The following is a 57,671-nucleotide window of genomic DNA, read 5'->3' as shown; positions in this document are numbered from 1 at the left end:
GCTGTATTAGGTAATTATGTGTCAGATTATTGCAATTACTATCATTTTTGGGTAGATACAATTTCTGATATTTGGTACTTGCGACAAAATATTGCTACATCAGAAATGCCTCAGCGTTACCTTATGTCATATTGTGGTGTCGAGTGGCAAAAACAGATTTTAGAAATTTGTGGAATAGATCCAGACCAAGTGATTCCTTTTACGGAGTATACTTACTTCTGTGTTGAAAACTTGGCTGTGCCTGTTAGAGATAAAGGGCCAATAGTAATACCAGCTTGGCAAGCAAATGCTATCCGAATTATGGCTGGATGGCAAAATAGTGATAAACCTTCGAGTCGATTTTTGTATGTTTCTCGTGCTGATGCTAATAAACGATGTATTGTAAACGAGCCGGAAATTCATGAGCAACTACTGAGGAGCGGATTTGAAATAATTACCCTTGAGGGTATGCATGTAAAAGATCAACAAATATTGTTTGGTGAAGCGAAAGCTATAATTGCACCACACGGTGCGGGCTTGACTAATATTGTATGGTGTAACCCTGGTACTGTTCTTGTAGAATTACTCTCTGAGCAACATTTGCTCCCTTGCTTTAAAGAGTTAGCAAAGCAGCGGGAAATGATTTATTTTCCTATAAAATGCAAAACAACCGGGGAGGGGAGAAAAGGCCTTGAAGAAAATGTTGTAATATCTTCAAAACAAATTAAAGATGCATTAAATTTTATTGAATCCGTTTTTTGAGATTTTTTATGTCTGTCTTTAATCTAATTATAGACGGAATAGTTGTAGCTATTTTAGTTTTTGTGTGAAAAGTTAATCTTGAATTTTTGTCTTCAAGGATTGCTATGTAAGTCACAGGATTAAATTAAGGCATCTGTATGAAAGATGATTATATCCTTTTTGTTACTCAGTTTCTAAAGCACCAAAGCCAGAAAGGGCAGACAGGTGGTACCTTAAGTAATTTTTTTTTCCTGAAAGCACTTTCCACTTTCAGAAAGGTTCGCGTTTTATCTTTCGATGTCGATACTCAGCAGGTTGCTCTTTTTGCTAAGGAAGGTATTGAAGTGTTTGCGTCACCACCTCCCAAGTGGAAGGGAGTAAGGCTTGTGATGCACTGGAATTCTTTCGTTCGAAAGGAGATTGTATGCTTCATACGGGAGTACGGGATGCCAGGCCACCTTGTGGTGACTACTTCATCTGTTCCAGCTCTTGACGGTATTGACGGTATTCCAAAATGTAAATGCAGTGTGGTCATTCAGGCCTACGAGAATTTCGGCCTTCGCCCACCGAAAGTGAGTTGGCGTTCCCGCTTGAGCCTTGCAAAATTGGCGATGATTGGGCACTTCAGTGATGCTCGACTGATGCGCAAAGCTGATAATGTGATTACCAACAGCAATTTCATGAAGAGGGTAATCTCACATCGGTTCGGTGTAGACATGGCTAACATCAGGATCGTTCCACAACTTTGCGACATGCCGCGGTCGAAACAGACTTATCTCGATGTATTGCCAAATGTCGGCTTCGTGACCCGCGGTTCCGAGAAAAATCTCCCTTTCATTCTCGAATTGTCTCGCCGTGCGCCGGATCTCACTTTTCTGGTCTATGGGCACACGGATGGGATTGGAGAAGGTTTTCCGGAAAATGTGCGGGTGATGGGCTGGGCTTCGGACAGACAGATAATGATTGAATCGGCGGCCGTTTGGTTGATGCCTTCTACATGGGCTGAGCCTTTTGGCCGAGTGTCTATCGAAGCCCAGGCCGCGGACAGAATTGCGCTAGTGATTGATTCCGGCGGACTATCGGAAACTGTTGTCGACAGACAATTCGTGATTCCGAACTTTGATCCAGAGGTATGGGTGCAGAAAATCCGAGAAGTCATGGAGTTGCCGGTATCTGTCGTAGAGAATAACGGTCAGGTCATCCGGAATATGTTTTCACAGGCAGCTCATGATAACGAAATTAGACGAATATTTATATCATAAGGCTAGCGGAATCTATCCAAATGTCGCATAAGATCTCCATCCTCTTACCCAATCTCTGCGGCGGTGGGGCCGAGCGTGTCAACATCGACCTTGCTCATGAGTTCGCGACCGCTGGTCACGACGTTGAATTTGTGTTGATGCAGGCACAGGGGGAATTGTTACCAGAAACGCTGTTGTCATTTGATGTTGTCGATCTCGCGACACCCCGCGCCCGTTCGCTGCCCCTCACACTCATTCGCTATCTGCGCCGACGCCGCCCTGATGTCCTTATCGCCGCTATGTGGCCGCTGACTGTTATCGCACCGCTCGCCGGGCGACTGTCTGGCCATCGCTGTAAGGTGCTGGTATCAGAACATTGCAATTTGACATCGCAATACCGCAATTGGGGCCGAATGCATCGGGCGATGATGCGGGCTTCCATGGCTTTAGGTTTTCGTCTGGCCGACTGCCGAGTGGGGGTTTCTGCTGGTGTGGCGGAGGATGCTGCTACCATATCTCGCTTGCCGTTCGACGCCTTTAAGGTGGTTCACAATCCGGTCCCCCCCCGTCCTGAGCCAAGCGCAGAGGTAATCAAGAGGACTGAGGAGTTATGGGGCGCGCCGCCCGGTGCTCGCATCCTAACCGTCGGGACGATGAAGGCGATGAAAAACCACCCCCTTCTTCTTCGTGCTTTTGCCGAGCTGGATCGACCCGAGGCACGGCTGATGTTCGTGGGCGATGGTTCCGGGCGCAATGAGTTACTGTCTCTAGCGCGAGAGTTAGGAGTTGCAGACCGCGTGATCCTGGTTGGTTTTCATCCAGACCCAACCCCCTTCTACCAGACGGCTGATGTCTTTGCTTTGTCCTCGGATTACGAGGGCTTCGGAAATGTGATTGTTGAAGCCATGGCCTGCGGAACGCCCGTGGTCGCGACCGATTGCCCATCAGGGCCGGGTGAAATCCTAGACAGTGGCAGCTATGGACGACTGGTGCCAGTGGGGAATTCAACAGCACTGGCGAGCGCAATTGCGGTAACTCTTGATGAGCCCGCACCAAAAGAGCTTCTTCAATCCCGCGCCGAAGATTTTCACCCGGCCAAAGCTGCACGGGCCTACCTCCACTTGTTGGGTCTCTGATGATTGCAAAGATACTCATAGAAATACATCGCCTGGCTGTGCTGGCGGGAAGTATCTAACGACCGGATTGAACCATGCGGGTCCCTAGGCTCTGCCCGAGACTGCTATTGAGAGTCGATACTTCGGGTTACAGCCAACTTTACTTATCAATACCCTACCCAGCAGGGGATGCTATTCCATGTGCGGTCTGACTGGTTTTCTCGATTCTGAATTTTTGGATTTGGATAATCTTCGCGCACGGATTCAGCCGATGACCGATAGCCTGCGACGCCGTGGCCCGGATGGCGATGGTATTTGGGTGGGTGAAGGCGTGGCTTTGGGCCATCGGCGACTCGCCATTCTGGATCTAAGTGAAGCAGGCGCGCAGCCTATGCTTTCGGCTTCTGGCCGCTTAGTGATTTCTTTTAACGGCGAGATCTATAATCACCTCGACCTACGTCGACAACTGAAAGTGGAATGTTCTGATATCTCCTGGGTCGGGCATTCAGATACCGAAACACTACTGGCCGCCATTGCGCATTGGGGGCTTGACAAAACGCTTTGCCGGGCAAGTGGCATGTTCGCGATCGCGCTGTGGGATAGGCAAGAACGGAAACTTCTACTAGCGCGCGACCGGATGGGTGAAAAGCCACTTTATTGGGGATGGGCAGGGCGTACACTTGTCTTTGGCTCAGAGCTCAGTGCGCTCCGGCAACATCCGAATTTCCCAAAGCAGATCTGCCGCTCGGCCACAGCGCAATATCTGCGCTTTTGCTATGTCCCTGCACCACGCAGCATTCATCCTGGGATTTTTAAACTGGAGCCAGGTTGCGTGCTTCAGGTTGACGGCTTCCCGCCAGCTGCACCGCCCGACCGACCATTGCGGCCTGGTGAGCGGTTGGAGACTTTATCCATTCGTCGATACTGGTCACTTAATGACACTATCGAGAGTGGAGTGTATGCTCCTATCAATAACGAGAAAGAAGCGTTTTCATCACTCGATGCTGCCCTTAACAGGGCGGTTGAAAGGCAGATGCTCGCCGATGTTCCCTTGGGTGCCTTTCTCTCTGGTGGGGTCGATAGTTCGCTGATTGTAGCGCTGATGAAAAGCCAGGCGGCGCAACCGGTGCAAACCTTCACTGTAGGGTTTGAAGAATTTGATTTTGATGAATCCCCCCATGCTAAAGCTGTGGCCCGTCACCTTGGGACTAATCATGCCGAGATTTTCGTCACAGATTACGAGACTCGGGATGTTATTCCTGAACTACCAGATCTCTATGGCGAACCATTTGCTGATTCATCGCAGATTCCAATGCATCTTATATGCCGAGCCGCACGACAGCATGTGGTTGTAGCATTGTCCGGAGACGGAGGCGATGAACTATTCGGTGGTTATAACCGTTATTTCTGGGGGCCTAACGTCTGGAACCGATTTGAGCCGATTCCCTTCGCCCTGCGAAGGCTTATGGGTGTTACGATCCAGACCATTCCAGTGGCTGGTTTGAACAGTCTCGGTAGGCTTCACAATTATTTTCGCCCTGGGACCTCTGAAATTTCGCCCCTCGGTGATAAGGTATATCGGATGGCGGAAAGGCTGCGCCATGTAAGAAATATGGACGATCTTTATTGTAGTCTAGTTAGCGAGTGGAATACCCCTTCGGAACTTTTGTTAGGAATAGTTGAACCAAAATCACAGCTTGATGACCCTCTTCCTTCTTCCCTTGATGATGACCCCATTGCTCGCATGATGGTTCAGGATATGCGTAGTTACCTGCCGGATGATATTCTTTGTAAAGTAGACAGGGCCGCCATGGGCATCAGCTTGGAAACAAGGTTGCCTATGCTTGATCATGAAGTGATAGCCCTTTCCATGCGTTTACCGATGGATATGAAGATTCGTGATGGTGTTGGCAAATGGGCACTGCGGAAACTTCTTTATCAACGAGTACCCCAGGCGCTCATTGACCGACCTAAAGCGGGATTTGGTATACCCATGGGGCTATGGCTCCGTGGCCCGCTACGTGAGTGGGCTGAGAATCTTCTCGAACCGGAAAAATTGGCTGCCGATGATTTGCTCAACCCTTTGCCAATCCGGCGAGTCTGGTCTGAGCATCTATCGGGGAAAAGAGACTGGACATATAGGCTATGGAATGTATTGATGTTGCAGGCTTGGCGAGAAAAACATTGTAGCTTTTAGGAATATATATAGTGTAGAAATCAGTTTCTCTTATGTCTTATTTCTCACAAATGAGTCGTGAAATTTCCGCATGGCTGTCGTCTCGATTTCGAGCTTTTTTCCTTGATTCATTAAACAAACTCAGCACGTTATACTATCCGAATATCATGAGGGGGCAAGTGCCTGCACCCTCCCTGATTTACCAATGGACTGCAGTACGACCCACGTCGGTTAAGGGTCTAAGCATGGTTTCTATTATAAATAAATACTTGGCTTCTTACCTTCTTTTTTATTGAGCTAAGGTGGAGTTACTTTTATGTACTTTGATGGATTTTTGTGCGCAAGTCTAGCTAGCGAAATTGACCGTAGGTTGAAATTTTCCTCTCCCTTCAAGGATCCTGCTCAATATAGATTTGTAGAAAGTGTCGATGGTAGAAGCTGGACGGTTGAGGACGCTGACAAACATGTTTCAGCAGAATTTAAATTATTGCGAAAAAAAGAAAGGGAGGGAGGCCGAAAGTGGGTCAATGAAGCTGCGGTTGCTTGCACAATCACACATCGCGATAAGCTACTTAATGAAGCAGCAGAGAGAGTATGTTTTCTTTGTGAGGATGATGTAGTTATTGATGGTTCGTTTATAAAGCATTGGCAATGCAAAATGCTAAGGTTAAAATTTTCAGAGCTCAACGGATTGGTATTGGGTTGCTATAGTTCTCATGACATTATTGAAGTTAGCGCAGAACCTTTATTGACCTTTGGTAAGTTCGGCGTTTATGAGTTTCTAGGTTCCAAGGTATACAGTGCGGCGTGCTATTTTTTGCCTCCGTCACTGGCAGAAAGTGTCATTCTTTATCAGACTCCAGTGAAATGTATTTCAGATCAGTGGGAAACTATTAGGCGAACCGTAAATTTTCCAATATTTTTAATTTACCCTGCGCCTGCAAGTTTTGTGGCTTTTTCTTCAAATATAGGCTATGGAAATTTTAGAGTATCTTCAAACTCCCTATTCTGGCGTTCAATAAGAAAACTAAACAGAAGCGTCAATGTTAATCATTATACAAATAAAATTGTATTTAAATCTGATGGGTAAATCTATGCATCAAGTCATAAAGTGAAGATCCTGGAATATAGAGTATAGATGTCTTTTCATTGTTTGTGTGGGAGCTTATTCCATCAAATCATTCAATATATCCCACTTTAGAAATGGGTTATTGCACTATTTTCTCTGATAGGTTGCATGTGGTACTTGGAACTTCAGTCCGCCGACTCCTTTCTTGATTGCCATGTCAAATGATCTGGTCTTTTATGCGAAATATCCCTTCTACGGTCAGTCTTAATCAGCCTGTACTATTTATCACCTACGACGGTTTGCTAGACCCGCTGGGTGGCAGTCAGATTCTGCCTTATTTGTACGGTATCGCAGCTCAGCCGCGGCAGTTGCATATCGTGAGTTTTGAGAAGCCCGCTCGTTTTGAGCACGGAGAAAGTGCACTCAGGTATGAATTCAGAAAAAGACAAATTGGCTGGACACCGCTGCCATTTACGTCGCGAATGGGGAAACTGGGAAAAATGTGGGACCTGATCCGAATGTACGCCACGGCACTCGGGTTGCAGCGACGCTACCGCTTCGGAATCGCTCACTGCCGCAGCTATCCGGCGATGCAGGTTGGCTGTTTTCTTCGTCGTTTCACGGGAGTCAAGACAATATTTGACATGCGTGGACTCTGGGTCGACGACAGGGTGGAGGGAAATCTCTGGCCGCAAGACCGCTGGTTCTATCGGCGGCTCTACCGCTATTACAAGCGGCTGGAGCGACGGCTTCTGGAGTGTGCGGATGCAGTAGTCGTGCTCACTGAACGAGTGGTTCCCGAACTAGGCCGCCTGGCGCCTGGCATGCATGCCCCTGTTGTGGTGATTCCCTGTTGTGCGGATTTCGATCATTTTTCGGAAGTCTCGACGTCGGACAAATTGGCGACTCGCGCCGATATTGGCATCGACAGAGGAGCCTTGGTCATCTCCTATCTCGGGTCGCTAGGGACCGTCTACTTGCTTGACGAAATGCTCCGGCTGTTCGAGACCGTGGCACGTCAGCGCGATGACGCCCACTTGCTCCTGATCACCCAGGACTGGTCACCTCAGCAAGATGCACGCCTAACTGAGTCGAGCCTGGCCGACCTTCGACATCGTATTCATGTCAGGTCTGCCCGACGCGACGAGGTCCCGGGGTTGCTCGGCGCCTCGGATCTCATGCTGAGCTTTCGACGTGCCACCTATTCCCAGATGGCCTGCTCACCCACGAAACTTGCGGAAGCCTTCGCGCTGGGCATCCCCGCGATCAGCAATGCCGGGGTGGGCGATATCGATGCACTTACCCAGGCACTGGACGCCGGCGTGGTGATCGATCTGGAAGATCCCACAGCCTTCGAACGCATCGTCGCAGATCTCGACGGGATTCTTGCCAAGGGAGGCGAGCGATTGCGACAGAGGGCGCGGGACTCTCTGGGGCTGGAAAGGGCCTTGAGCGCCTATCACCGGGTATACGCGCAGGTCGAGGGCTTGCCATGAAGAGCCGGATCGATCCTGACCTCTATGTGGTGGACGTGTGCGGTACCCTCGTCTTCGATGACACCACGCTCGGACTTCTGAGCCATCACTTTGCCAGGGATGCCGCGCGGCCGCTGCGCGCTCGGCTCTTCAATGCCGTGAGTTCGCGCCGTCGCCTGCTGTGGTGGGCCTTCGCAGTGGCGGAAAAGTTGTCCGGGCAACATCTCTTGAAGCGTTTCGCCGTACGCCTGCTGGCCGGGGAGCGACGCGAGGCGCTCGACGAGAGTGCTCACGAGTATGCCAAGAAGCTATTGGCTGATCGGCGCATAGCCTCCGTCTGGCAAGTGCTGGAAGAACCATTCGCGACAGGACGCGTCGTGCTTGCCTCTGCCAGCCTCGACCCGGTGGTAGCGGCACTGGCCTCCTTGACCGGTGCTCGGTATGTGGCCAGCACGCTCGAACAGCGCGATGGAGTCTTGTCGGGGCGTTACGAGACGGACCTGACGGGCCGAAAGCGCCAGGCGCTGGTCGCCAAGTACGGTGAGAGCCTCCTGGCGGGTACGATCGGCGTGATGACGGATAATGCCTCCGATTGTGCCCTGGTCGATATGGCCGCGGTGGCCTACATCGTGCTGCACGATAAGGCACACCGCGAACGCTGGCAGGGGGTCGGGGCGAACTTTATCGAGATCGGCTCATGAAACTGGTGTATCTGCTGCCATTCAGCTACTTCCTGGACACTCGTCTTCGCGAAGGCAGCATTTTCTTTCATCTGGTTTTCGAGTGGTTGGCCGCGGTGGTACTCGTTGTAGTGGTGGGAGCGGCGGAGCCGCTGCAGGCCCTGGCCATGGCGGGTCTTGCCTATCTGGCGTTCATCAGCCTGTATGAGATTGGCTACCTTGTGAACGACCTGGTCGCGGCTCCACGGGAAGCGGGGGGGCGCAGGCGAGGGCCGCAGGGCGCGACGCTCGGGTGGGGGCTGGCATGGACCGGCAGTCGCCTCGTGGTATTCATGTTGGTCACGACATGGCTGGATTTACTGACGGTACCGGCGTGGTGGTCGTTTTACCTGGCCCTGTGTCTCACCTTTGCCCTGCACAATATCCTGAAGGACAAGGAACTCAAGGCGGCCACCTTCCTGTGGCTGGCATGGTTGAGATTCATGGCCCCGGTGATGTTTGTGGTGGAAGACTCCCAGCGGCTCGGCATCGGGCTGGCGGCGGCTGTCTCCTATGTTGCCTTTCGCCTGCTGGGTTACCTGGACAGTAAGGACCTCCTGCGTATGCCCGGCAGACAACGCGCCGCGTTCCGGCTGTTCTTTTTTCTGATGCCCCTCATCGGCCTGCTGGCCCTCTGGCCCTATACTGGCGCCGAAGGGTTCCTGGTCCTGACGGGCTATTTTGCCGTGGCGGCGACGGCGGGCACCCTGATGGGGCCGGCCCTGGCGCGCGTCTCGCATTTGGGCAGGTAGGCGCCATGTGTGGCTTCACCGGGTTCCTGAAGGGTGGATGGCCCTCGATGGCTGAGCTGAAAGGCGAGGTCATGGCGATGGCGGATACCCTCCAGCACCGTGGCCCCGACGACGCGGGAATCTGGGTCGATGGTGACGCCGGCATGGCGCTGGGGCACCGCCGGCTCGCCATTCTCGATCTCTCGCCGGCTGGCCATCAGCCCATGCACTCGGCCTGCGAGCGCTATGTGATCGCCTTCAACGGCGAGATTTATAACCACCTATCGTTGAAGAGTAAGTTACAAGGAACAAGCAACAAGGAAACCCCTTGGAAAGGGCATTCCGATACCGAGACTCTGCTGGCGGCGTTTAGTGCCTGGGGTGTGGCGCCAACGCTGAAGGCGGCGGTGGGGATGTTTTCCATTGCCCTGTGGGATCGAAAGGAACAGACGCTGACCCTGGCGAGGGATCGCTTCGGCGAGAAGCCTCTCTATTATGGGTTTGCCCAGGGGCTGAGTAATGAAGCAGGCGCGGTAACAGGCCGTGGCCCGCTGTTGTTCGGTTCCGAGCTGAAGAGCCTGATGGCCCACCCTGAATGGCAGGGCACCCTGGCGACGGAGGCACTGGAAGGCTACTTACGCTTCGGCTGCGTGGGGGACGAGGCCAGTATTTTTCAGGGTGTTGCCAAGCTGCAGCCGGGTTCACTGCTGACGATCACACGGGCCGATGTACAGGCCGGCCGGTTGCCGGCGCCCGTGCGCTGGTGGTCGGCGGAGCAGGCCGCTCGTGATGCCATGCAGACAGGCCGCCTCGAGGATCCCGAGGCGGCCGTTTCTGCGGTGGAACAGGCGCTTGGCCAATCGGTACGCCACCGTATGCTCGCCGATGTGCCGCTGGGGGCCTTCCTCTCCGGGGGTATCGATAGCTCCTTGATCGTGGCGCTGATGCAGCAGCAGTCTGAACGCCCGGTACGCACCTTTTCGGTGGGCTTCGACGATGCTCGCTACGATGAATCCCGGCATGCGGAGGCGGTGGCGGCGCACTTGGGCACCGAGCATATGACGCTGCAGGCCACCTCACAGATGGCGCTGGACCTGGTGCCGAGCCTACCGGAGTTCTATGACGAGCCCTTCGCGGATTCCTCCCAGCTGCCTACTGCGCTGATTTCAAGGCTGACACGCGAGCATGTCACCGTGGCGCTTTCAGGCGATGGTGGCGATGAACTCTTCGGGGGCTATAACCGCCACCTCTGGGTGCCGCGCATCTGGCACAAGCTCAAGCGCCTGCCACTGCCGTCGCGCCGGGCATTGGGCGGCGCGCTCAGGGCGATTCCCTCCCACGCCTATGACCGGATGATGCACTGGGGAGGTAAGGTACTGCCCAATCGGCTGCAAATCCGTACCTTCGGCGAGAAGCTGCACAAGCTGGCCGCGGTGCTGGAAAGCCCTAGCCAACGTGCACTGTTTGCCGGCGTGGCCTCGATGAATCGTCACCCTGCTGGATTGCTGGCAGGGCAGGGCAATGGACAAGCCCCGGAGGCCCTGTTCCCGGCTCTCCAGCAGTTCACCGGCGTGGAGTGGATGCTGCTGATGGATACGCTTCACTACCTGGTCGACGACGTGCTGGTGAAGGTGGACCGCGCCAGCATGGCCAGTAGCCTGGAAGTCCGTGTGCCCTTCCTCGACCCCGAGGTATTCCACACCGCCTGGCGCATTCCTACCGATATCAAGCTGCGCGACGGCCAGGGTAAGTGGGTGCTGCGCCAGCTGCTGTATCGCCATGTCCCGCGCGGGCTGATCGAGCGGCCCAAGATGGGCTTCGCCGTGCCGCTGGATGCCTGGCTGCGGGGTCCGCTAAGAGAGTGGGCAGAGGATCTGCTTTCCAACGACAGCCTGGCCGAGTTGCCCAGGCTGGATGGACTCCAGGTGCGCAAGCTGTGGCAGGCCCATCTGAAGGGGCAGGGGCACCACGCCCAACAGCTCTGGGCGGTGCTGCAATTACTCGCCTGGCAGCGGCGGTGGAAGCCCGGACTTTCCTGATTCATGACGCTGGGCACTGCATTCTCGGTGCCTCTCACTGCATAAGCGGTTGCCATGTTGCCTTACTGGATTCTCTTCCTGATACCCGCCGTGGGGGTGCTGGCACCCTACCGGCTGACCCCTGCCTCTCGCCCACTGATGTGGTGGCTGGTCGGTAGCCTGTTTGCCCTGGCTATCGGCCTACGCTTCGAGGTCGGTGGTGATTGGGTGGCGTATCTGAGATATCTGAGCGGTGCCTCGACCATGACCTTGTTCGAGGTGTTCACGAGCAAGGATCCAGGCTATTACCTAGTCAACTGGTTAGCGGCGAACTTGGGCGGCAATATCCACTGGGTGAACCTGGCCTGTGGTGCCATCGTCATGACTGGGGTAGTGGCCTTTGCTCGCAACCAGCCGTTGCCCTGGCTGGCCCTGTTGGTTGCGGTGCCTTATCTGATCATCGTGGTAGCCATGGGCTACACACGCCAGGCAGTGGCTTTGGGGTTCATCCTGCTGGGCCTGGTGGCCCTCGGCGATGGCAAGGTTCGCACTTTCGTGTTCTGGGTGCTGGTCGGCGCAGCTTTTCACAGGTCCGCGGTACTGATGCTGCCGGTGGCGGGGTTGGCGGGCAGCCAGAGTCGGCTCACTTCCCTGGCCTGGGCGGGGATGGCCACGCTGATTGGCGGTTACTTGTTCCTGTTTGACTCCACTGACGAGCTTTGGACCAATTATGTCGAGGCCGATTACCAGTCCGAGGGTGGCCTGATCCGCGTATTGATGAATGCTGGGCCGGCAGTGCTCTTTTTAATGTTCCAGAGATACCTGCAGCTCAATGAAGATGAGCGGCGCCTCTGGTGGTGGCTCTCGGTGTTGGCGATTGCCTGCATCCCCCTGGTGATGATGTCGTCCACGGCCACCGACCGAGTCGCTCTATACCTGATTCCCCTTCAGATCTTCGTGTTTACGCGGCTTCCGCTGATTACCCGAGACATACGCTGGTCGACGCTGATCGTGTTCAGCGTGGTGACCTACTATGCCGCGGTGTTGCTCGTGTGGCTCATGTTGGCGGCACATTCACAAGCCTGGTTGCCGTTTCAATTGGTGTGGTTGGTATGAGCTGGAGACAAGTAACAAGGCGTGAGGGGGAGCAGGAACGAGTGGGCAAGAACAAATGAAAGAGATGGGCATTGTGGTATTGGTCTCCAACACCTCCTGGTACCTCTATAACTTTCGCCGCGGTACGATTGTGGCGCTGCGTGGAGCAGGTTATAGGGTGGTGGCGCTGGCGCCACTGGATAAGTATTCTCGATATCTTGTGGAGGAGTTGGGTATCGCGCACGAGCCGCTGCCCATGGAGGGAAAGGGCACTCGCTTGCTGGGTGAGGGCAGGAGCCTGCTGGCACTGTTCAGTTTGCTGCGGCGGTTGAAGCCCACCTTAGTCTTCAATTTCACGGTGAAGGCGAATATTTACTCGGGACTTGCCTGCCGAGCATTGGGCATTCCCTACGCCAATAACGTCTCCGGGCTGGGCACGGCTTTTCTCCACGATAGTTGGCTGTACCGGCGAGTTCGCTCGCTGTATGGCGTTGCCAACCGTGGTGCGCGGCGGGTGTTCTTCCAGAATCGAGAAGATCACGCTCTGTTCCTGAGCCATGGCCTCCTTCGTGACACCCCTACTACGGTGTTGCCAGGCTCCGGCATGGATACCACCCGCTTTACTTTCTCTCCATTGCCAGACTCCGTGCCATTTACCTTCGTGATGATCGCCCGCTTGCTGGGCGACAAGGGCGTGCGCGAGTTCGTACAGGCAGCCGGAGAGGTGCGTGTCGCTCACCCCAATAGTCGGTTCTTGTTGATTGGCCCCCATGGGGCGAGCAACTGTACTGCAATCTCTGAAGCCGAGGTGCAGCGCTGGCAGTCCGCGGGTGTCGTCGAGGTGCTGGGTGAGCAGGGTGATGTGCGGCCCTTTATCGAGAAGTCGCATGTGCTGGTCCTGCCTTCCTATCGTGAAGGGATGCCCCGCACGGTACTGGAAGCCGCTGCCATGGGGCGGCCTGCCATCGTCTCCGATGTGCCGGGCTGTCGTCAGGCGGTAGTGGCCGGTCGGACCGGCTGGCTCTGTGAGGTGAAATGCGCTGACTCGTTGGCCTTGTGCATGAAGACGTGCATTGCCATGCCCCAGGAGGAACTGCAGGCCGCGGGGAAAGCGGCCCGGGCTCGAATCGAAGAGGAGTTCGATGAGCGTATCGTCGTGGAGGCAGCACTCGATTGCCTACACGGTGGAAGGAGTCTTGATGGCGAGGTTACTTCTGACTTGAGGTGAGACGATGCTGACGTTTGATGAGGTGCGCCTGGGGGTCATCGGCCTGGGTTACGTCGGTCTGCCGCTGGCAGTTGAATTCGGCAAGGTGTTGCCCACCGTAGGCTTCGATATCAATACTCGACGAGTCGACGAGTTGATCGACCATGTCGACCACACCCTGGAAGTGGAGGTGACCCAACTGGCTGAGGCCTTGCAGTTGAGCTTCTCGAGTGACCCCGAGGCTCTGCGCCATTGCAATGTTTATATCGTTACCGTGCCGACGCCCATCGACGCGAGCCGTTGCCCGGATCTCTCGCTCTTGATCTCGGCCAGTCAAACCTTGGGCAAAGTGGTGCGGCAAGGTGATCTGGTGATCTTTGAATCGACCGTGTTTCCTGGCGCCACCGAGATGTACTGCATTCCCGTGATCGAGCGAGTTTCCGGCCTGACCTTCAACCACGACTTCTTTGCGGGTTATAGCCCAGAACGCATCAATCCGGGAGACAAGGAGCACCGGATCACCTCCATCCGCAAGGTGACCTCAGGCTCTACGCCGGAGGTGGCCGATTTTGTGGACTTGCTCTATCGTCGCATCATTACCGCTGGCACCCACAAGGCAAGTTCCATCCAGGTCGCCGAGGCCGCCAAGGTGATCGAGAATACGCAGCGTGATCTCAATATTGCGCTGATGAACGAACTGGCTGTGATCTTCAACCGGCTCGGTCTCGATACCGAGGAGGTACTGGAGGCAGCCGGCAGCAAGTGGAACTTTCTGCCGTTCCGTCCGGGGCTGGTAGGCGGGCACTGTATCGGCGTGGATCCCTATTACCTGACTCACCGCGCTCAGCAGGTGGGGTACCATCCGGATGTGATTCTCTCCGGGCGGCGCATCAATGATGGGATGGGGGCCTATGTGGCCCACCAGTTGGTCAAGCAGATGGTCAAGCGTTGCCTGCAGGTGCAGGGAGCGCGGGTGCTGGTGATGGGGCTGACCTTCAAGGAAAACTGTCCTGATCTGCGTAACACCCGGGTGGTGGATATTCTCAGTGAGCTTTCCGACTACAACATGGTGGTAGATGTCTACGACCCGCAGGCGAACAAGGCCGAGGCCGAAAGGATGTATGGCATTCTTCTGGTCGAGAGCCCCGAAGCCACTGTCTATGATGCCATTATTCTGGCAGTGGCCCATCGGGAGTTCCGCGAGCTCAGTGCCGAGGTCATCCGAGGCTGGGGGAAGCCCGAGCATGTGCTGTACGACCTCAAATATGTGTTGCCCAAGCGGGATGTGGATTTGAGGCTTTGAGTGGATTGAGGCCGGTAGCTAAAGAGCCACCAGCGAGAGCGGTGCGTTGCTGCTGTGCGTTGCTGCTGTGGGAGGGCAACGCCGGCCCGGGCAAGAACGGTGACACCTTGTGGGAAATGGAGAAGGCGGTGCCGGTGCGAGGGGTGCGGTTCCGGTATGCTCCCTTGCTGTTCAACGGCAAATTTCCGATGCCGCGATGAGCCAGGGGGTGTCGAGGACCAGGGGCCTGGGACGTCAAAGACGACAATGGCCGAGGGTCTGGAATGGATATCGTTAATATAGAAATTGATTACTAAAAAGGCCTCTTCGGAGGCCTTTTTAGTTTTCTCAACATTTGGTATTAAGACAATTTCTAATCGTCGTGGATAGGAGATTGGTTTATATGCCGAAACCGCCTTATTTGTAATCTTGCGTATCGTATGTCGATCTTCCGGCCCTTATTCTCCTGATTAATTCAGTGTCAGGTGGTGGAGCAGTTATGTTGACTCAAGGCCGGTGGGTTCAGTCAGGCAAACCCCTGCGGGGCGAGGCAGCCACGCGGAAGGGCGCCACGATGATTCGTGTTCTGGACTTCCTGTTCTCCGCTCTGGGCCTGCTTTTCGGCCTGCCGGTGCTTCTGGCGCTGCTGGTGATCGGCTACTTCGACACGGGCTCGCCGCTGTTTCGCCAGCAGCGGGTGGGGCGACATCAGCGGCCCTTCGTGCTGGTGAAATTTCGTACCATGCGCCCGGACACCGCTTCGGTGGCCTCTCACCTGGCGGACGCCGCGGCGATCACGCCCTTCGGCACTTTCCTGCGGCGCAGCAAGCTCGATGAACTTCCCCAGCTGTGGAATGTTCTGAAAGGAGAGATGAGCCTGGTCGGTCCGCGACCCTGCCTCTACAACCAACAAGAGCTGATCGACGAGCGTGAGGCGCGCGGTGTCTATCTTGCGCGGCCAGGCATTACCGGGCTGGCCCAGATCAATGACATCGACATGTCCACGCCGCGGCTGCTGGCCGAAACCGATCAGTGCATGCTGAGAGGGCTGACGGTATCCTGCTACTTCCGCTACATCCTGCTGACGGTGATCGGCAAGGGGGCGGGTGATCGGGTAAGGCGCAAGGTGATGTAAAGGCGCAAGGTGGAGTAGACGCACAGGCTGAGAATTCGCGTGAGTCGTTATCTCAGGGATCGAGATTCCTTTTGCCCAGCCCTCGTGCTGGGCTTTCTCTATGGAGATAAAAGTCAGTGATGGTTGAAGCGAGTCATAAGTGGCGAGTCATGAACAGCGAGACGCTATGAATAGGGAGACGCCATGTACGCCGTGGTGATTCCCGCGATGCCGTTACTGGTGCCGCTGGGCTATTGGCTGGCCCTGGGGGCGGTGCTGCTGTGGGCGGGCGTGAGCGGATCGCGGCGGGCGCCTGAAGCGGTGGCGCTGACCTGGCGGCGCGATGGCTGGCTGCTGGCACTGCTGCTGGGCTTCGGGACGGTGGAATTGCTGGTGGGGGCCTGGCATCACGAGTTGGGCCGTGCCTTTACCATGGCCGCGGCGGCCTGGGGGGCGGCCCTGTTATTGTTAGTGCTGCGCCGCCGGCCCCCCGTGCTCGGCGCCTGGTGGGCCGGGCTGGCGCTGGCCGGGTTGGGTACCGGGGGCTGGGCGCTCTGGCAGAAGTCGATGGAGGGAGCCGCTCGGGCCACTGGTCATGCGCCGTTGCACGCCATTCACTTCGGCAATATTGCATTGCTGTCCGGGCTGTTGTGCCTGGCGGGTATCGGCTGGGCGTGGGGGCGTCACCGTCGCGCGGCCTGGGTCACGCTGCTGGTGGCCGGTGCGGCCGGGGGCGTGCTGGCGTCGATACTCTCTGGCACCCGGGGCGGCTGGCTAGCTGTGCCGCTGGTCTTGGCGCTGTTCTATCGGGCCTACCTGAGCCGATGGCCCCTGGTCTGGCAGGGTGGGGTGTTGGCCGGAGTGATGACCGTGATGGTGGTGGCCTACGCGCTGCCCCAGAGTGGCGTGCAGCCGCGGGTGGATATCGCCGTGGCCGAGGGCCAGGACTATCTGGCCGGCGAGGTGCGTGGCTCGGTGGGGTTGCGCCTGGAGATGATGCGCGGGGCGGGTTTGCTGATCCTCGAACGCCCCTGGCTGGGTCATGGCCATGAAGGCTACCAGCCGGGCATACAGCGGCTCGTAGACGAGGGCCGATTGGCGCCGGGGGTGGAGCGCTTCTGGCATGCCCATAACGACCTGCTGGATGCCTGGGTGCGTCGCGGCCTTCCGGGCCTGGCACTGGTGCTGGCGCTCTACCTGCTGCCGCTGTGGGTCTTCTCCGTGCGTCTCAAGACCAGCGATCCGGTGCGACGCTCCCTGGCGGTGGCCGGCCTCCTGCTGCCCATCACCTTCATGGATTTCGGCCTCAGCTATCCCTTCTTCGCCTATCCGGTAGGAATCGCCGTGTATGGCAGCTGGCTGACGGCGCTGTGGGTGCTGATGCCCACCGAACAGACCCAGCGTGTGGTGCACCCGGGCGCCGCTGGCCGGCTGGACCGACGCCGTGGGTGGCGAGTGGTATGAGATCAACCATGTCAGCTCGATGGGACACCTGCGGATTTCGTTTGATGCACCATTTTCTGTTTCAAATGATGATGCCCTGTCCATAGGATTGGAGTCAGTTCTGGCACTGTTGACCTCCCGGTGGGAGGGCAGTCAGCCCCTTTTTGTTCGACCTGATAGGTGCTTATGAAGATCTTGATTACCGGGGCAAGCGGTTTCGTGGGAAGGCACCTGTTCGGCCATCTCATGGTCACGCCGGGTCTCGTCGTGGAGGGCACCTCGCGTCGCGAGGATGTGGCCGTTGCGGGCAAGCCGCTGCTGCGCTGCGCGGGCCTTTCCGCTACGACTCACTGGGGCGAACTGCTGGCAGGCGTGGACGTGGTGGTTCACAGTGCGGCCCGGGCGCATGTCATGAACGATGTCTCCGACGAACTGCGCGTGGCTAATGTCGATGGCACCCTTAACCTGGCGCGCCAGGCCGCCGAGGCGGGGGTGAAGCGGCTGGTGTTCCTGAGTTCCATCGGCGTGAACGGCAATCATAACCAGCGGCCCTTCACCGAAGGGGATGCGCCGCAGCCGGCCGAGCCCTATGCCGAGTCCAAGCTCCAGGCGGAGCGGGGCCTGCATCAGGTGGCTGAAGAGACCGGGCTCGAGGTGGTGATCATTCGGCCGCCGCTGGTGTATGGACCCGGGGCGCCGGGCAACTTCGGGCTGCTGACTCGGGTGGTCGAGAAGCGGTTGCCCTTGCCGCTGGGGGATACCGGTAACCGTCGCTCGCTGGTCTCGATCTGGAACCTGGTTGATCTGCTGACGCTGTGCCTGGATCACCCCGCGGCGGCTGGGGAGACCTTCGTGGTGTGTGACGCTGAAGAGGTCTCAACCTCGGAACTGCTGCGCAAGATAGGCCAGGCTGCCGGCAAGCCGGCACGGCTTTTCTGGCTTCCCAGGGGCTTGATGAAGGCGGGCGCCACGCTGATCGGCAAGCGGGGTATCTATGATCGACTGTTCGATTCGCTGACGGTGGACGCCGGCCATGCCCGGCGCACCCTGGGGTGGGCGCCACCGCTGGCCCTGGATGAGGGGCTTGAGCGCTGCTTTCACGAATCGCCTGCGACACTAGCGCTGCAGCCGGCGTCCCCGGAACCGCAGCTGGCCGGTGGCGAGAAGGCCTTGCGAGGGACCGGTCCGTGCGGGGCGAAATCTCGACTGCCGAGCCAGACGACGTTGTCCGGTGGCGGCGCTCACAGGGGGTAATATGAGCAAGAAAGAGATGAACAAGAAAGAGATGAACAAGAAAGAGATGAGCAAGAAAGTGAAGAGGCGTCTCGATTCTCCGAATGACTCGCCGGGCGATTCGGCCCGGCAACAGCGCCGCCGGCTGCTGGTCTCGCTGAGCATGGGGGGAGCAGGAGCTTTGCTGGCACCGGCGGCTCTGGCCAGCGAAGAACGCTCTCCGGCACGGCAGGCGTCGCCGCTCGGCGTAGTGCCCGACCAGTTCACCGGCAGCGATGTCGACAAGGTGCAGGCGGCCTACGACTACGCCCTCGAGAACGCGCTGACCACCATCTACCTGGACCGGGTCTATGACCTGACCGGGGGCAGCGTCTTTCTCTCCAGCGACGATTGGGCGCCGGTGGTGATCTTCGTCGGCGGGGGGCTGACCAAGCGCGATGACGGCTTCATGTTCGACCGACGAACGGCGAACCTGGCCACCGATGCGCCGAAGTTCCAGGGCGTGCGATTCCGGGGTAGCGAGAATGCCACGGCGGTGATCTCCAACGGCAGCCGAATGATCCGGCAAAACTTCTCGCAGCAGTGCGATTTTCGTCACGTCGCCGCAGTGCATTCCGATAGCTATACCCAGTCGGTACGCTTCCTCAACACCGAGATGTATGAGTCGGCGGGAACCTTCATCCTGGCGCCTCGTCACTATGACCTGAGCTGTCATGACAACCGATTCGAGGCCAACGGCCATCGCCTGCTCGAAGCGGTCACCGACGAGCCGGGCCAGTGGGCGCTGTCGGTCGCGCGGTTCACCAATAACTGCATCGAGGGGTATACGCGGGTGGCGCCGATCCGGCTGAGCAGTGCATCGTCGCTGCTGTTCCAGGGCAACTATTGCGAGCACAACAACACGACCCTGGAGTTCATCCGCACCGATGGGATCCAGCAGGTCTCGGGCAAGATCGAGGTCAACTCCTTCTACGAGAGCCGCTCGGAGGTGGATATCGATGTGGGGCAGCTCAACTGCAGCAATCTGGAGATCAGCCACAATACTTCCAACGCTTCGAGTGGTCGCTTCCTGGCTCGCCAGCGCGGTGGCGGCGCGGCGCGGGTAGTGAATAACTATATGTACTCGGGAGGCAGCGAGGGGCCTTTCTAGGCGCTCTCCGCTGCCGCCGCCATCGGCGCTGTCGGTGTAACGGCATGTCGTTTGAAAGGCCCTTCGGGGCCTTTTTTGCTTATCAGTTTACGAGGGTTAGCATACACTGTAATAAAATGTAAGTTTTTGTTGCATTGAGGCCTGGGCGAGGTGATATCATTTCCACAAATCACAGCTTGGGGAGAGCGCGGGAGATGACGATCCTGGTGACCGGCGGGGCCGGGTTCATTGGCTCGCATACGGTGGTGCAGCTACTGGAAGCCGGCCACGCCGTGGTGGTGCTGGATAACCTTTGCAACGGTGCGGCGGAGGCTCTGCGCAGGATCGAGCGCCTGACGGGTAAGTCGGTGCCGCTGGTGAAGGGGGACGTTCGCGACCGCAAGGCTCTTGATGCGCTCTTCCGGGCCTACCACGTGGAGGCGGTGATCCATTTCGCCGGCCTGAAGGCGGTGGGCGAGAGCGTGCGCGAACCGCTGGCCTACTACGACACCAATGTGAACGGCACCCTGGTGCTTTGCCAGGCCATGGCGGCGGCGGGAGTGCGGCGGCTGGTGTTCAGCTCGTCGGCGACCGTCTACGGTCCCGATGCGCCGGTACCTTATGTCGAAACCCTGCCGCGTGGTCGTACCTCGAACCCCTATGGCACCTCCAAGGCCATGGTGGAACAGCTGTTGACGGATCTGCAGCTGGCTGACCCCCACTGGTCGGTGGTGCTGCTGCGCTACTTCAATCCCATCGGCGCTCACCCCAGCGGGGTGATTGGGGAAGACCCCCAGGGTCTTCCCAATAACTTGATGCCGTTCATCGCCCAGGTCGCGGTAGGGCGGCTGCCCGAGCTGGCGATCTTCGGTGACGACTATTCCACCACCGACGGTACCTGTGTGCGTGACTACCTGCACGTGATGGACCTGGCTGATGGCCACGTGCAGGCCCTTGGGCGGCTGGAGACCCCTGGGCTGCATGTCTACAACCTGGGCACCGGGTGTGGGGTGTCGGTGTTGGATATGGTCAGAAGCTTCGAGCGGGTCACGGGGCAATCCATCCCGTATCGAGTGGCGCCGCGGCGCGAGGGCGATCTGGCGGCCTTCTGGGCCGATGCGGCCAAGGCGCATCGCGAGCTTGGCTGGCAGGCTTTCCGGGGCCTCGACGAGATGATCGCCGATACCTGGCGCTGGCAGTCGGAAAACCCCCAGGGGTATCGACGCTGAGGTAATCGACACCGCGGGAACCGAGACGATAGAAAGACCGGTAAAACGCCCGGCCTAGCGCTGATGACAGGATGACGCAGATTTCAGATACCTTTCGGTTGATGGAAGAAATAACCCTGTCTGTGTGAAAAATTCAATTCTAAATAATGAGTTCACTGCCAGCACTTTTCTGTACTCAGGGTGAGAGTGCCTGGGCAGCAATCGATGTAAAAAATCGGCAAAGCAGGTGGTGGCCTATATGTGACCATATGCCCTCTGGTGGTAGCCCGGTTGCAGAAGGTGTTTTAGTGGTAAAAAACACTTTCCGGTAGGCGGGTTATATGAATGTGGGCGATGGAGTATGGGGTCAGAGAAGGTTGGCCCGCAACTCCGGATCGTCTTCGTATGAAGGCGAATAACATTAGTAGATCCAAAAAATAGAAGCCTGAGCAGGTTAATAGCAGGGGAGTGTGTACAGGATACTGCCTCAGAGTCACAGAGACGAGGACTGACATGAAGCATGTAATTCTTGTATGTATCAGTAACTACCTCCCGGGTTACAAGTCGGGAGGACCGCTGCGCAGCATCGTGAACCTGGTCGAGCATCTCCGCGACGATGTCGATTTCCGCGTCATCACCGCCGACCGGGATCTTGGAGATGCGATCCCGTATGACAACGTGCCGAGCGGGCGCTGGACGGAGGTGGAGGGCGTACAGGTTTATTACCTGCCAGAGGGTCTGGGGGCATTGGGTACGCTTTACCGGCTGCTGAGAGACACCCCATGCGACATGCTCTATCTCAATAGTGTGTTTGCGACGCGTTCTACCCTGGTGCCGCTGGTGGTGCGGCGCCTGGGGGCGATGCCCCGTCGCAAGGTGATTATTGCGCCACGCGGTGAGTTCTCGCCTGGGGCGCTGGCGCTTAAAAGCTGGAAGAAGCGGCCCTTCCTGGCGCTGGCACGTGTGGCGGGCCTTTATTCGGGGCTGACCTGGCAGGCCTCGACGGACTTCGAGGCCGATGATATTCGGCGTGTAATGGGGCGGGTGGCGACGGACATCCATCAGGCCTGCGATCTGCCCAGCCTGGTCGTCCAAACGGTCAAGGTGCGCCGGCGAAATGCCGAAGACCCGCTGCGTATCGTCTTCCTGTCGCGCATTTCGCCAAAGAAGAACCTGGCATTTGCCCTGAGCTGCCTGAGCCGTGTTCGGGTGCAGGTGGAGTTCACCATTTATGGTCCCGTCGAAGATGCCGCCTACTGGGACGAGTGCGAGGACCTGATGCAGGCGTTGCCGGACCATGTGAAAGCCACCTACAGAGGGGCCGTGGGTCCAGTCCAGGTTCCCCAGGTGATGGCCGAGCACGACCTATTCTTCCTGCCGACCCTGGGTGAAAACTATGGTCACGTGTTGGCCGAGGCGATCGCGTCCGGCACGCCAGTGCTGGTGGCCGATACCACGCCGTGGCGTGGTCTCGAAGCGTTGGGAGTCGGCAGGGACTTGCCGCTCAATGATCCGCAGGCGTTCGTGGAGTATATCGAGGCACTAAGCCGGCTATCCGCCGACGACTACGCCGATCTGAGGGCGAGGGTGCTGGATGTGGATGCCCACAGAAAGCAGGAAAGCCAGGATATCGAGCGTAATCGGGCCCTGTTCCTCGGCGCGGTGCAGGCGGGCTGAGGGGCGATGGAAAGATGCGGTCGATGACGTTCGGTTGAAAGAATGCGGTTGAAAGAATGCGGTTGAAAGAGTGCGGTTGAAAGAGTGCGGTTGAAAAAGTGCGGTTGAAAACGTGTCGCTGAGAATAGGTGGTTGTTCTGGACCCGTCCGGTGTGCCCTGGCAAGGCATGACGCTCCTGGCGTGCAGCGAGAGCAGCGCCAAGACGGCGGCAGGTCGCTTCTCGCGCTCTCCCTCGTTTCTTGTTTCTCCCTCCTGGAAGTTCCCTGGTTTGACTCTCCTGGCACCGCTGTCGACCTGGCCGTGCAGGCGACCGCGTCGTTAACGCGCGTCTCTCGCCACTCTTCCATCATTAGAAATTTAGCTAATGACTAGTTTTTTAAACATCACAGCATGCGAAAAACCATGAGGGCAGGTCCGTTTCTAAACTGTAAAATTATGTATCAAAGAGTAGGCTTGGCGTAAAGACGTAGGGACCTAATCCGTTAATCATCGCACGGCAAGCATCACGACGGACATCAATACAGGCGTCATCACCGAAGGTACGTGAACGGCATGGAGATAGCCGAGTGAAACTCCCGGGCGGTAGCGTGGAAAAACTCTCGCAGAGAGCGTATTTCGGAACTTTGCACACCCGGGGACCAGCCTTCGTACCCGTGGTCCTGACTTACCCCGGATCAGTAACCGAAAGAGGCGTTTGCCTTGGTCGATCTATCGAGTCTGGAGCGTTGCCATGAAGGAGGATTCTCACATCCCTGAATCCTGTTCGAGTACAGGCTATAAACTATAGGCAAGATCAACGTCCTGGTATTCGGAAAATGTCAGGAACACAACTGTCAAACTACACACGTCATCGCGGTGCTGCCATGTCAAAAAATACCGAAACACCTAGAAAAGATGATATCGATGTCGGAAGAATGATTGGGCTAATGCTCGATCACAAAAAGCTGATCATCCTTATTACTGCTTTCTTCACCATGCTGGGGGTTGCCTACGCCATCCTGGCGACGCCGATCTATCAGGGGGATGCCCTGGTGCATGTCGAGACGCGATCGTCGATCAGCCCGTTGGGCGATGTCGACAACATCATGGGGATGACCGATGCACAAGTGGCAGTAAATACCGCCGCAGAGGTGCGCATCCTGCGTTCGCGGATGGTGCTCGGCGAGGTGGTGGACCGTATCGGCCTGGACATGGTGGTGGAGCCACGGCGCATGCCCCTGATCGGTGACTTCGTGAGGCGGCACGACATCTCCCGCCCCACTTTCCTGGATCGGGAGGTGGTGCAGTTGGATTTCCTGAACGACCTCAATGTGCCGGAATCCCTAAAGAGTGGTGTCTCGGTGCCCGGGTTTCTGCGCGGTCGTCCGGAGGTGTGGGGAAACGAGTCGATTACCCTGGGTCGCTTCGACGTCAGTGATCACCTTCGAGGCAAGAAGCTGACTCTGGTCTCCGCCGGCAACGGAGGCTATTCGCTATTCCAGGGTGATGAATGGCTCGGAAATGGCCGCGCCGGGGAGCTGACGCTTTTCATGGACGGCGATATCCAGCTGCGCGTGGCAGAGCTCGAGGCGGCTCCCGGCGCCGAGTTCATGCTGACGCGGCTGACACGTGCCGAGGCGATCCGCCGGCTCGAGCAACGGCTCAAGATCGAGGAAGTTGGCGGTGTGCGTGGCGGCGGCACCGGCATGCTGGAACTGGCTCTGACCGGACCGGATCCCGAGATGATTCGTCGGGCCCTGGATGCGGTAACGGAAACCTTCCTGACCCAGAATGTCGAGCGCCAATCGGCCGAGGCCGAGAAGAGCCTGGAGTTCCTTGAGGAGCAGGGCCCGGAGCTGCGCAACCAGCTGGCCGCCGCCGAGGATACCTTGAACCAGTACCGCATCGACATGGATAGCGTCGACCTCAACTCCGAGGCACAGGCAGTCATCAACCAGTTCGTGGAACTCGAGCGCCAACTGAGCGAGCTGGAGTTCAAAGAAGCCGAGCTGGCCCAGCGATATACCGCCAACCACCCGAGTTATCAATCGCTGCTGCGCCAGAAGCGTCAGCTCAGCAACGACCGAGAGGCGTTGAATGCACGGGTCAACCAGATGCCGCAGGCGCAGCAGGAAGTGGTGCGCATGACCCGTGATGTCGAGGTCACCCAAGCCATCTACGTCAACGTCCTCAACAAGATGCAGGAGCTTCAGGTCGCCCGTGCCGGCACCGTGGGTAACGTTCGCATCATCGATACGACCCAGGTGGCGGCGTCGCCAATCCAGCCTCAGAAGCTGATGGTGCTTGGTGGCTCCATTCTCCTGGGTGGTCTGCTGGCGGTCGGCATCGTGCTGCTGCGCAATGTTCTGAATCGCGGCATTGAATCGCCGGAGCAGATTGAAGAAACCGGCATGCCGGTGTATGCCACCGTTCCGCTCTCCGAGGAGCAGCAGAAACTGGTACGCCGAATGAAGCATCGCCGCGAAAAACATGGCCGCGATGTCACGACTGGGCTGCTGGCGAAGCATGCACCTGCTGACACGGCCATGGAGGCGATTCGCGGCCTGCGCACCAGCCTGCACTTCGCGATGCTCGAAAGCACCAACAATTGCCTGATGATTACTGGGCCGAGCCCCAATATCGGCAAGAGCTTCATCGCCATCAACTTGGCGGCCGCCTGTGCCCAGGCCGGGCAACGAGTTCTGGTAGTGGATGCCGACATGCGCAAGGGCCACCTGCACCACAGCTTCAACGTCACGAATGAGGCAGGCCTCTCGGAGCTGCTGACAGGAACCAGGACCCTGGCCGATGTCATTTCCGAATCGCAGGTGCCCGGGCTCAGCTTCGTGACGCGCGGCACTGCGCCGCCCAATCCCTCCGAGCTGCTGATGACGGCAAGCTTCAGTGAATTCCTCGAGGAGGCAAATAAACAGTTCGACATGGTGATCATCGATACGCCGCCGATTTTGGCCGTGACCGATGCCGCCATCATCGGGGCCCAGTGCGGTACCACCCTGATGGTGGCCAGGTTCCAGCTCAATCCGGTTCGTGAGCTCGAACTGGCGAGAGGGCGCTTGGAAACCGCTGGTGTGATCGTGAAGGGCGCCATCATGAATGGCATGGAGCGCAAGGCAGCAGTCAAATACGGATACGGCTATTACAACTATGCGTACAAATAGCCGGTACGATAACTCGATAAATAAGCTGCATGCGGGTAAGCAGATCTCCAGCGCCAATAACGCGCATGATCGAAGCGATGAAACCAAGGTGGTGAAACAGGCATGAAGATACTTGTCACCGGTGGCGCCGGGTTCATAGGTTCGGCCTTGATCCGCTACCTCATCAGCAAGACGGAACATCAGGTCGTCAACGTCGACAAGCTGACGTATGCGGGGAATCTCGAATCCTTGTCCAGCGTGTCTGGCAGCCTGCGATATGCCTTTGAACAGGTGGATATCTGCGATCGCGGTGAACTCGAGCGGGTCTTCCAGGAGCATCAGCCCGAAGCGGTGATGCATCTGGCGGCGGAAAGCCATGTCGACCGTTCTATCGATGGGCCGGCGGCGTTCATCGAAACGAACATCGTGGGTACCTACATCCTGCTGGAGGTGGCCAGGATGTACTGGCAGGGGCTTGATGATCACCGTCGCAGTGCCTTCCGGTTTCACCATGTCTCCACCGATGAGGTCTACGGTGACCTGGAAGGCCCCGAGGATCTCTTCACGGAAGAGACGCCCTATGCGCCGAGCTCACCCTATTCGGCGAGCAAGGCCAGCTCAGATCATCTGGTAAGGGCCTGGCAACGAACCTACGGGCTGCCGACGCTGATCACGAACTGCTCGAACAACTACGGGCCCTATCACTATCCAGAAAAACTGATTCCGCTGATGATTCTCAATGCGCTGGAGGGCAAGCCGCTTCCGGTGTATGGGAAGGGTGAGCAAGTGCGTGACTGGCTGTACGTGGAGGATCACGCCAACGCGCTCTTCACCGTGCTGAAACGGGGCACGATCGCCAGGACCTATAACATCGGGGGGCACAACGAGAAGACGAATATCGATGTGGTGACGACCCTGTGTGACCTGCTGGAGGAGTTGGCACCCAACAAGCCTGCCGGAGTGGCTCACTACCGGGACCTGATCACGTATGTGTCCGACAGGCCCGGCCATGACATGCGCTATGCCATCGACGCAGGCCGCATGTGCCGTGAGCTCGACTGGACCCCTGTCGAGAGTTTCGAGACAGGCATTCGCAAGACGGTAAAGTGGTTTCTGAATAACCGTGACTGGTGCCGACGCGCGCTGGATGGCAGCTATCAAAGAGAGCGCTTGGGATTAGCGTCTAAGGAGGCTTCATGAAAGGTATCATTTTGGCTGGCGGCAGTGGAACACGGCTATATCCTGTCACCATGGGGGTGTCTAAGCAGTTATTGCCCATTCACGACAAGCCAATGATCTATTACCCGCTCTCGGTGCTGATGTTGGCTGGTATCCGTGAAATCCTGGTGATCACTACGCCTGAGGACAACGCCAGTTACCGTCGTCTACTCGGCGACGGCGGCAAGTTCGGCATCTCCATCAGCTATGCGGTTCAGCCGAGCCCGGATGGACTGGCTCAGGCCTTCCTGATCGGCGAGGAGTTCATCGGAAACGATAGCGTTTGCCTGGTGCTGGGCGACAATATCTTCTATGGACATGGTTTTACCCCCAAGCTCAAGCAGGCAGCGAGCCGTACGTCAGGGGCCACAGTCTTCGGTTATCAGGTCAAGGATCCGGAACGCTTCGGGGTGGTGGAATATGACGACGACAAGCGGGTCATCTCCATCGAGGAGAAACCGCAGAATCCCAAGTCAAACTACGCGGTGACCGGGCTTTACTTCTACGACAACGATGTGATTGACATCGCACGACAAGTCAAACCCTCCCACCGTGGCGAACTGGAGATCACCAGCATCAATCAAGCCTATCTCGAGAGAGGAGACCTGAGGCTCGAGGAACTGGGTCGCGGCTTTGCCTGGCTCGACACCGGCACCCATGAAAGCCTTCTTGAGGCAGCGCAGTTCGTCGAGACCATCGAGAGACTGCAGGGCTTCAAGATCGCTTGTCTGGAGGAGATCGCCTGGAACAACGGCTGGCTGTCAACCGATGAGGTGCTGGCGGTCGGCGATGCCCTTTCGAAGAACTGCTACGGGCGCTACCTGCTGAGCATCGTGAAATGATACCGGTCGCGAGCCCCTATCTTCCCAACCGTGAACGCCTGGAACGCTATATCGACGGTATCTACGACCGCCGATGGTTGACAAACAATGGACCTTTGCTCGAGGAGCTGACTGCGCGACTCGAAGACTACCTGGGCGTTGATAATCTTCTGCTGGTTTCCAACGGAACCCTTGCGCTTCAGGTAGCCTACCGGGCCTTGGGGATCACCGGGTTAGGCACTACAAGCACAGCGAATGATCGTTCCGAGGTGATTACCACGCCGTTCACTTTCGTTGCTACTTCGAGCTCGCTGGTATGGGAAGGGGCCAAGCCTCGTTTCGTGGACATCGACCCAGACACCTGGTGCCTGGATCCCGAGGGTATTCGGGCGGCGATTACTTCTCGAACTCGGGGCATCGTGCCGGTGCATGTCTTCGGTAACGGTTGCGACGTCGACGCCATCGATGAGGTAGCAGCCGAGCATGGCATCAAGGTGGTCTACGATGGCGCTCATGCCTTCGGTGTTCAGAAGCGTGGCAGAAGCCTGCTCCTCTCAGGAGATGCCACGACTCTGAGTTTCCATGCGACCAAGTTATTCCACACCATCGAGGGTGGGGCCATCATCTTTCGTCGCCGAGAGGATCTGTTGCGCGCGCGTCGCATGATCGGCTTCGGTATCAAGAGTGCCACCGAGATCGATCTGCTGGGTATCAACGCCAAGATGAACGAGTTCCAGGCTGCAATGGGACTCAGTGTGCTTGACGAAATCGAGACCAATCTTTCCAAAAGAGAAAGTATCTGGGACGTCTATTCGAGCGGATTGAAGCATTGCTATCAGCTACAGGCGTGGCACCCCGACTGTTCGCGTAACTATGCCTATTTCCCGGTGCTGTTCGACAGCGAAGAACAAGCGATCACGGTCCAGGCGGAACTCCTAGCAAAAGGGTTTCAGGCCCGTCGCTATTTCTATCCTTCGCTCGACACGCTTGATTTCCTGGTTCATGACCAATCGATGCCTCGCTCGAGGGATGTAGCCTCGCGGATTCTCTGCCTCCCGATCCATTACGACATGGATAGGGAAACTGCTCAGCAGATCATTGCGTGTATTCCATGAAGCTACCGGGGCTGACAGGGATTCAACAGAGTGGCTTCATGACCAATTTCATCAAGCAGGGCTTCCTGCGCAATGTGATGGTGTTGGGAAGCGGCACGGCACTTGCGCAACTGCTGGCCTTTCTCGTCATGCCTGTGGTGACTCGCCTTTACAGCCCGGCAGAACTAGGTGTATTGCAAATCTTTCTGCTGGCGCTGTTGCTGATGATGCCCTTTAGTCATTTGGNTGTGGTGACTCGCCTTTACAGCCCGGCAGAACTAGGTGTATTGCAAATCTTTCTGCTGGCGCTGTTGCTGATGATGCCCTTTAGTCATTTGGGCTACCATGCCGCCATCCCACTGCAGACCTCGAAGGTCAGGGTCATCAATCTGATCGGTTTGTCATTCGGCATCGTCCTACTGTTCGGCTGTATCTCGGGGCTAGTGCTCTATTTCTATGGCGCTATATTATTTTCGGCGCTGGATGCACCGGAGATTGGCGGCTACTGGTACCTGTTCGTGATCGCCCTGATGGCAGGAGGGGTCTATGAAACGCTTACCTCGCTGGCGGTCAAGGAGTATCGCTTCGGCGATATCGCCAAGTCACGGATCAACCAGTCCCTTGTCTATGCAGCGGGCCGGGTAGGGTTTGGGTTCCTCGCTCTCGGTGCCTTCGGCTTGATACTCAGCGTCGTTGCCGGCCAATTCGCGGGAATCTATCGCTTCTTGAAGATCATCAGCGCCGAGTACCGTAAGGAGTTGGGAAGCCTGAACCAAAAGATGATGATCACGCTTGCCGGGCGGTATCGAAAATTTGCTTTATTTAATACACCGTCATCCATTATTGGGGTCTTCTCACACTGGTTTCCTACCGCATATGTGGCTTGGCAGTTCGGATCCGAAACCACCGGCCATGTTTCCCTGGCATTTTTCATCCTGGTGGCGCCCATGGCACTGGTCGGCGGATCAGTCGAGAAAGGTTTCTATGCAGAGATATGCCAACTGGGCAAGAGCCGAGGAAAAGAAGTCAATAGGCTGATGATGAAGATCGTCAAGTACATGCTATTACTGATGGTGGTTCCGATAGCTGTCATCATGCTTTGGGGTGAGCCATTATTTGCTTTCATCTTCGGACAGCAGTGGGCGGTTTCAGGAGAGTACGCCAGCATTATCTGCATCATGGTGATTTTCTATCTTTGCACTACTCCGATGGTGACTGGGTTGGTTAATTTCATCGAACAGCAGGAAATCCAGTTGTATTTCGATTCTCTGAATCTTGTGCTGGTGCTAGCACTGGCGTGGTTTTCGGTCTCGGTCGATGCCTCGGTCAAGCAGTTTCTTCTTTACTATGCCTTGATATCCATTGCAATTTATGCAAGTCAATTTGTCGTTGTCTATGTCAGATATCGAAAAATTGTCATGAATGGAGCCTGAAATGTTTGCACCAGTATTAATCACAGTCTACAACCGGGCAGAACATCTGAGCCAGTGTATCAACTCACTCTTGCGTTGCCCGGAAGCACCCAAGACAGTTGTCTATATCGCATCCGATGCAGCTTACCGAAACGAAGATGAAGCCTCCATCAAGCAAGTACGAGACTATATCGCGACAATCAAGGGGTTCAAGGATGTCGTGCTGTTTGCAAGGGAGACTAATCTGGGTTCTCAAGAGAACTACATGAAGGCGCGAGATTATGTCTTCGATAGGCATCCTGCACTGATTACCATGGAAGACGATGTCGTCGTTGGTAAAGGCTTCATGAAGTTCATCAATGATGGCCTTGATAAGTACTTCGACAACGACAAGGTTCTGGCTATCTGTGGCTATATCATGCCAGGGGGTGATGGTATCGAGGAAGAGCCCTACTTTCTCAACGAGCAAACTCCCTATGGCAGCGGTATCTGGAAACACAAGGAAGGGCTGGTCGATACATTTCTGTCTCCCAACCTGGCAGATGCATTCCTGAAAGACTGGAAGTTGTTTAATTCAGTCGAGAATCAGACGCCAGCAAATATAAGGGCCTTGCCTATAATTGCCAAGGGGGATCTGGTGGCGAACGATATCCAATCCTTGCTTGGAATGAATAGGTATAACCTATTTGCCCTTTTCCCGCCCAAGACGCTGACCAAGTCGGTTGGCCATGATGGCACCGGGATGCATTCAGGGGTCAACCATGAACTGCAGAATCAGCAAGTTTATGATGGGTTTGTGGCGATTCCCGATAACTTGGAAATTAAGCTGTCCAAAAGAGTCAACCAAGGAATCGTGAACTCGCAGAAGAGTTTTCTGGTGACTCTTGTCAATCGCTCAATATTTATTGGCTATAAGTTCATCCCTGGATTTTATAGCTTGTTCAAACCGGCCAGGAAGATGTTCAAATCTGCCAAGAAGTCGCTATCTAGCTAACGGCCCTGCCTGTAATGCTCTTTACTTTAATGACGCTGCCGAGAAGTTACGCTGAAACTACAGCATGGGGATGAACGGAGAACACGCATGAAAAAAAGGATATACGTAGATAAAGCGAATCTCTATGCGCTGGCAGTCGCCAGCATCGTTTTTGTCCTCAGCATGATAGTGTCTCCGTTTTATATCTATGGTGATCAGGAATTCTATCGTCTTGTCTATGATGTCATTCCTAATCTAAATTTTGCTGATGCAGCTTTTTTCTATCAGCGCACTCTGTCATCCAACGAAATAGTTCATTTCTCTTTGGTTTATTTTCTGGGTGGGGTGATGTCGAAAGAAGTGATGATGTCAGCTCTAAATTTCTTGCTGGCATTCGCTTCTTTCCGGCTGTTGGTAAACCTGGGTGCTTACAAGTCAGTCGCGATATTCATCGTTCTTACCAACTTCTATCTTTGGATTTTGTATCTGCATGCAGAACGACTCAAGGTTGCATGCATTTTGATGTTCTTTGCCTGGATGGTGTTCGATAAACGTTTCCGCTTCGTGGTGCTTTCAGCTATTGGCCTGCTGGCACATGTCTCGACGATCATAATATTTATTTCATCACTATTGGTATATGCACGTGACGAGATAAAACAGTTCTTCACTGGCCTGCGTCTGAACAAAGTGTTCTTTATCGCGTTGCCTTTGATGGCTGTTGTGTTGGTGTTTTCCATTACTCAGTTGTATGACAAGTTTCTCGCCTATACTGACGATGCCGACATGATGACCGTCGGGCAGGCCTTGAGAATGCTGGTGTTCTTTGGAATGTCGCTGATTTATGCTAAGAAAAAGAGCGATGTGGTGATTGTCTATGCGTTTCTCATGAGCATGGTCGTCATGTTCAGCGGGGATCGGATAAATATGTTTGGTTACCTGGTATTCCTGTTTTTCTCGGTACACCACCGTGGCGGATTAAATATTGGTGTTGTGCTGACTTCACTGTATTTCATGACGACGACTTTCGGGATGGTTGATCGAGTAGTCGAATACGGGAATGCCTTCCATGGGCTTCTCGATTAATATTCTGATCGTGCATTAAAATAAGATGAACCTCCACGCGCCTTGAGACCGGGAGGAAAGCTTTTGCGACGATGATAATTGGACAAAGGGACGAGGTATCATGAAATCATTGGCGGTGAATGCCTGTAATCTGCATGCCGGTGGTGGCGTCCAAGTGGCTACTTCCTTCATCCACGAACTATCCTTGCTGGAAGAAAGTCGACAAGTTTCTCTCTTTGTCTCGACTGAAGTAGACACTAATTTAAGAGCCATGAATTTTGAAGCGGTTCGTTTCAAGAGCTACAAGGTGATGGACGTTTATGGTCTGGGGCAGTTAGGTTCGCCATTAAGGAAAGAGTTCAACCGATTCGATGTCGTATTTACCGTTTTTGGTCCGTTATACATGATTGGAAGAAGATTCAAGAGTGTGGTTGGATTTGCACAGCCCTGGATCATCTATCCAGATAATGAAGTCTATGCTGGTATGGAAACCCGCGACAGGTTAAAAACTCGCCTCCAGTTTAACCTGCAGAAATTGTTTTTTACCCTGGCGGATGATCTCGTCGTTGAACTTGAGCATGTAGAGAGAAAACTGCGTGAGCTGGGTGTAAAGAAAAGAATTCATGTCGTCTACAACTGTCTATCGAAAATGTATCTCCAGGAGTATACTTGTGAACCTGCGCATGTTGACTTTAGACGGTTATCACTGGGTGTGATTACACGAGATTATCCGCACAAGAACCTTGATATTTTGCCGCACGTAAAGCTGCTTATGAAAAATAAGTATAATATTGACGCGGTATTTAACGTGACTCTCAATGATGATGAGTGGAACGCCAAATCGGATACGTTCAAAAGGTGCATTACTAACGTAGGGTCATTGAAAGTCACACAGTGCCCGGATTTTTACCAGAAGCTGGATGGCGTTGTCTTCCCCAGCTACCTGGAGTGTTTTTCTGCGTCTCCGCTCGAAGCCATGGCGATGAAGAAGCCATTATTTGCCTCTGATCGTGGTTTTGTCAGGGATGTTTGCGGTGATTATGCATTGTATTTTGACCCGATGGATCCTGAGAGTATCGCCGATGTGATTTATACATATTTTTATGATGATGCCAGGGCCACTGTTGATCTGGAAGCTGCCAGGCAACATGCAGCAGGTTTTTCTAGCTCCAGTGTAAGAGCAAGAAAATATCTCGACATCATGATGTCGACCTGAACGTAGCAATCTTAAATAGGACTGGCACTAAATGGAACTGCGAGGGGCTGACATGAAAAACGCAAAAACTAATGACATCGTACTGATTACGGGTGGTACTGGATCTTTCGGGAAATCAATGGTCAACAGCCTGTTGGCTCTTGGGTACAAGGAGATCCGGATATTCAGCAGGGATGAGGCCAAGCAGGACGAAATGCGTACTGCCTATCGACGTGATGAACTCAAGTTCTATATCGGTGATGTTCGTGATCGGCAGTCTGTCGACAAGGCAATGCGAAATGTCGACCTTGTGTTCCATGCCGCAGCCTTGAAGCAAGTCCCATCCTGTGAGTTCTTTCCCCTTGAAGCCGTCAAGACGAACATCATCGGCAGCATGAACGTGATCGATTCGGCGGTCCATGCCGGTGTCAAGAGCGTCGTCTGCCTAAGCACCGACAAGGCCGTCATGCCGGTCAATGCGATGGGGATGTCCAAGGCGTTGATGGAAAAAGTTTCCCAGGCGGCTAGCCGCCAGCTCAACGATAATGAGACCACGGTATCTTGTGTTCGCTATGGTAATGTCATGTGCTCGCGTGGCTCGGTAATTCCACTCTTTATCAACCAAATCAAGAGTGGCAATCCGTTGACTATCACAGACCCCAATATGACGCGTTTCATGTTGTCGCTCGATGATGCAATTTCATTGGTACATTTTGCCTTTGAACATGCACGTCAAGGTGATATCTTCATAAAGAAGGCGCCTGCGTGTACGGTTTTGATGCTGGCAGAAACTCTAAAAGAGATGTTCAGCGGCGAGAACGAGATTCGCATTATCGGTACGCGCCATGGTGAAAAACTGTTCGAGACATTGGCAAGCTCCGAGGAACTGCGACGCTCCCAGGACATGGGAGACTACTACCGTGTGAGTTTTGACGACCGTGACCTTAACTACGATAAATATTTCACGGAGGGTGATGTAGAAGAGAGCCTTCAAGACGACTATCATTCTCATAACACCCATCAATTGACCAAGGATGAGTTGAAGGAACTCTTGTTGGCACTTCCAGAAGTCCGGGCAGCGCTCGATTACTGAATACAAGATGGAGATAACGATGAAGATTGTCATCACGGGTGCTGCCGGATTGCTGGGAACCCATCTGCAGTATTATCTGGGGTCGATCGAGGGTTACAAGTCAGCTGTTATCGCTCTGGATCGTAATAATTTCAATGACGATGCGTCTTTACGAGATGCCCTTGTCGCTGCGGATGTGGTCATCCATTGTGCCGGCATCAATCGCGATGAAGAGGCTGTTCTCGAGAACGGAAATCGTGCACTGGCTGAGCGGTTGGTAGAGATGCTGGATCGTATGGGCACTGCTCCCCATCTGCTGTATACAAATACGATACAACGAGGGTCGGACAGCGCTTATGGACGCGGTAAGGCGGCGGCGAGTGAAGTGTTCGGCGCATGGGCTACTAGAGCCGAGGCAGCTTATTCTGACCTGGTGCTGCCGCATATCTTTGGCGAGGGCGGGCGACCGTATTATAATTCTGTAGTTCTAACCTTCTGTGACCAACTTGCCAAGGGGGAGCCACTGTCCATCAATGGCAGTGGTCAACTTGAACTTATTCATGCCCAGGATGTGGCCGTAGCTTTCGTTGATCACTTCGAACGTGGTTTGACGGGCGAACGGCGTATCCTGGGGGTCTCGATCAGTGTGGCAGAGACTGCTGGCAAGCTTATCGCCATGCACGGCAGCTATACCAAGGGTATCATTCCGAACCTGGATGACCGTCTCGACCTGCAACTGTTCAATACGTTGCGCTCCTTTCTATATCCTGATTTCTATCCACGCGAGCTGACCCTGCATACGGATGAGCGTGGCTCACTCTTTGAAGCCGTAAAGAGCCGAAATGGCGGTCAGTCCTTCCTGTCGACGACCAAGCCCGGCATAACTCGCGGCAACCATTATCACTTCCATAAGGTCGAGCGCTTCCTGGTCATCAGCGGAGAGGCGGTCATACGTATCCGACGGCTGATGGACGATCACGTCGAATCATTTACTGTCAGCGGCGACAGGCCCGTTTTTGTCGATATGCCAACGTTTCATACGCATAGCATCACCAACATCGGGACGGACGATCTCTTGACACTGTTCTGGAGTCATGAACTATTCGATCCGGAACATCCGGATACGTATTTTGAACCCGTTCTCGATGACAAGGAGTGATCAATGAAAGTCATGACGATCTTGGGCACGCGGCCTGAAATTATTCGACTCTCGCGCGTGATGGCGGCCCTTGACGAGTTAGTCGATCACAAGCTCGTCCATACTGGTCAGAACTATGATTATGAACTGAACGATATCTTCTTCGAGGAGCTGTCTGTTCGTAAGCCTGATCATTTTCTTAACGTCGATACCTCGTCCTTGGGTCGCTGCCTGGGCGAAATCCTGATCAAGACCGAGCAGGTTCTGCTGGAGGAAAGACCCGATGCCGTATTGGTGTTGGGTGATACCAATAGTGCATTAGCCACCTTGATGGCTAAGCGTATGAAAATTCCTACCTATCACATGGAGGCAGGGAATCGCTGTTTTGATGCCAACGTGCCTGAAGAGATCAACCGTAAAATGGTTGATCATCTCGCAGATTTCAATCTTGTCTATACGGAACATGCGCGACGACATCTGATCAGTGAGGGGTTATCGCATCGGTTCATCTATCTGACCGGCTCTCCCATGCGAGAAGTTCTCGAGCATTGTCGAGACAAAATCGAAACGTCCAGCATCCTCGAAAAGTTGAACTTGAACAAAGGCCAATATTTTATCGTTAGCGTTCACAGAGAAGAGAACGTCGATAACGGTGATAGCTTGAAAAAGGTTGTTTCTTGTCTTGAAACACTATACAAAACATGGGGTTATCCCGTTATTGTTTCTACACATCCACGCACACGCAATCGACTCGAGTCATCAAGGTTGTTGAGCGATGACAAGAATATTCAGTTCCTTAAGCCATTCGGATTTTTCGAATACAATGCACTTCAGCTAAACGCTTTCTGTGCAATTTCTGACAGTGGCACTATCAGTGAAGAGTCTTCCATTCTTGATTTTCCAGCTGTCACCCTGCGACGCTCTATTGAACGTCCAGAAGCACTCGATACAGGGGCTATTGCGTTGAGCGGCCTTGATAATGCAGTTCTGATTGATGCTGTAAAGATTGCTACATCCTCAAGATCCGTATTTTCCAATTCTGCTCGTGAAATACCGGATGAGTACTGTGTACTCAATACATCTGAGCGTGTCGTTCGTCTGATCACTGGTACGGCAAAGCTGACCCATCATTGGCGGAACATGGATAATTTCAGTCGATACGACTGGTGAAGCCCGCGCATTGTTATTGCTTGAGCTGGTTGAGTACTGAAGATTAGACGATTTTATAGAATATGTAGCCCAGACCGTAATATATTCCTTGATTTGATCGTTAGCCATTTTTAAACCTGCCTTTTTTGATGTAATAACCTCCACACCTTCTCTCCTTACAAGATGAAAGGGAGTTCTTGTATGCTATTCAAAAAATCCGATCTTGCGATAGTTAATTATCACTTCTGGCCTAATGCCCAGATTATTGGTGAAACACTGCTTCGGTTTGTGGAGAAGGCTTCACTCCATGTCCGGGTCTCAGTGATCACCCAGAGTGACCTTGATCTAAGAAAAATACTCGATGAGAGCAATCGTGCTAGCGACGTCGATATTCGGAGTTGCCGATCTTTGACGGATTCATCATCCAGTTTTTTCATGCGGGTCGTAAATTCAATTTATTTCTTGATATGGACAGTTATTAACCTGCTGGCGACTCGACCCAAGACGGTGTATGTAGCAACTAATCCTCCATTGGTGGTCCCTTTCATTGTTTGTACATATGCGAAGATTTTTAAAGCAAAATACTATTTCCATGTTCAGGATATCCATCCTGAAGCGACCAACATTGTAGTGCCGTTAAATAGAATAGCGTTTAAAATATTAAGTAATATAGACTCCATTACTCTGCGTCACGCTGACGATATCATCACTCTTTCGAAGGGGATGGCGGACTATATTCGTTCCCGGTCGGGCACTAGGTCACCCATCACAGTGTTGGATAATCCTGCTGTTATCGATCTGGATCATTTCGCGCAGCCTCGCGATGGAGATGTTATCTTCTGCGGCAATGCTGGACGCCTTCAGCGCATTCCATTGATTATCGAAGCTATAAAACTGTACATCGATAGGGGGGGCGACTTGCGTTTCACTTTCGCCGGTGGAGGTGTGTATGCGAAAGATATTCGGCTGTTAGCCGATTCATACCCCAACGTTACCTATCTCGGCCTGGTACCTACAGAGGAAGCGGCAAGATTGTTGGTGCGCCATCGGTGGGGGTTGATGCCCATCGATGACGTGGTCACTCGTTACGCGTTTCCGAGTAAATCATCTTGTTATTTGGTCTCGGGCTGCAAGATTCTGGCGGTGTGCTCGGAAGAAACCAGCGTCGGGACATGGATAAAAGAAAAGGCGTGCGGAGAAGTTGCGAAGCCCGACGTTGAAAGTGTCGTTAGTGCACTGCAGATGATTGAAACTGACATCGCAAGTCAAAAGCAAAAAATGGCGACGGATGCATTATTGGGTGAGAAGCAATCAAATGACGCTTCCGTGCCCCACGCTTCGTTACCCGATCCCGGTATTCTGGCGTTCTATTCCGTCGAGCGGCACTCGGACATGCTTTTGAAGTTGGTCATTAACCCTTGCGAGCTTGAGATTAGGGAACTGGACCAGCGATCGGTCTAGTTTTTAATGTGAAAGCCGAGAGGGGGCATCATGGTCATTTATACCAATCTTGCTGTTGCGCTTTTTGGAGCCACGGTCCTCATGATGGCTACGGCGCATGTTGCGCTTCTTCTTGCCGCAGCGGCAGGGGGATTCTTACTGGTGAGGCGTTGGCCGTCTCTTTTTTACCAGTTAGATGATCTGATTCTACTGTTCTCCTTGTCTTTTTTTGGCTTGGCTTTTATGGGTATGGGGGCATTGCACGGCGACCTGGATGCGATGGTTAATCTTGTATGGCCTATTCTTCTTGTCCTGCCAATCATGGCGCTATTACTCTCCCGTCCCCCGCGTCTTAAATGGTTGTGGGGTGGGGTAGCCTTCGGCGCCTTGCTATCGGGTGGATGGGCGGTTTGGCAGACGATACTCGTCGGCCAGGCTCATGCTAATGGTCCACAAGGAGTTGATTCAATTGTCTTTGGTAATCTAAGCCTGCTGCTTTGCCTGATGTCACTTGCAGGCCTATCTTGGTCAACTCAGGCTTATCGTCGACGTACCTGGTTTGTGCTGCTGTCCGCGTCGGCCTTGAGCGGACTGTTGGCATCGCTGCTTTCAGGTTCGCGCGGTGGCTTGTTGGTTGTCCCTTTTGCGCTGTTAGTGCTGTATCGCGGATATCGGGCGGATCTTTCCAGGGGATGGTGGGTGACGCTTGTATCCTCCCTCATAGTGCTGATAGGCGCCTTCCACCTTGTTACCCATACTGACCAGATACTACCCGGTGGTGATATTTTATCTCTGCAAGGGGATGCTTCTCCGGATGTCATGTCATATATGAATGATGGCGAGCGCCTGGCGCTAAACAACCGCAGGGTGGATATCTGGCACATGGCGGGTCAGATGATTCTGGAGCAGCCGGTCCAGGGATTCGGTGACAGGGGGTATCAGGAGATGCTACGTTCTCGAATCGAGCAGGGGGCACTCGACTCAGAGAGCTCTTTATTCTTCCCTCATGTGAATAACGATGTGCTTGAAGCCTGGGCAAAGCGCGGCCTTCCCGGGGTTGTAGCATTGCTTTTATTATATCTTGCACCGATCCTGCTTTTCTTTCCAAGTCTTTCTGAGTTCGATCCGTCACGGCGCTCTCTAGCGATGGCTGGGGTATTGCTGTCAATAGCCTACATGGGTTTTGGAGTATCATATAGTTTCATGACCTATCCGTTGGCTATTACTTTCTATATGTTCTGGTTGATCGTCCTTTGGACCGCATTGCGGTGTCGCCCGGTGTGTCCCAGGAGAGCGTCCACCAACTCCAAATTTCGGACAGAAACGCTATGATTCTTGGGTACAAAGTAATAGATAAAAGGTGATGATATGAAACTTCAATGCCCACATTGTCATGGCTTTGGTGTTTACAAGGTAAAGTTGCGCTTGTGGCAGCGACTGATGCGTAGGGAGCAACACTATTATTGTTATGACTGCTATCAAACTACACCCCGTTCTGAGTTGCTTGAGGTGGCATGATTGTAATGCTTACCAATAATGCGTAAGAGGCTTTCTCAGTCTGCTACCCGTGACTCTTTCTGGAAAAGCATGTGGGGGAGGCAGGAAGTGCCTCATCGTAATCTTCCGCTCGCAGTGCTTCAACTAACATATCGCGCAGTACGATCAGGTAAGAATTCTCTAGTTCGCGCGACGCCGTTAATAGGGTGAGACGATTTCGTCGAGCGTAACGCATCAGTGGCATCAGGCTCTCCGGGTTGTCCCTGAGCTCCCCACGATAGCGAATCTCGAACACCTTGCTGCTGATAACTCCTTGATGGAATTGGCGCCTCAGCAGCGGGGAGGGAGAGGCTTCGACATACCAATCATTCAGAGACAGACTTTCTCTAGCCTTGCCTCTCGGCCATAACCGATCGGTCAATATGCGAAAACCATCATCGTTATCGACAAGTGCATAGATCCGCTTGAGGGCTATCTCGTAGGACATGATTTACTCTCGCTTGACGATTCCCTTATCCTAGCGATTCGTTTCGGATTCTGCCATCCCCTCGTCCCCCTGCTATTGCGAAAGCCACCAAATACCGCTGTTCTTCCCCCCTTTTCCTTCCTCCGCCAATTTCCTTCCTTCCCTCTCCTTTTCCTTCTTCTCCTGCTATCCTGTTGTGATCGTTGAATATTCACCCTTATGTTACATTATCTTTTCCTTTTATAGGCTGCTGCCATCGATTCCCTCGCGTCACATCCTTTTTTCTTGCTTGAAAATTCCAATTTTGCTAGCAATATGATCTTGTTTGGGTTAGAAAAATAATGATCCTACTTCAGCTGCGCACTCCTTTGCGGTGTATAATTAGTGTATATCATTATATCGGCTGATGACTTGGTGTGACCTTATTCCTTATTCCTTATTCCTTATTCCTTATTCCTTATTCCTTTTTTTATTGTATCTAGTTGCTTGTTAACGTCTTAACAAAGTGGTTGTAATGAGGTAACCGCTTCTCAGTTTTTATAGTTCAGCTTTACTGTTTATGTATTAAATTATTATTTTCGTCGATGACAAGGCAGGTCTAGTATGAGTGAACTCAAGGTTTCCAACGATACGTCGGCATATGAAGTGCCCGCTGTCCTGGACGAAAGGGGAGTTCTTTCGCGCCAATGTGTCCGTCAAGCCATTAAGACCATGGATACTCATGGTCTTGTCGTATTGACGAATCTTCTGACGGATGATGAGGCTGCTCATTGCCTCGACCTGATGCGTCAAACCATCGACGATCCGGCCCGTGTTCGGGGTTCCTTTGCCAGCGAAACGGATAACCGCTATGTTCGTCGTGATTTCTGTTCGCTTCCATCGATCCCGCCTGTAATTGGCTTCGCCGCTACACTGTGTCAACGATTAGAGGGTGTTCTATCGGAGTATTGTGGGCGAACGCGTTCGTTGCTCGAGATAACCACCTTGACCAGTTACCTGGGATCATCGCACCAGTATATCCACCGTGACCCATACGGTGTGATCAGCTTGTTCGCCGCCTTAGAGGATGTATCAGAGCAACAGGGTGGTACGGTCTTTGTTCCAGGTACTCATATGTACGGCGGTGCCGACAGGAAGCATGGGCGTAAGGCCTATGAGCTGATGGAACTTTTCAGAATAAAGTGCAATTTTCGTATACTTCGCCATAATTTCAAGAAACTTTGGAACATGCGCCGTGACAAACAGGCGCCCTTGGCCCCTGGCGAGTTTCGCGATCGTGTGTTTTCACCTAAGATGGATCACCATCAACCGAATCTACTGCGATTTCTGTCAGGAAAGAATAGTCAGTTCAGCATACGCATGCTGGGTCCACGTACGCTGTGGAAGCTTTTTCGAAATCGACAGGAGTTGAATGACCTGTTTCACCTCGTTCAAACTGCCCCAAGAAAAGGGTCAATCATTCTCTACCGCAGCGATCTCCTTCATGCTGGCCCTGACAACCGCTCCAAGGAACCGCGTCAATTCTTCAGCATGAGCATTGCACGCGATATCCTGGAACCCGAGCTCTGGTATGCTGGCTACGCGCCACATCCTACGTTGATCGCTGAACCAAGAAGCTATGGTGATTTTTTAAAGATGCCTCCGGAAAAAACCGTTCGGGTTCCTGAAGCAACTTTCTGAACGAGTCTTCCGGATCTGTAAGGCCCCATTGAAATCATCAGAAGGTTGTTCACCCTATCTTTCCTGAGTTGGTGATAGGGTGATGGCCTTCTGCCTTCTGCCTTCTGCCTTCTGCCTTCTGCCTTCTGCCTGGGTTATACGATTCCTGGTTCCTTTGTCTTTCCCGGTAATCAAGTGGTCTATCTAATATGGCCACCCCTACCTTCTTAAAAAAACCATTTACTCTACATTAGTAATATCAGCTGAGGATTTTTCCCGCGTTTCTCGTTTGTGTGTATACTTTTGTCACCAAAGGTATGTTTATGTGACCATTGGTGTTGCATTGGTGTTGCATTGTCAATATACATTACTGACGGGATTGATTATGGCTACTGCACTCGCTATGCATTCTCCTGCGCCTGTATCAGCGCCTATGCCTGCGCCAATGAGAGTGGCTGTTACTCAGCCCTATATTTTTCCTGCACTCAGCTATTACCAACTTGTTCGCTCAAGTGATATCTTTATTTTATATGATGATGTTAACTACATATCTCGTGGGTTCATCAATCGTAATACCTATCTGGATCGGGGCGTGCCCCGGCGCTTTACGTTGCCGGTCCCAGGTGCTTCAATCAATCGCAAGATAATGGATCTTCAGTATTCTGGCGATGTGAAGAGCATAATAGAAGGTATTCGCCATGCTTACGCGCGTTCTCCGTACTTTCAGGACGTATTTCCGTTAATCCGCGGTGTGTTAGAGCATCATGATCGCGATATCACGTCCGTTTGTCGTGCAGGTATCATGGCGGTCTTCGATTACCTTGGTCATTCTATTCACATACCCCGAGCGGCTGAACTTGACTATAATAGAAGCCTGCCTGCTGCCGACCGTTTGGTGGAGATCTGTCATCTTGTTGGTGGAGGTCATTACATCAACAGCCAGGGCGGAAAGAAACTATATGACAAGGAGAGTTTTTCAGCTCGAGGTATTCAGCTTTCATTTCTCAATCCTCGCCAGATCGAGTATGACCAAGGTGCCATTCCCTTCGTGCCCCAACTCTCCATCATTGATATTTTGATGCGCTGCTCTCGTGCTGAAACACGCTTTCTGCTCGACGAGTACGACCTAGAGTAACGATATTCTTTCATCACGCTAATTGTCTTGCTTGCGTTTGTTTTCCCTTCTTGGATGATCCTGAGTCTTGTACACGCAGCTCACTTCCCCCGGGGATCTCCCTGTGTGCACTGTTGGCATTGTTGCGTTGCCAGCCTCTGTGTACTCCTCGGCATTGTCTGGTTCGCTAGATTGCTGTGCCTCTTTCCCCTTACGGTACCTATTGGAATTGTCATCTTTCATGTCGTAATACAAGGCTAGGCATCGTATGAGAAAAATGATGATACATTTTGTTACCATTTCGCAATAATATGTATCATGCTGATGTCAGGGAAAATGATCGCGAGCGATAGCGCCCAGGTTGAGCACCCCAGGGTTACAAAAAAAACGCGCTATAGGGGAAAGGGGAAATGACAAGAATAATGCTTCTGGAAATGCTAAAGGCCGAGCGGGCTCGTGTCATAAGGGGTTTTCTGGACGGAGTTGACCTCGATGATTATGTGGACAAACTCCTGAATCATTCCGAGATCCTGGTGCGTTCCCGTGGTAATCGATGTCTAGGCATCCTGGCATTCTATTGCAACGATTCCCGGAGTCGAAGGGCATTCATTTCTCTTCTTCTGGTAGCGCCTGAAGCCCGGGGCCATGGAATTGCACGGGAGATGCTGGAGCAGGTTATGAGCATCACCCGCTCACGGCGTTTTCATAGTGTCGGCATCGAGGTGTCTCCGGACAATCGCTTGGCACAATCTTACTACCATCATTTTGGATTTCATGCCTGTGGTGTACGAAATAAGCTGATTTCAATGGAAATTGGTGCAGAAATAGTGAAGGGAGTCAAGACGGATACTTTGACTTTTCCCACTGACAATACGGTGATGAGGGTAGCGCAATGAACGTGAAGGAGCTGGACCGAGAGGCTTGTAAGCTAGCCTTCGAGACGCTGGGGCTGGTCAGCTTCGAGGCGGTGCTGGATGCTGAGCAGGTGCGTGAATTACGTCAGGATTGCCTGGATTGGATCGATCTGTGTACCGAGTATCAGATCCGATATGGTATCAATGATGCCGGCGATGGTACTGCTCACCAGGCGGTAGGCAGAGGCGACAGCATCGATCGATTTCTCGATAGTCACCTTTTCCATGAAGCCCTGTCCGTTTTCTTCGATGGTGGTCCCTATGCTCTCAATGCCTGCACGCCTGTCGGCGGCTTTCCCGAGGCTGATATCTATATCCACCGCATTCATCGCGACGTTGGTTCGTTTATTCCAGGCTATGCGCTTCGGACAAACATGCTGGTAATGCTTGACGACTTCACTGAGGAGAACGGCGCTACCTGGGTTTTGCCTGGTTCGCATCATTACAGGGATAAGCCTGACGATGAGGTCTTCGATCGTTACAGTCATCAGCTGCTTGGCAAGGCGGGGACCGTTGTGTTGTTCAACTCCTATGTCTGGCATCGTGGTGGTCTCAACAGGACAGGTAAGAATCGCACAGCCTTGACCTTAAGCTTCGGGAGACCCTTCCTGAAGCCGCAGATGGATTATGCCCGAATGCTGGGTGACGAGTATGCGGAAGGACTTGCTCCGCTGACCCGCCAAGTTCTTGGCTACAACTGTCGAGTCCCGACGAGTCATAAAGAGTGGTACCGCTTGCCTTCGGAACGTCTTTACCAGGCGGGTCAGGGGTAGCGTTTCAGTCGTAGAGTTCCTCGATCGTTTGTCTTGCCCGGGCCTTCCAGTGCCCGGGCCTTTCTGCGGCCTGTGTCAGCGCTTCCAGAGCTTGCTCTTTACGATTCATCCCTTTCAACGCCAATCCCAGGTTGAACCAGGCCACCGACAGGTCCGGCTGGACTGTGACAGCCCACTCGAAGGCTTCGATGGAGCCTTCGATGTCTCCGCGGGCATATCGGGCGTTGCCCAGGCCGAAATGCACCAGGCCGTTATCCGTGAAGCGCTTGGCCAGGGCCTCCCAGGCCGGCAGGGCGGTCTCGGCTCCCTGGAGGCTCTCGAAGTCGCTGATCGCTTCCATGGCGCGGTGAGGCCTCACGCCCGCCGGCAGGTCGCCCGGGGGCAGGGCAACAAACCCCCATCGTTCACTGCGCGCCCAGGTGGCGGCGAAGCGCCGGAAGGACTCGACCCGACGCGGCTCTTCGCCGCTGTGTAGTACCAGTTCGTTGCGATCCAGGTCGAAGCCGATGGCTACCGCGTAGTGCCACATGGGCCAGGCGGGCAGTGAGAGGTTCTGCATCACTACCACCGGATGGCCCTCGTTCAGCTCGAGCAGCAGGGCGTCCAGGTGGCCGTCGATCACGAAGGGAATCCGGCCGTGGCGACGCACGGTGGCCAGCATCTCCGGTTGTACGCTGCCCTCGCGGCCGGGCAGGAAGACCTGGGGGATCAGGGTGTCCACCGCCACGTCGACACCGGCGTCATTGAGCACCATGGCCAGCGACGCTGGGCCGCACTGATAGTCGCGCTGGGCGTGGAAGGGGACCTGGTCGAGCAGCAGGTGGCGGGGCAGGGCCTGCTGGGTGGTCTCGGCCAGCCGCGGGGTGCTGGCGCAGCCTGCCAGTGCGAATATCAGCAGTATCAACAGCATCAACGCGAGAACGCCCGCAGGGCGGGCGTTCCGTTCCGTTGCTGCAGTCTGCTGCCGGGTGAGGCAGTCGATCATGGCGGCCCCCTCAGCGGGTAAAGGGGAACACGTTGGTCAGGCCGAGGATATCGGTGACCAGCAGGATCACGAAAACGGCAAACAGTACGCCGATCACGCTGGCACCGGCGGGCAGCTGCTCTAGCTGCTCGGCCATCTGGGCCGCCTCGGCATCGGAGAGCGCCGCCACGCGGGCCTCGACCTCGGTCAGGTCAACGCCTTGGGTGATCAGTTGCTCACGAACATCGTCACGGGCGAGGATCTCGTGAATTCGCTCCCGATCGGCCTGGCCATGTTCCGCCTTCAGGGCGGCCTGGGTAGTGATCAGGTCGCTGTCGGCGGGGGCCGGGGCGGCGGCCACCGGGAGACTGCCCAACATCAGGGCGGCGATCAGCAGCGGGCTCAAGTAACGGCAGATTTTCTTCATCATGTCGGTGTTCCTTCTTCTTTATAGTGGGCTTCCGGCTCTTGGATGATCCACGCGTCGCGTCTTGGCGAACAAGTGTGGCGTCACGATGATACCCAACCAGTATAGGATGGAAGGGTGTGAGATTTCATGCCCTTGGCGGTCAACTCTTTGGTCGTTCACGCGATGCGGTAGGAGGAGGGCAGCTCGGCGAGCAGGCCGCGGCCGCCGGCGAGCGTCATGGCCAGGTCGTGGAGGCCGTCCTGCACCGGCAGCGCGGCGGCGCCCTTGATGGCCAGGTCGAGGCGCTGGGCGAACAGCAGCAGCTTGTGCAGTCGCTTGGCCGGCAGGCGACCGATAGCCTGCTGGTAGACGGGGCGGCGCTTCTCGAAGATCGAGGGCTTGTGGGCCTTGCAGGCGTGCTCAAAGCTCTGGCCCTGGTCGAGGTGCTGGTGCAGCGAGAGCAAAGTGCGCAGTTCGCGGGTCAGCGCCCAGAGCACGATCGGCGGTTCCACGCCCTCGCCCCTCAGGCCGGTCATAATCCGTGAGACCCGCACCCGTTCCCCCCTGAGGCAGGCATCGACCAGGGTAAAGACATCGTAGCGGGCGCTGTCTTCGACGCCACCCGCCACGTCCCGGGGGGAGACGCGGGTGTTGGGCGCCATCAGCAGGGCGAGCTTCTGCAACTCCTGATCGGCGGCCAGCAGGTTGCCCTCGGTGCGCTCGCCGAGCAGGCGGGCGGCTTCCAGGTCGAGGGTCAGGCCGTGACGCTGGGCACGGTCACGCAGCCAGAAGCCCAGCCGCGAGGGGTCGACCGGCCACACCGGCACGAAGAGCCCGGCCTTGTCGAGGGCCTGGAACCAGGCGCTCTTCTGCTGGCGGAAGTCGAGCTTGCCCATGGCCAGAAGCAGCACGTTGTCGCTGGCCTTGAGCTGGTCGGCATAGGCCTTCAGTGCCTTGCCGCCCTCCTGGCCCAGGTTATTGCCGGCCAGACGCAGTTCGATCAGCTTGGCGCTGGCGAAAAGCGACAGGCTGGCCGAGGCCTCATGCAGGCGCCCCCAGGCGAAGTTGCCCTCCACGTGGAGGATCTCGCGCTCCCCGATGCTCTTGGCGCGCGCCGCGGCGCGCACGGCGTCGCAGGCCTCGATATGCTGCAGCGGCTCCTCGCCGGCGACGATCACCACGGAGGGCAGCTTCTTCGCCAGGGCGTCAGCGAGCTTGTCGGGGAAGACTTTCAATAGAGCACCTTCAAAAGAGCACCTTCACAAGCTTCTCAGACGATCCAGAAGCTGGCGCACGGCGGTCTCATGCAGTTGCTGCCGGGCCTCCTCGCGCAGGTCGTCCTGGATCAGCAGGTTGGCGTCGCTCACCGTGTAGCGGGTTGAGACCTCCAGGCGCTGCTGGTCGAGCAGGTAGGCGCCGTCGCTTGTGCGCTGTACCGAGAAGGGGGCAATAAGTGTCATTTCCTCCTCACGAGGGCCCGAGTCCATCACGCTGAGGTTGCGTCGCTGGAACTCGGGCTGGCCCAGGTTGAGCACCCGTTCGGCGCCGCCATGCACGCGGGTGCCGGCGGCCTCAAGCCGCTCCCGGACGAGCCGCGAGAGATCGCTGTCCGGACCGGCCAGGGCCAGCTCATCGATCACCTCGGTGGGCTCGCCGAAGCCGCGCAGCCGGAAGCCGCAGCCGGCGAGCGCGAGGCCGGCGCTACCCGCCAGGCCCAGGGTAAGAAAGTTGCGTCGCTGCATGGGGTCACTCCCTCTGACGCGCTGGGCTCAGCCCACCACGATATTGACCAGCTTGCCGGGCACCATGATCACCTTGCGCACCGTCTTGCCTTCGGTATGGCGCTGAACGTTCTCGGCGGCGAAGGCCTCAGTCTCGACGGCTGCCTTGTCGGCGTCGGCGGCCACCTCGATGCGGGCGCGCAGCTTGCCGTTGACCTGCACCACCAACTCGATGATGTCTCGAGCCAGGGCGGATGAATCCACCGCCGGCCAGGTCGCATCGATGATCGGCTCGTCATGGCCCAGTTCGGCCCACAGGGCGTGACAGGCATGGGGCACGATGGGGGCGAGCAGCAGCACGCAGGTTTCCACCGCCTCGCGGGCCACGGCCAGGCCCTGGGGCGTGGTGACCGCGTACTTCGAGAGGGCGTTGGTGAGCTCCATCACCGCGGCGATGGCGGTATTGAAGGTGGTGCGCCGGCCGATGTCGTCGCTGGCCTTGGCGATGGTCTCGTGGGTCTTGCGGCGCAGCTCGCGCTGGGCCTCATTTTCAGTCTCGGTCAAGGCCTCGACATCGAGATTGTCGGGCTTGCCGCCGGCCAGGCGCTCGGCCTCCAGGTGGTCGGATACCAGGCGCCACAGGCGCTTTAGGAAGCGGCTGGCCCCCTCGACGCCGGCGTCGGACCACTCCAGGGACTGCTCCGGCGGGGCGGCGAACATCATGAACAGACGCACGGTATCGGCGCCGAAACGATCGATCATCGACTGGGGGTCGACGCCGTTATTCTTCGACTTGGACATCTTCTCGATGCCGCCCATCACCACCGGCTGGCCGTCCTCGATCAGCACGGCGCTGAGCGGACGCCCCTTGTCGTCACGCGTGACCTCGATGTCGGCAGGGTTGAACCACTGCTTGCCGCCGTTCGCGGTCTCTCGGTAGTAGGTCTCGGCGATCACCATGCCCTGGGTGAGCAGGCGCTGGAAGGGCTCGTCGACGTTGACCAGGCCCAGGTCGCGCATCAGCTTGGTGAAGAAGCGCGCGTAGAGCAGGTGCAGAATGGCGTGCTCGATGCCGCCGATGTAGAGATCCACCGGCAGCCAGTAGTCGGCGCGTTCGTCGAGCATTGCCTCCTGGTTGTCGGCGCAGCAGAAACGCGCGAAGTACCAGGAGGACTCCATGAAGGTGTCGAAGGTGTCGGTCTCGCGCACCCAGCCGTCACCCAGGTCGCTGAACGCGGGCATGCGTTTGAGCGGCGAGCCGGAGGCGTCCACGGTGACCTCCATGGGTAGGGCCACCGGCAGCTCCTCGTCGGAGAGCGCCACCGTCTGACCCTCGGGGCCGTACTTGACCGGAATCGGCGCGCCCCAGTAGCGCTGGCGGGCCACGCCCCAGTCGCGCAGGCGGTAGTGGATCTTGATCTCGCCGCGGCCGAGCTCGGCGAGCCTGGCGGCGATGGCATCGAAAGCCGCCTCGAAAGCGAGGCCGTCGAACTCCCCGGAGTGGATCAGGGTGCCGTAGTCGTCATGGGCGCCTTGTGAGAGATCCGGCGCCTGGCCGCTGGCATCCGCGATCACCGCCTCGATGGGAATGCCGTACTTGGTGGCGAACTCCCAGTCGCGCTGGTCGTGGGCGGGTACCGCCATCACCGCGCCGGTGCCGAACTCCATCAGCACGAAGTTGGCCACATAGACCGGCACCTCTCGGCCGGTGAGGGGATGCACCGCCACATGGCCGGTAGGCATACCTTTCTTCTCGCGGGTGGCGAGCTCGGCCTCGGAGGTGCCGCCCCGGGCGCACTCCTCGCAGAAGGCGGCCAGCTCGGCGTTACCCTCGGCGGCCACCTTGGCCAGGGGGTGTCCGGCGGCCACCGCCATATAGGTGACGCCCATCAGAGTGTCGGGACGGGTGGTGTAGACCGAGAGGGCCTCGCAGGCGGAACCGTCCGCGCTCTTTATGTCGAATGACAACTCGACGCCGCGGGATTTACCGATCCAGTTGCGCTGCATGGTCTTGACCTGCTCCGGCCACTCGATGGTGTCCAGGTCAGCCAGCAGTTCGTCGGCGTAGTCGGTGATACGCAGGAACCACAGTGGAATCTCCTTGCGCTCCACCAGGGCGCCGGAGCGCCAGCCACGCCCATCGATCACCTGCTCGTTGGCCAGCACGGTCTGATCCACCGGGTCCCAGTTCACCGTGGACATTTTCTTATAGACCAGCCCCTTCTCCACCAGCTTGGCGAAGAACCACTGCTCCCAGCGGTAGTAGCTCACATCGCAGGTGGCGAACTCGCGGCTCCAGTCGTAGGCGAAGCCCAGCGCCTTGAGCTGCGCTCGCATGTAGTCGATGTTCTCATAGGTCCACTTGGCCGGCGGGACCTGGTTCTGGATGGCCGCGTTCTCGGCCGGCATGCCGAAGGCGTCCCAGCCCATGGGCTGCAGCACATTCTTGCCCTTCATGCGTTGGTAGCGAGAGACCACATCGCCGATGGTGTAGTTGCGCACATGCCCCATGTGCAGCTTGCCGCTGGGGTAGGGGAACATCGACAGGCAGTAGAACTTCTCGCGGCTGGCGTCCTCCACCGCCTTGAAGCACTGGTTCTTGTCCCAGAACTGCTGGGCGTCGCGTTCGATTTCTTGGGGCTTGTACTGTGCGTCCATCGCTGTCTGTGGGTACCTTGCAAGTCGGCGCGTCCCCCGGTAGCGACGCGCGGTCGTGGCTTGTCCGGCGTCATGTCCTGGGGCCAGGAGGGCGACAAGACGTTGAACTGCCGGCGGGAAGTCGTCTAAATGGTAGGCAAGGATACCCCAGCACGGCCTAGCCCGGCTATGCCCGGCCGGGCCGGCTCACCGCAGGAAAAGGAGCAGACCATGAGCGAATCTAGGCAACCCCAACCGGACCACCGCCTGCGCGAGGGTTATGAGCGCATGCTCGAGCGCCTGCGCGAGGGGGCCCAGGAGCTGACCTGGGAGAACCTGCAGCAGGAACTCGATGACGCCGTGGAGTTCGAGGCCGAGCTCGAGGAGTTCACCAAGGACGAGCTGTCGCTGCTGCGCGCCTGGGTGGAGCGCGACCTCAAGGACATGCGCCGCTACCTGAGCGCGGGCGGTGAAGGGGTGGCCGCCTGGCTCGGCATCGACCTCTCGGCACTGTCGCGCAAGGTCAGCGAGTCGCTGCTCTCCATCGCCGACCGCAGCGTGGTCGAGCGTGAGCGCTTCGAGGAGGATCTTGAGGCCGCCCAGGCGGACTACTGCGAGGGTGAAATGGCGGTGCCAGGCCGCATGGCCTGCGTGCACTGCGGCGCCGAGGTGGATCTCCCCGAGTTGACCCGCATCGAACCCTGCCATCAGTGCAATCACCGCTACTTCAAGCGGGTGTCGAAGTAGAGGGTTACAGCCAACCATCCAGCACCAGGATGGCGGCCACTACCAGCAGGGAGACCGCCGCCGCATAGCCCAGGTTGTGACGCATCATCACGCCACCGCTGACGCCATAGCGCCCCTGCAGCGAGAGGTTGATGCCGGAGAGCGGGCCCACGCTGGTGCCCACCGCCCAGGAGGCCAGCGCCACGAAGGCGAACAGGGTCTGGCGGCTGCCCGACAGCTCCAGCATCGAGGCTAGCACCGAGACGCCGATGATCGGATGCAGTCCGGCCACGGCGCTTGTCACGATGGCCAGGAAGCTGGCGATCGCCTGGGGGGCGCCGAAGTGGACGAATAGCTGCCACTCGCTGCCGGTGGCGGCGCCGATGAAGGCCGAGAGCCCCTGGGTCAGCAGGCCGGCGCAGAGGAACAGCGAGATCTCGCCGCGCATGACCGGTAATCGCTCCAGCGTGTGGCTGCGCACCCGTCGCAGCGTCCAGCGCGCCCCCCGGGGCAGGTTGCTCGCCAGCGCCACCGTTGGCAGCAGGAAGGTGATGATGCTGACGATGGAGAGCCCCGGGGTCAGGCCATAGTGGAAGAGCAGCACCAGGGCGGCCATGCCCACCGGCATCAGCAGGCTCTTCGGCTAAAGCGAGTAGCCGGCCACCCGGGAGAGGTCAAAGCGCCGCGACAGGTCCAACAGCGAAATCGTGCCGGCCAGCATCGCCAGCGGCAGGCCAAGGGCCAGGATCGTCGTGAAGCGCATCTCCGGCGCCAGGGTCATCACCACGCCCATGGAGGCAAAGAAGGGCGACCAGAGTGCCGCGCTGGAGAGCCCGCGGTTGAGCGCGAGCAGCTGCGGCAGGGAGAGCTCGCCGTGGCGCCGAAGGCGATCCCCTACCATGAATACCGTGGAGAGGTTGAGGATGGCGCCGAGCAGGTGCACGCCGAGCCAGGTGCCGGCGGTGCCGCGCCGCCCGGTCACGGCGCTGCCGGGCGGGGCGGCGTGTCCCTGTCGCGTGCCGATCAGGCCGATGAAGCTCACCCCCACCAGCATGGCCACCACATAGCTGTTGCCGTCCAGCAGTCGGTGCCAGGCGATCTCTGCGCCGTAGCCCAGGGTCGCGACAAGCGCCAGCGCCAAACCCAGCGCCGCCAGGATGCCGGCCTGGCGACGATTGCCCCGCTTGAGGTCCGGCCAGAGAAGCAGAACGGCCAGCCAGAAGGCGGAGCTGACCGCCGACAGGGCAATCGGTAGCCCGGCCAGGCGCAAGACCTGAAGGGCCAGCCCGATCAGGATCAGGCCGCCGGCGAGGGCTTGGCGAGGCAAAATCGGCGGGGAGGGTGGCGGTAACATGAAAGCGGACTCTTTGTGAAGATGTTGAGCAGTCTAACGAATTTACCGTTCGGGTGCCCTGGCCGCCGGCTCCCGGGCTGCCTCGAGCAGTCTCAGCATGGCCCGGGCGGCGTTGGAAAGCGTGCGACTGCGGTGCACCAGGTAACCTAGCGGGCGGTGGATGGGCGGGTGGTCGATGGTCAACTCTTGAAGCTCGCCTGCCACCAGGCGCTCTGGTAGCAGGCTCCAGCCCAGGCCGATGGACGTCATCATCTTCAGCGTCTCCAGGTAATGGGTGGAGAGCACCACCGGCAGGCGCAGGCCGACGGCGGCGAAGCGCGCCTCGATCAGGCTCCGGGTGAAGGTGAGGGGGCCGGGCAGCACGGCGTCAAACTCGCACAGCTCATGCAGGGCCAGCCGTCCTCGGGCGGCCAGCGGATGGTCCGAGGCGCAGACAAAGTCGAGTCGGTCGATCCACACCGGCACCACCTCGAGCTGCGGGTCGGGGTGGGGGGCCAGGGTCACCACGGCGATCTCCAGGGTGCCGTCGAGCACCCCCTGGTAGGCCTCCTCGGAGTCCAGGAAATGCAGGTCGAGGCGCACCTCGGGGTGGGCCCGGGTATAGGCCTTGAGCAGCGGGGGCAGGCGGTGCAGGCCGATATGGTGGCTGGTGGCCAGCGTCAGGCTGCCGGCCACGTCGCCCGAGAGGTTGCCCAGCGCCCGGCGGCTGTCGTCCATCATCACCAGGATCTGCCGCGCCCGGGGCAGCAGGAGTCGTCCCGCCTCGGTGAGGCTGATGCTGCGGCCGATGCGATCAAATAGCCGGGCATCGATCTGGGTCTCGAGGACCGCGATGCGCTTGCTCACCGCCGGCTGGGTCAGGTGCAACTGCTCCGCGGCGCGGGAGAAGCTGCCGCTCTCGGCCACCGCCAGGAAGGCCTGCAGGCTCTGGGTATCCATGGCGCCTCTGTTTATTTATTCCCTAAAGGAATGCAATACATAAATAACATGAATTGATTTTATGAGCGAGGGGCGGGAGACTTGCCTATCCAAGGGCCAAGGGCCAAGGGCCAAGGGCACTCACAGACCGGATACGACAAGAGGGCCGAGGGCCCGGGAGAGCGATATGTCAGGCCAGACACTCTATGACAAGCTGTGGTCACAGCACCTCGTCAAGGAGCGCGATGACGGCACCGCGCTGATCTACATCGACCGCCAGCTGCTCCACGAGGTGACCTCGCCCCAGGCCTTCGAGGGCTTGCGCCTGGCGGGCCGCAAGCCGTGGCGCCTCGACGCCAACCTGGCGACGCCCGACCACAACGTGCCCACCACCGTGAAGGAGCGCGCCGAGGGCAATGCCGGCATCAAGGACCCGGTGTCGCTGATCCAGGTGCAGACCCTCGATGACAACTGCGTCGAGTTCGGCATCGAGGAGTTCAAGATCAACGACCCGCGTCAGGGCATTGTCCACGTGGTGGGGCCTGAGCAGGGCGCCACCCTGCCGGGCATGACCGTGGTCTGCGGCGACTCCCATACCGCTACCCACGGCGCCTTCGGGGCACTCGCCCACGGTATCGGCACCTCCGAGGTGGAGCACGTGCTCGCCACCCAGTGCCTGCTGGCCCAGAAGATGAAGAACATGCAGGTGCGCGTCGAGGGTGAGCTCGGCGTAGGCGTCACCGCCAAGGACGTGGTGCTGGCCATCATTGGCAGGATCGGCACCGCCGGCGGCACCGGCTGCGCCATCGAGTTCGCCGGCAGCGCCATCCAGGGCCTCTCCATGGAAGGCCGCATGACGGTGTGCAACATGGCCATCGAGGCCGGGGCCCGGGTCGGCCTGATCGCCGTGGACGACACCACTATCAAGTACCTCGCCGAGCGCCCTTTCGCGCCGACGGGCGAGCAGTGGAAGGCCGCCGTGGCCGACTGGCACGGGCTGGTCTCCGACGCCGATGCCGAGTTCGACAAGGTGGTGACCCTGGATGCCGCCGAGATAGAGCCGCAGGTCTCATGGGGTACCAGCCCCGAGATGGTCACCGGGATCTCCGGCGAGGTGCCGGACCCGGCCGATCAGGCCGACGACACCCTGCGCAGCGGCTATGCCCGGGCGCTTCAGTACATGGGGCTGGCCCCCAGGCAGAAGATCACCGATATCCGCCTCGACAAGGTGTTTATCGGCTCCTGTACCAACTCGCGCATCGAGGACCTGCGCGAGGCGGCCAAGGTTGCCCGCGGGAAGAAGGTGGCGGATTCCATCAAGCTCGCCATGGTGGTGCCGGGCTCTGGCCTGGTGAAGCGCCAGGCCGAGGCAGAGGGCCTGGACCGCGTCTTCACCGAGGCGGGCTTCGAGTGGCGCGAGCCGGGCTGCTCCATGTGCCTGGCCATGAATGCCGACAAGCTCGGCGCCGGTGAGCACTGTGCCTCCACTTCGAACCGCAACTTCGAGGGCCGCCAGGGCTATGGCGGGCGCACTCACCTGGTCAGCCCGGCCATGGCCGCCGCCGCCGCCATCGCCGGTCACTTCGTTGATGTCCGCACCCTTGAGGAGGCCTGAATCATGAACCCATTCCAACGTACCGAAGGTCTCGTCGCCCCCCTCGACCGGGCCAACGTCGACACCGACTTGATCATTCCCAAGCAGTTCCTCAAGTCGATCAAGCGCACCGGCTTCGGCGTCAACCTCTTCGACGAGCTGCGCTATCAGGACGAGGGCTACCCAGGCCAGGACGTCTCCCAGCGCACGCTGAATCCTGACTTCGTGCTCAACCAGCCGCGCTATCAGGGGGCCAGCGTGCTGCTCACCCGCCGCAACTTCGGCTGCGGCAGCTCCCGTGAGCACGCCCCCTGGGCGCTGGAGGACTTCGGCTTCCGGGTGGTGATCGCCCCGAGCTTCGCTGACATCTTCTACAACAACGCCTTCAAGAACGGCCTGCTGCTGGTCACTCTGCCCGAGGACGTCGTTGACCGCCTGTTCAAGGAGGCGGAGGCCAGCGAAGGCTATGCGCTGGACGTCGATCTCGAGAACCAGCGCGTCACCACGCCCTTCGGCGAGATCCTCGAGTTCGAGGTGGATGCCTTCCGCAAGCACTGCCTGCTGAACGGCCTTGATGATATCGGCATCACCCTGCAGGACGAGGACGCTATCCGCACCTTCGAGGCCAGGCATTGCGCCGCGCGCCCCTGGCTGTTCCGAGATAGCGTTCAGGCCTGACGTTTCCACCACTCCGAGGAAGCGGAGCGTCGGGGGCAGCCCGAAGAGGAGGTCCTACGCCAGGGATGGCGTCGGTAGCGTACAGGGATGTATTCACAGCGCCTCCTCGCAGGCCTGCCGCCGAGGTAGCTCTGCGGTCCCAGCAAGGAAGAAGCAATGACTCAGAAGATTCTGGTACTGCCGGGTGACGGCATCGGCCCCGAGATCACCGCCCAGGCCAGCCGCATTCTGGCCGCCTGCCAGGCCCACGGCCTGGACGTCGAGGTGGAAGAGGCCCTGGTGGGCGGCAGCGCCTACGACGTCCACGGCGAGCCGCTGCCCGCCGAAACCCTGGATCAGGCCAAGGCCGCCCGCGCGATCCTGCTCGGCGCCGTGGGCGGCCCCAAGTGGGACAAGCTTGAGGATCTCGCCAAGCGTCCCGAGAAGGGCCTGCTCGGCCTGCGCAAGAACCTGGGGCTCTTCGGCAACCTGCGCCCGGCCATCACCTACCCGCAACTGGCCGAGGCCTCCAGCCTCAAGCCCGAGCTGGTAGCGGGGCTCGATATCATGATCGTGCGCGAGCTCACCGGTGGCATCTACTTTGGCCAGCCCCGCGGTATCGAGGAGCGCAACGGCGAGCGCGTCGGTTTCAACACCTACGTCTATTCCGAAAGCGAGATCGAGCGTATCGGCCGGGTCGCCTTCGAGATGGCCCAGAAACGCGGGAAGAAGCTTTGCTCCGTGGACAAGGCCAACGTGCTCGAGGTGACCATCCTGTGGCGCGAGGTGATGGAACGCCTGGCACCGGAGTACCCGGACGTCGAACTCTCGCACATGTACGTCGACAACGCCGCCATGCAGCTGGTGCGCGCGCCCAAGCAGTTCGATGTGATGGTCACCGGCAACATGTTCGGCGACATCCTCTCCGATGCCGCGGCCATGCTCACCGGTTCCATCGGCATGCTGCCCTCCGCCTCGCTCAACGAGAGCGGCCAGGGCATGTATGAGCCCTGCCACGGCAGCGCACCGGACATCGCCGGGAAGGGCATCGCCAACCCGCTGGCGACGATCCTCTCCGTGGCCATGATGCTGCGCTACTCCCTGGACGAGCCTGCGCTCGCTCAACGGATCGAGGACGCCGTGGGCAAGGTGCTGGACGCTGGCCTGCGAACCGCCGATATCGCCTCCAAGGGGACCCGCACCGTTTCTACCGCGGAGATGGGCGACGCGGTGCTGGCCGCCTTCGAAGCGTTGTAGCGAGCAGCGTCTGCTTGGGCCATGCTGTTGCTGAGGAATTCTAGGAGATGGCTGGCGCAGCATGAAGACTCTTCAGCGTTTCATGAAGCTACCCTGGACCAGACAGTGGCTGTATCTGGAAGCCACTTTCTGGCTCCTGCTTTCCTGGGGGCTGGTCAGGGGGTTGCCCTTCCGCTTCTGGTCCTCCTGGCTGGGTGAGCAGCGGTCGGTTGACTCCGAGCCCACGGCGCAGGAGAGGGAAGATCCCCGGGTCGTGCCCATCTGTCGCTGCATCGAGTCCATCAATGCCGAGCTGGGAGGACGCCTTACCTGCCTTATGCTCGCCATGGCAGCTCACTGGATGCTCCGCAGGAGAAATGTCTCCAGCAGCCTGGTGCTGGGTACCCTGGCCGAGCGGTTGCCCGATCAGAGCCTCAAGCTCAAGGCGCACGCCTGGATTCGTCACGGATCCGGCGTCGTGCTGGGCGGCGAGACCGGGGAAGCGTATTCACCGATCTCCTGTTTCGTCCATGCGGCTCCCGCGGCGCGAGGTCCAGCTCGGTGAGTGCGATTCTTGGCTGCGTGCACTTCGACGGGTCGCCGGTCGATCCGCAGGGGTTCCACGCGGCGCTCTCTGTCCTGGATCACTACGGCAATCACGGTAGCTC

Annotated in this window: 50 protein-coding genes (2 of these 50 running past the window's edge); 41 read left to right on the top strand and 9 right to left on the bottom strand. The window is 56.8% G+C overall.

What is annotated here, in order from left to right:
- The 31 genes from ACR80S_RS12890 to ACR80S_RS12740 form a co-directional block, all read left to right on the top strand.
- Nucleotides 1-741: the 3' portion of a glycosyltransferase family 61 protein gene (locus ACR80S_RS12890; RefSeq protein ID WP_435403399.1), read on the top strand. The gene continues 462 nt to the left of window position 1, outside the view; the window shows 741 of its 1,203 coding nt (coding positions 463-1,203); the start codon falls outside the window, past its left edge; the stop codon is at nucleotides 739-741.
- Nucleotides 742-878: 137 nt separating this feature from the next.
- A complete protein-coding gene (locus ACR80S_RS12885; RefSeq protein ID WP_435403398.1) occupies nucleotides 879-1,982 on the top strand; it encodes a glycosyltransferase family 4 protein in 1,104 nt (367 codons plus the stop codon).
- Between the two features lie 20 nt (nucleotides 1,983-2,002).
- Nucleotides 2,003-3,097: a glycosyltransferase gene (locus tag ACR80S_RS12880; RefSeq protein ID WP_435403397.1), complete on the top strand. Its 1,095-nt coding sequence runs from the start codon at nucleotides 2,003-2,005 to the stop codon at nucleotides 3,095-3,097.
- Between the two features lie 178 nt (nucleotides 3,098-3,275).
- Nucleotides 3,276-5,273, top strand: coding sequence for an asparagine synthase (glutamine-hydrolyzing) (gene asnB / locus ACR80S_RS12875; protein ID WP_435403396.1), 1,998 nt, complete (start codon nucleotides 3,276-3,278; stop codon nucleotides 5,271-5,273).
- A 295-nt stretch (nucleotides 5,274-5,568) separates the two neighbouring features.
- Nucleotides 5,569-6,342, top strand: a complete 774-nt coding sequence (locus tag ACR80S_RS12870; RefSeq protein ID WP_435403395.1) for a hypothetical protein — start codon at nucleotides 5,569-5,571, stop codon at nucleotides 6,340-6,342.
- 200 nt (nucleotides 6,343-6,542) lie between these two features.
- Entirely contained in the window at nucleotides 6,543-7,817 is a 1,275-nt protein-coding gene (locus ACR80S_RS12865) for a glycosyltransferase (protein WP_435403394.1), read from the top strand.
- Nucleotides 7,814-8,497, top strand: a complete 684-nt coding sequence (locus tag ACR80S_RS12860; protein ID WP_435403393.1) for a haloacid dehalogenase-like hydrolase — start codon at nucleotides 7,814-7,816, stop codon at nucleotides 8,495-8,497. The genes ACR80S_RS12865 and ACR80S_RS12860 overlap by 4 nt, the downstream gene beginning before the upstream one ends.
- Nucleotides 8,494-9,267 (top strand): hypothetical protein, encoded by a 774-nt coding sequence (locus ACR80S_RS12855; protein ID WP_435403392.1) that lies wholly within the window; start codon nucleotides 8,494-8,496, stop codon nucleotides 9,265-9,267. Before ACR80S_RS12860 ends, ACR80S_RS12855 begins: the two co-directional genes overlap by 4 nt.
- Nucleotides 9,268-9,272: 5 nt before the next feature.
- The gene (gene asnB, locus ACR80S_RS12850; protein ID WP_435403391.1) at nucleotides 9,273-11,285 is read left to right on the top strand and encodes an asparagine synthase (glutamine-hydrolyzing); all 2,013 of its coding nucleotides are present in this window, start codon (nucleotides 9,273-9,275) and stop codon (nucleotides 11,283-11,285) included.
- Nucleotides 11,286-11,339: 54 nt separating this feature from the next.
- Complete coding sequence (locus tag ACR80S_RS12845; RefSeq protein ID WP_435403390.1) at nucleotides 11,340-12,380, top strand: EpsG family protein; 1,041 nt, start codon at nucleotides 11,340-11,342, stop codon at nucleotides 12,378-12,380.
- A 55-nt stretch (nucleotides 12,381-12,435) separates the two neighbouring features.
- Nucleotides 12,436-13,587: a glycosyltransferase family 4 protein gene (locus tag ACR80S_RS12840; protein ID WP_435403389.1), complete on the top strand. Its 1,152-nt coding sequence runs from the start codon at nucleotides 12,436-12,438 to the stop codon at nucleotides 13,585-13,587.
- A gap of 4 nt (nucleotides 13,588-13,591) precedes the next feature.
- A complete protein-coding gene (tviB, locus tag ACR80S_RS12835; protein ID WP_435403388.1) occupies nucleotides 13,592-14,869 on the top strand; it encodes a Vi polysaccharide biosynthesis UDP-N-acetylglucosamine C-6 dehydrogenase TviB in 1,278 nt (425 codons plus the stop codon).
- A 553-nt stretch (nucleotides 14,870-15,422) separates the two neighbouring features.
- On the top strand, nucleotides 15,423-15,983 hold the full coding sequence (locus tag ACR80S_RS12830) for a sugar transferase (protein ID WP_435403387.1): 561 nt from the start codon (nucleotides 15,423-15,425) through the stop codon (nucleotides 15,981-15,983).
- 183 nt (nucleotides 15,984-16,166) lie between these two features.
- Nucleotides 16,167-17,426 (top strand): O-antigen ligase family protein, encoded by a 1,260-nt coding sequence (locus ACR80S_RS12825; RefSeq protein WP_435403386.1) that lies wholly within the window; start codon nucleotides 16,167-16,169, stop codon nucleotides 17,424-17,426.
- A gap of 165 nt (nucleotides 17,427-17,591) precedes the next feature.
- Nucleotides 17,592-18,659 carry an NAD-dependent epimerase/dehydratase family protein gene (locus tag ACR80S_RS12820; protein WP_435403385.1) on the top strand — a complete coding sequence of 356 codons (1,068 nt, stop codon included), beginning with the start codon at nucleotides 17,592-17,594 and terminating at the stop codon, nucleotides 18,657-18,659.
- Nucleotide 18,660: 1 nt separating this feature from the next.
- On the top strand, nucleotides 18,661-19,788 hold the full coding sequence (locus ACR80S_RS12815; protein ID WP_435403384.1) for a hypothetical protein: 1,128 nt from the start codon (nucleotides 18,661-18,663) through the stop codon (nucleotides 19,786-19,788).
- 194 nt (nucleotides 19,789-19,982) lie between these two features.
- Complete coding sequence (galE, locus tag ACR80S_RS12810; protein WP_435403383.1) at nucleotides 19,983-20,996, top strand: UDP-glucose 4-epimerase GalE; 1,014 nt, start codon at nucleotides 19,983-19,985, stop codon at nucleotides 20,994-20,996.
- Between the two features lie 492 nt (nucleotides 20,997-21,488).
- Entirely contained in the window at nucleotides 21,489-22,652 is a 1,164-nt protein-coding gene (locus tag ACR80S_RS12805) for a glycosyltransferase family 4 protein (RefSeq protein ID WP_435403382.1), read from the top strand.
- An 864-nt stretch (nucleotides 22,653-23,516) separates the two neighbouring features.
- The gene (locus tag ACR80S_RS12800) at nucleotides 23,517-25,811 is read left to right on the top strand and encodes a polysaccharide biosynthesis tyrosine autokinase (RefSeq protein ID WP_435403381.1); all 2,295 of its coding nucleotides are present in this window, start codon (nucleotides 23,517-23,519) and stop codon (nucleotides 25,809-25,811) included.
- 102 nt (nucleotides 25,812-25,913) lie between these two features.
- Complete coding sequence (rfbB, locus tag ACR80S_RS12795; protein WP_435403380.1) at nucleotides 25,914-26,990, top strand: dTDP-glucose 4,6-dehydratase; 1,077 nt, start codon at nucleotides 25,914-25,916, stop codon at nucleotides 26,988-26,990.
- The gene (rfbA, locus tag ACR80S_RS12790; protein WP_435400218.1) at nucleotides 26,987-27,850 is read left to right on the top strand and encodes a glucose-1-phosphate thymidylyltransferase RfbA; all 864 of its coding nucleotides are present in this window, start codon (nucleotides 26,987-26,989) and stop codon (nucleotides 27,848-27,850) included. The genes rfbB and rfbA overlap by 4 nt, the downstream gene beginning before the upstream one ends.
- Nucleotides 27,847-28,944 carry a DegT/DnrJ/EryC1/StrS family aminotransferase gene (locus ACR80S_RS12785; RefSeq protein ID WP_435403379.1) on the top strand — a complete coding sequence of 366 codons (1,098 nt, stop codon included), beginning with the start codon at nucleotides 27,847-27,849 and terminating at the stop codon, nucleotides 28,942-28,944. Before rfbA ends, ACR80S_RS12785 begins: the two co-directional genes overlap by 4 nt.
- Nucleotides 28,941-30,356, top strand: coding sequence for a lipopolysaccharide biosynthesis protein (locus ACR80S_RS12780; RefSeq protein WP_435403417.1), 1,416 nt, complete (start codon nucleotides 28,941-28,943; stop codon nucleotides 30,354-30,356). Before ACR80S_RS12785 ends, ACR80S_RS12780 begins: the two co-directional genes overlap by 4 nt.
- Before the next feature lies 1 nt (nucleotide 30,357).
- A complete protein-coding gene (locus tag ACR80S_RS12775) occupies nucleotides 30,358-31,329 on the top strand; it encodes a glycosyltransferase family 2 protein (protein ID WP_435403378.1) in 972 nt (323 codons plus the stop codon).
- Between the two features lie 87 nt (nucleotides 31,330-31,416).
- Complete coding sequence (locus tag ACR80S_RS12770; protein WP_435400214.1) at nucleotides 31,417-32,391, top strand: hypothetical protein; 975 nt, start codon at nucleotides 31,417-31,419, stop codon at nucleotides 32,389-32,391.
- A 100-nt stretch (nucleotides 32,392-32,491) separates the two neighbouring features.
- The gene (locus tag ACR80S_RS12765; RefSeq protein WP_435400213.1) at nucleotides 32,492-33,586 is read left to right on the top strand and encodes a glycosyltransferase family 4 protein; all 1,095 of its coding nucleotides are present in this window, start codon (nucleotides 32,492-32,494) and stop codon (nucleotides 33,584-33,586) included.
- A 52-nt stretch (nucleotides 33,587-33,638) separates the two neighbouring features.
- Nucleotides 33,639-34,658 carry an SDR family NAD(P)-dependent oxidoreductase gene (locus ACR80S_RS12760; protein WP_435403377.1) on the top strand — a complete coding sequence of 340 codons (1,020 nt, stop codon included), beginning with the start codon at nucleotides 33,639-33,641 and terminating at the stop codon, nucleotides 34,656-34,658.
- A 19-nt stretch (nucleotides 34,659-34,677) separates the two neighbouring features.
- A complete protein-coding gene (locus ACR80S_RS12755; RefSeq protein ID WP_435403376.1) occupies nucleotides 34,678-35,796 on the top strand; it encodes a polysaccharide biosynthesis C-terminal domain-containing protein in 1,119 nt (372 codons plus the stop codon).
- A 3-nt stretch (nucleotides 35,797-35,799) separates the two neighbouring features.
- Nucleotides 35,800-36,945, top strand: coding sequence for a non-hydrolyzing UDP-N-acetylglucosamine 2-epimerase (wecB, locus tag ACR80S_RS12750; protein WP_435403375.1), 1,146 nt, complete (start codon nucleotides 35,800-35,802; stop codon nucleotides 36,943-36,945).
- Nucleotides 36,946-37,125: 180 nt separating this feature from the next.
- On the top strand, nucleotides 37,126-38,385 hold the full coding sequence (locus ACR80S_RS12745) for a glycosyltransferase family protein (RefSeq protein WP_435403374.1): 1,260 nt from the start codon (nucleotides 37,126-37,128) through the stop codon (nucleotides 38,383-38,385).
- Between the two features lie 30 nt (nucleotides 38,386-38,415).
- The gene (locus ACR80S_RS12740) at nucleotides 38,416-39,696 is read left to right on the top strand and encodes an O-antigen ligase family protein (protein WP_435403373.1); all 1,281 of its coding nucleotides are present in this window, start codon (nucleotides 38,416-38,418) and stop codon (nucleotides 39,694-39,696) included.
- A 229-nt stretch (nucleotides 39,697-39,925) separates the two neighbouring features.
- On the opposite strand, the gene ACR80S_RS12735 is transcribed toward ACR80S_RS12740, so the two are convergent.
- On the bottom strand, nucleotides 39,926-40,348 hold the full coding sequence (locus ACR80S_RS12735) for a DUF488 domain-containing protein (RefSeq protein WP_435403372.1): 423 nt from the start codon (nucleotides 40,346-40,348) through the stop codon (nucleotides 39,926-39,928).
- Between the two features lie 582 nt (nucleotides 40,349-40,930).
- On the opposite strand from ACR80S_RS12735, the gene ACR80S_RS12730 reads away from it, so the two are divergent.
- The 4 genes from ACR80S_RS12730 to ACR80S_RS12715 all read left to right on the top strand — a co-directional run bounded on the left by ACR80S_RS12730 (nucleotide 40,931) and on the right by ACR80S_RS12715 (nucleotide 44,787).
- A complete protein-coding gene (locus tag ACR80S_RS12730) occupies nucleotides 40,931-42,007 on the top strand; it encodes a phytanoyl-CoA dioxygenase family protein (protein WP_435403371.1) in 1,077 nt (358 codons plus the stop codon).
- 304 nt (nucleotides 42,008-42,311) lie between these two features.
- Nucleotides 42,312-43,121 (top strand): WbqC family protein, encoded by an 810-nt coding sequence (locus ACR80S_RS12725; RefSeq protein ID WP_435403370.1) that lies wholly within the window; start codon nucleotides 42,312-42,314, stop codon nucleotides 43,119-43,121.
- A gap of 389 nt (nucleotides 43,122-43,510) precedes the next feature.
- Nucleotides 43,511-43,996, top strand: a complete 486-nt coding sequence (locus ACR80S_RS12720) for a GNAT family N-acetyltransferase (RefSeq protein ID WP_435403369.1) — start codon at nucleotides 43,511-43,513, stop codon at nucleotides 43,994-43,996.
- Nucleotides 43,993-44,787: a phytanoyl-CoA dioxygenase family protein gene (locus ACR80S_RS12715; protein WP_435400203.1), complete on the top strand. Its 795-nt coding sequence runs from the start codon at nucleotides 43,993-43,995 to the stop codon at nucleotides 44,785-44,787. The genes ACR80S_RS12720 and ACR80S_RS12715 overlap by 4 nt, the downstream gene beginning before the upstream one ends.
- Before the next feature lie 4 nt (nucleotides 44,788-44,791).
- Here ACR80S_RS12715 and ACR80S_RS12710 read toward each other — a convergent pair whose 3' ends face one another.
- The 5 genes from ACR80S_RS12710 to leuS form a co-directional block, all read right to left on the bottom strand.
- On the bottom strand, nucleotides 44,792-45,772 hold the full coding sequence (locus tag ACR80S_RS12710) for a PA2778 family cysteine peptidase (protein WP_435403368.1): 981 nt from the start codon (nucleotides 45,770-45,772) through the stop codon (nucleotides 44,792-44,794).
- A 10-nt stretch (nucleotides 45,773-45,782) separates the two neighbouring features.
- Nucleotides 45,783-46,178 carry a PA2779 family protein gene (locus ACR80S_RS12705; RefSeq protein WP_435403416.1) on the bottom strand — a complete coding sequence of 132 codons (396 nt, stop codon included), beginning with the start codon at nucleotides 46,176-46,178 and terminating at the stop codon, nucleotides 45,783-45,785.
- 158 nt (nucleotides 46,179-46,336) lie between these two features.
- Nucleotides 46,337-47,395, bottom strand: coding sequence for a DNA polymerase III subunit delta (gene holA / locus ACR80S_RS12700; protein ID WP_435403367.1), 1,059 nt, complete (start codon nucleotides 47,393-47,395; stop codon nucleotides 46,337-46,339).
- A gap of 24 nt (nucleotides 47,396-47,419) precedes the next feature.
- Nucleotides 47,420-47,902: an LPS-assembly lipoprotein LptE gene (locus ACR80S_RS12695; RefSeq protein ID WP_435400200.1), complete on the bottom strand. Its 483-nt coding sequence runs from the start codon at nucleotides 47,900-47,902 to the stop codon at nucleotides 47,420-47,422.
- Between the two features lie 27 nt (nucleotides 47,903-47,929).
- Nucleotides 47,930-50,539, bottom strand: a complete 2,610-nt coding sequence (gene leuS, locus ACR80S_RS12690) for a leucine--tRNA ligase (protein WP_435403366.1) — start codon at nucleotides 50,537-50,539, stop codon at nucleotides 47,930-47,932.
- Between the two features lie 210 nt (nucleotides 50,540-50,749).
- Here leuS and ACR80S_RS12685 point away from each other — a divergent pair, with 210 nt between their 5' ends.
- Nucleotides 50,750-51,265, top strand: a complete 516-nt coding sequence (locus ACR80S_RS12685) for a zinc ribbon-containing protein (protein WP_435400198.1) — start codon at nucleotides 50,750-50,752, stop codon at nucleotides 51,263-51,265.
- 4 nt (nucleotides 51,266-51,269) lie between these two features.
- On the opposite strand, the gene ACR80S_RS12680 is transcribed toward ACR80S_RS12685, so the two are convergent.
- Genes ACR80S_RS12680 through ACR80S_RS12670 form a run of 3 tightly spaced genes read right to left on the bottom strand, consistent with a single transcriptional unit; the run spans nucleotide 51,270 to nucleotide 53,537 of the window.
- Entirely contained in the window at nucleotides 51,270-51,872 is a 603-nt protein-coding gene (locus ACR80S_RS12680; RefSeq protein ID WP_435403365.1) for a hypothetical protein, read from the bottom strand.
- A gap of 15 nt (nucleotides 51,873-51,887) precedes the next feature.
- A complete protein-coding gene (locus ACR80S_RS12675; RefSeq protein ID WP_435403364.1) occupies nucleotides 51,888-52,598 on the bottom strand; it encodes a hypothetical protein in 711 nt (236 codons plus the stop codon).
- Between the two features lie 42 nt (nucleotides 52,599-52,640).
- Nucleotides 52,641-53,537, bottom strand: coding sequence for a LysR family transcriptional regulator (locus tag ACR80S_RS12670; protein ID WP_435400196.1), 897 nt, complete (start codon nucleotides 53,535-53,537; stop codon nucleotides 52,641-52,643).
- A gap of 166 nt (nucleotides 53,538-53,703) precedes the next feature.
- Between ACR80S_RS12670 and leuC the strand changes: the two genes are divergently transcribed.
- The 5 genes from leuC to ACR80S_RS12645 all read left to right on the top strand — a co-directional run.
- Nucleotides 53,704-55,131: a 3-isopropylmalate dehydratase large subunit gene (leuC, locus tag ACR80S_RS12665; protein ID WP_435400195.1), complete on the top strand. Its 1,428-nt coding sequence runs from the start codon at nucleotides 53,704-53,706 to the stop codon at nucleotides 55,129-55,131.
- A 3-nt stretch (nucleotides 55,132-55,134) separates the two neighbouring features.
- A complete protein-coding gene (leuD, locus tag ACR80S_RS12660) occupies nucleotides 55,135-55,788 on the top strand; it encodes a 3-isopropylmalate dehydratase small subunit (protein ID WP_435403363.1) in 654 nt (217 codons plus the stop codon).
- A gap of 156 nt (nucleotides 55,789-55,944) precedes the next feature.
- Nucleotides 55,945-57,024, top strand: coding sequence for a 3-isopropylmalate dehydrogenase (gene leuB, locus ACR80S_RS12655; RefSeq protein WP_435403362.1), 1,080 nt, complete (start codon nucleotides 55,945-55,947; stop codon nucleotides 57,022-57,024).
- A gap of 61 nt (nucleotides 57,025-57,085) precedes the next feature.
- Nucleotides 57,086-57,568, top strand: coding sequence for a lasso peptide biosynthesis B2 protein (locus ACR80S_RS12650; RefSeq protein WP_435400192.1), 483 nt, complete (start codon nucleotides 57,086-57,088; stop codon nucleotides 57,566-57,568).
- On the top strand, nucleotides 57,565-57,671 hold the beginning of the coding sequence (locus ACR80S_RS12645) for an asparagine synthetase B family protein (RefSeq protein WP_435403361.1). The gene runs 1,789 nt beyond the window's last position; only the first 107 of its 1,896 coding nucleotides appear in the window; it begins with the start codon at nucleotides 57,565-57,567; the stop codon falls past the right edge of the window. The genes ACR80S_RS12650 and ACR80S_RS12645 overlap by 4 nt, the downstream gene beginning before the upstream one ends.

This window comes from Halomonas salsilacus (genome assembly GCF_051216275.1).
Lineage (GTDB): Bacteria > Pseudomonadota > Gammaproteobacteria > Pseudomonadales > Halomonadaceae > Halomonas.
The sequence above is the reverse complement of the archived record's forward strand: the minus strand, read 5'-3'. Positions and strand labels throughout refer to the sequence as shown.

What these genes read in the sequence shown, in the direction of transcription:
- ACR80S_RS12885 (WP_435403398.1), top strand. Translation starts at nt 879, where the DNA reads ATGAAAGATGATTATATCCTTTTTGTTACTCAGTTTCTAAAGCACCAA.
- ACR80S_RS12880 (WP_435403397.1), top strand. Translation starts at nt 2,003, where the DNA reads ATGTCGCATAAGATCTCCATCCTCTTACCCAATCTCTGCGGCGGTGGG.
- asnB (WP_435403396.1), top strand. Translation starts at nt 3,276, where the DNA reads ATGTGCGGTCTGACTGGTTTTCTCGATTCTGAATTTTTGGATTTGGAT.
- ACR80S_RS12870 (WP_435403395.1), top strand. Translation starts at nt 5,569, where the DNA reads ATGTACTTTGATGGATTTTTGTGCGCAAGTCTAGCTAGCGAAATTGAC.
- ACR80S_RS12865 (WP_435403394.1), top strand. Translation starts at nt 6,543, where the DNA reads ATGATCTGGTCTTTTATGCGAAATATCCCTTCTACGGTCAGTCTTAAT.
- ACR80S_RS12860 (WP_435403393.1), top strand. Translation starts at nt 7,814, where the DNA reads ATGAAGAGCCGGATCGATCCTGACCTCTATGTGGTGGACGTGTGCGGT.
- ACR80S_RS12855 (WP_435403392.1), top strand. Translation starts at nt 8,494, where the DNA reads ATGAAACTGGTGTATCTGCTGCCATTCAGCTACTTCCTGGACACTCGT.
- asnB (WP_435403391.1), top strand. Translation starts at nt 9,273, where the DNA reads ATGTGTGGCTTCACCGGGTTCCTGAAGGGTGGATGGCCCTCGATGGCT.
- ACR80S_RS12845 (WP_435403390.1), top strand. Translation starts at nt 11,340, where the DNA reads ATGTTGCCTTACTGGATTCTCTTCCTGATACCCGCCGTGGGGGTGCTG.
- ACR80S_RS12840 (WP_435403389.1), top strand. Translation starts at nt 12,436, where the DNA reads ATGAAAGAGATGGGCATTGTGGTATTGGTCTCCAACACCTCCTGGTAC.
- tviB (WP_435403388.1), top strand. Translation starts at nt 13,592, where the DNA reads ATGCTGACGTTTGATGAGGTGCGCCTGGGGGTCATCGGCCTGGGTTAC.
- ACR80S_RS12830 (WP_435403387.1), top strand. Translation starts at nt 15,423, where the DNA reads ATGATTCGTGTTCTGGACTTCCTGTTCTCCGCTCTGGGCCTGCTTTTC.
- ACR80S_RS12825 (WP_435403386.1), top strand. Translation starts at nt 16,167, where the DNA reads ATGTACGCCGTGGTGATTCCCGCGATGCCGTTACTGGTGCCGCTGGGC.
- ACR80S_RS12820 (WP_435403385.1), top strand. Translation starts at nt 17,592, where the DNA reads ATGAAGATCTTGATTACCGGGGCAAGCGGTTTCGTGGGAAGGCACCTG.
- ACR80S_RS12815 (WP_435403384.1), top strand. Translation starts at nt 18,661, where the DNA reads ATGAGCAAGAAAGAGATGAACAAGAAAGAGATGAACAAGAAAGAGATG.
- galE (WP_435403383.1), top strand. Translation starts at nt 19,983, where the DNA reads ATGACGATCCTGGTGACCGGCGGGGCCGGGTTCATTGGCTCGCATACG.
- ACR80S_RS12805 (WP_435403382.1), top strand. Translation starts at nt 21,489, where the DNA reads ATGAAGCATGTAATTCTTGTATGTATCAGTAACTACCTCCCGGGTTAC.
- ACR80S_RS12800 (WP_435403381.1), top strand. Translation starts at nt 23,517, where the DNA reads ATGTCAAAAAATACCGAAACACCTAGAAAAGATGATATCGATGTCGGA.
- rfbB (WP_435403380.1), top strand. Translation starts at nt 25,914, where the DNA reads ATGAAGATACTTGTCACCGGTGGCGCCGGGTTCATAGGTTCGGCCTTG.
- rfbA (WP_435400218.1), top strand. Translation starts at nt 26,987, where the DNA reads ATGAAAGGTATCATTTTGGCTGGCGGCAGTGGAACACGGCTATATCCT.
- ACR80S_RS12785 (WP_435403379.1), top strand. Translation starts at nt 27,847, where the DNA reads ATGATACCGGTCGCGAGCCCCTATCTTCCCAACCGTGAACGCCTGGAA.
- ACR80S_RS12775 (WP_435403378.1), top strand. Translation starts at nt 30,358, where the DNA reads ATGTTTGCACCAGTATTAATCACAGTCTACAACCGGGCAGAACATCTG.
- ACR80S_RS12770 (WP_435400214.1), top strand. Translation starts at nt 31,417, where the DNA reads ATGAAAAAAAGGATATACGTAGATAAAGCGAATCTCTATGCGCTGGCA.
- ACR80S_RS12765 (WP_435400213.1), top strand. Translation starts at nt 32,492, where the DNA reads ATGAAATCATTGGCGGTGAATGCCTGTAATCTGCATGCCGGTGGTGGC.
- ACR80S_RS12760 (WP_435403377.1), top strand. Translation starts at nt 33,639, where the DNA reads ATGAAAAACGCAAAAACTAATGACATCGTACTGATTACGGGTGGTACT.
- ACR80S_RS12755 (WP_435403376.1), top strand. Translation starts at nt 34,678, where the DNA reads ATGAAGATTGTCATCACGGGTGCTGCCGGATTGCTGGGAACCCATCTG.
- wecB (WP_435403375.1), top strand. Translation starts at nt 35,800, where the DNA reads ATGAAAGTCATGACGATCTTGGGCACGCGGCCTGAAATTATTCGACTC.
- ACR80S_RS12745 (WP_435403374.1), top strand. Translation starts at nt 37,126, where the DNA reads ATGCTATTCAAAAAATCCGATCTTGCGATAGTTAATTATCACTTCTGG.
- ACR80S_RS12740 (WP_435403373.1), top strand. Translation starts at nt 38,416, where the DNA reads ATGGTCATTTATACCAATCTTGCTGTTGCGCTTTTTGGAGCCACGGTC.
- ACR80S_RS12735 (WP_435403372.1), bottom strand. Translation starts at nt 40,348, where the DNA reads ATGTCCTACGAGATAGCCCTCAAGCGGATCTATGCACTTGTCGATAAC.
- ACR80S_RS12730 (WP_435403371.1), top strand. Translation starts at nt 40,931, where the DNA reads ATGAGTGAACTCAAGGTTTCCAACGATACGTCGGCATATGAAGTGCCC.
- ACR80S_RS12720 (WP_435403369.1), top strand. Translation starts at nt 43,511, where the DNA reads ATGACAAGAATAATGCTTCTGGAAATGCTAAAGGCCGAGCGGGCTCGT.
- ACR80S_RS12715 (WP_435400203.1), top strand. Translation starts at nt 43,993, where the DNA reads ATGAACGTGAAGGAGCTGGACCGAGAGGCTTGTAAGCTAGCCTTCGAG.
- ACR80S_RS12710 (WP_435403368.1), bottom strand. Translation starts at nt 45,772, where the DNA reads ATGATCGACTGCCTCACCCGGCAGCAGACTGCAGCAACGGAACGGAAC.
- ACR80S_RS12705 (WP_435403416.1), bottom strand. Translation starts at nt 46,178, where the DNA reads ATGAAGAAAATCTGCCGTTACTTGAGCCCGCTGCTGATCGCCGCCCTG.
- ACR80S_RS12695 (WP_435400200.1), bottom strand. Translation starts at nt 47,902, where the DNA reads ATGCAGCGACGCAACTTTCTTACCCTGGGCCTGGCGGGTAGCGCCGGC.
- leuS (WP_435403366.1), bottom strand. Translation starts at nt 50,539, where the DNA reads ATGGACGCACAGTACAAGCCCCAAGAAATCGAACGCGACGCCCAGCAG.
- ACR80S_RS12685 (WP_435400198.1), top strand. Translation starts at nt 50,750, where the DNA reads ATGAGCGAATCTAGGCAACCCCAACCGGACCACCGCCTGCGCGAGGGT.
- ACR80S_RS12680 (WP_435403365.1), bottom strand. Translation starts at nt 51,872, where the DNA reads ATGCCGGTGGGCATGGCCGCCCTGGTGCTGCTCTTCCACTATGGCCTG.
- ACR80S_RS12675 (WP_435403364.1), bottom strand. Translation starts at nt 52,598, where the DNA reads ATGTTACCGCCACCCTCCCCGCCGATTTTGCCTCGCCAAGCCCTCGCC.
- ACR80S_RS12670 (WP_435400196.1), bottom strand. Translation starts at nt 53,537, where the DNA reads ATGGATACCCAGAGCCTGCAGGCCTTCCTGGCGGTGGCCGAGAGCGGC.
- leuC (WP_435400195.1), top strand. Translation starts at nt 53,704, where the DNA reads ATGTCAGGCCAGACACTCTATGACAAGCTGTGGTCACAGCACCTCGTC.
- leuD (WP_435403363.1), top strand. Translation starts at nt 55,135, where the DNA reads ATGAACCCATTCCAACGTACCGAAGGTCTCGTCGCCCCCCTCGACCGG.
- leuB (WP_435403362.1), top strand. Translation starts at nt 55,945, where the DNA reads ATGACTCAGAAGATTCTGGTACTGCCGGGTGACGGCATCGGCCCCGAG.
- ACR80S_RS12650 (WP_435400192.1), top strand. Translation starts at nt 57,086, where the DNA reads ATGAAGACTCTTCAGCGTTTCATGAAGCTACCCTGGACCAGACAGTGG.